This window comes from Rhodococcus sp. GA1 (assembly GCF_024321955.1).
In the GTDB taxonomy this organism is placed as follows: Bacteria; Actinomycetota; Actinomycetes; order Mycobacteriales; family Mycobacteriaceae; genus Rhodococcus; species Rhodococcus pyridinivorans.
Genome location: NZ_CP097186.1, coordinates 3,500,370 through 3,558,040 on the forward strand (window position 1 = coordinate 3,500,370; position 57,671 = coordinate 3,558,040).

General features: G+C 69.1%; 52 protein-coding genes, 3 pseudogenes and 2 riboswitches (2 of these 57 cut by a window edge). Of the genes and pseudogenes, 29 read left to right on the top strand and 26 right to left on the bottom strand.

The window, feature by feature from the left end; all coding sequences use genetic code 11:
* On the top strand, positions 1–281 hold the 3' portion of the coding sequence (locus M3330_RS16495) for a VOC family protein (protein WP_006552935.1). The gene continues 100 nt to the left of window position 1, outside the view; the window shows 281 of its 381 coding nt (coding positions 101–381); its start codon lies off the left edge, out of view; the stop codon is at positions 279–281.
* Positions 282–288: 7 nt separating this feature from the next.
* On the opposite strand, the gene M3330_RS16500 is transcribed toward M3330_RS16495, so the two are convergent.
* The gene (locus tag M3330_RS16500) at positions 289–717 is read right to left on the bottom strand and encodes a hypothetical protein (RefSeq protein ID WP_016933753.1); all 429 of its coding nucleotides are present in this window, start codon (positions 715–717) and stop codon (positions 289–291) included.
* Positions 718–740: 23 nt separating this feature from the next.
* Positions 741–3,524 (bottom strand): vitamin B12-dependent ribonucleotide reductase, encoded by a 2,784-nt coding sequence (locus M3330_RS16505; RefSeq protein WP_006552933.1) that lies wholly within the window; start codon positions 3,522–3,524, stop codon positions 741–743.
* A 107-nt stretch (positions 3,525–3,631) separates the two neighbouring features.
* Between M3330_RS16505 and M3330_RS16510 the strand changes: the two genes are divergently transcribed.
* Positions 3,632–4,114, top strand: coding sequence for a DUF456 domain-containing protein (locus tag M3330_RS16510; protein WP_006552932.1), 483 nt, complete (start codon positions 3,632–3,634; stop codon positions 4,112–4,114).
* Positions 4,115–4,204: 90 nt separating this feature from the next.
* Here the strand turns inward: M3330_RS16510 and M3330_RS16515 are convergent, their stop codons facing one another.
* Positions 4,205–5,602 (bottom strand): FAD-dependent oxidoreductase, encoded by a 1,398-nt coding sequence (locus M3330_RS16515; protein ID WP_094980110.1) that lies wholly within the window; start codon positions 5,600–5,602, stop codon positions 4,205–4,207.
* 292 nt (positions 5,603–5,894) lie between these two features.
* Here M3330_RS16515 and M3330_RS16520 point away from each other — a divergent pair, with 292 nt between their 5' ends.
* The 7 genes from M3330_RS16520 (at position 5,895) to M3330_RS16550 (ending at position 12,409) form a co-directional block, all read left to right on the top strand.
* A complete protein-coding gene (locus tag M3330_RS16520; RefSeq protein WP_006552930.1) occupies positions 5,895–6,341 on the top strand; it encodes a membrane protein in 447 nt (148 codons plus the stop codon).
* 70 nt (positions 6,342–6,411) lie between these two features.
* Positions 6,412–6,822 carry a rhodanese-like domain-containing protein gene (locus tag M3330_RS16525; protein ID WP_037217990.1) on the top strand — a complete coding sequence of 137 codons (411 nt, stop codon included), beginning with the start codon at positions 6,412–6,414 and terminating at the stop codon, positions 6,820–6,822.
* Positions 6,819–8,042, top strand: coding sequence for an O-succinylhomoserine sulfhydrylase (locus tag M3330_RS16530; protein ID WP_006552928.1), 1,224 nt, complete (start codon positions 6,819–6,821; stop codon positions 8,040–8,042). Before M3330_RS16525 ends, M3330_RS16530 begins: the two co-directional genes overlap by 4 nt.
* Positions 8,043–8,061: 19 nt before the next feature.
* A riboswitch (cobalamin riboswitch) is annotated at positions 8,062–8,191 on the top strand.
* An 87-nt stretch (positions 8,192–8,278) separates the two neighbouring features.
* Entirely contained in the window at positions 8,279–9,184 is a 906-nt protein-coding gene (locus M3330_RS16535; protein ID WP_230809907.1) for an ABC transporter substrate-binding protein, read from the top strand.
* A gap of 107 nt (positions 9,185–9,291) precedes the next feature.
* Positions 9,292–10,254, top strand: a complete 963-nt coding sequence (locus tag M3330_RS16540) for an iron ABC transporter permease (RefSeq protein WP_228045161.1) — start codon at positions 9,292–9,294, stop codon at positions 10,252–10,254.
* Between the two features lie 26 nt (positions 10,255–10,280).
* Positions 10,281–11,063, top strand: coding sequence for an ABC transporter ATP-binding protein (locus tag M3330_RS16545; protein ID WP_024101842.1), 783 nt, complete (start codon positions 10,281–10,283; stop codon positions 11,061–11,063).
* Positions 11,063–12,409, top strand: a complete 1,347-nt coding sequence (locus M3330_RS16550) for a bifunctional adenosylcobinamide kinase/adenosylcobinamide-phosphate guanylyltransferase (protein ID WP_255025551.1) — start codon at positions 11,063–11,065, stop codon at positions 12,407–12,409. Before M3330_RS16545 ends, M3330_RS16550 begins: the two co-directional genes overlap by 1 nt.
* A gap of 63 nt (positions 12,410–12,472) precedes the next feature.
* Here the strand turns inward: M3330_RS16550 and M3330_RS16555 are convergent, their stop codons facing one another.
* Entirely contained in the window at positions 12,473–13,246 is a 774-nt protein-coding gene (locus tag M3330_RS16555; protein WP_006552923.1) for a sulfite exporter TauE/SafE family protein, read from the bottom strand.
* A 318-nt stretch (positions 13,247–13,564) separates the two neighbouring features.
* Here M3330_RS16555 and M3330_RS16560 point away from each other — a divergent pair.
* From M3330_RS16560 to M3330_RS16580, 5 genes and pseudogenes are all read left to right on the top strand, one after another.
* A pseudogene (locus M3330_RS16560) lies at positions 13,565–14,005 on the top strand (LLM class flavin-dependent oxidoreductase); the annotation flags it as partial.
* A gap of 155 nt (positions 14,006–14,160) precedes the next feature.
* Positions 14,161–15,021 (top strand): endonuclease domain-containing protein, encoded by an 861-nt coding sequence (locus M3330_RS16565; RefSeq protein ID WP_255025552.1) that lies wholly within the window; start codon positions 14,161–14,163, stop codon positions 15,019–15,021.
* A gap of 125 nt (positions 15,022–15,146) precedes the next feature.
* Positions 15,147–16,160, top strand: coding sequence for a glucose-6-phosphate dehydrogenase (coenzyme-F420) (gene fgd / locus M3330_RS16570; protein ID WP_094980111.1), 1,014 nt, complete (start codon positions 15,147–15,149; stop codon positions 16,158–16,160).
* Positions 16,161–16,343: 183 nt separating this feature from the next.
* Positions 16,344–18,428, top strand: a complete 2,085-nt coding sequence (pta, locus tag M3330_RS16575) for a phosphate acetyltransferase (protein WP_039585489.1) — start codon at positions 16,344–16,346, stop codon at positions 18,426–18,428.
* Positions 18,425–19,639: an acetate/propionate family kinase gene (locus M3330_RS16580; RefSeq protein WP_006553664.1), complete on the top strand. Its 1,215-nt coding sequence runs from the start codon at positions 18,425–18,427 to the stop codon at positions 19,637–19,639. The genes pta and M3330_RS16580 overlap by 4 nt, the downstream gene beginning before the upstream one ends.
* Before the next feature lie 7 nt (positions 19,640–19,646).
* Here the strand turns inward: M3330_RS16580 and M3330_RS16585 are convergent, their stop codons facing one another.
* From M3330_RS16585 to M3330_RS16595, 3 genes are read right to left on the bottom strand one after another with little or no spacing between them, the layout of a single operon-like run.
* Entirely contained in the window at positions 19,647–22,076 is a 2,430-nt protein-coding gene (locus M3330_RS16585) for a serine/threonine-protein kinase (RefSeq protein WP_255025554.1), read from the bottom strand.
* Positions 22,073–23,035 carry a glutamate ABC transporter substrate-binding protein gene (locus M3330_RS16590; protein ID WP_219129381.1) on the bottom strand — a complete coding sequence of 321 codons (963 nt, stop codon included), beginning with the start codon at positions 23,033–23,035 and terminating at the stop codon, positions 22,073–22,075. The genes M3330_RS16585 and M3330_RS16590 overlap by 4 nt, the downstream gene beginning before the upstream one ends.
* On the bottom strand, positions 23,032–24,384 hold the full coding sequence (locus M3330_RS16595) for a hypothetical protein (protein ID WP_247849463.1): 1,353 nt from the start codon (positions 24,382–24,384) through the stop codon (positions 23,032–23,034). Before M3330_RS16595 ends, M3330_RS16590 begins: the two co-directional genes overlap by 4 nt.
* A 137-nt stretch (positions 24,385–24,521) precedes the next feature.
* On the opposite strand from M3330_RS16595, the gene M3330_RS16600 reads away from it, so the two are divergent.
* Positions 24,522–25,376, top strand: coding sequence for an NUDIX hydrolase (locus M3330_RS16600; RefSeq protein ID WP_247849462.1), 855 nt, complete (start codon positions 24,522–24,524; stop codon positions 25,374–25,376).
* A gap of 4 nt (positions 25,377–25,380) precedes the next feature.
* Here the strand turns inward: M3330_RS16600 and thiE are convergent, their stop codons facing one another.
* Positions 25,381–26,070 carry a thiamine phosphate synthase gene (gene thiE, locus M3330_RS16605; protein ID WP_033096181.1) on the bottom strand — a complete coding sequence of 230 codons (690 nt, stop codon included), beginning with the start codon at positions 26,068–26,070 and terminating at the stop codon, positions 25,381–25,383.
* 26 nt (positions 26,071–26,096) lie between these two features.
* Positions 26,097–26,209: riboswitch (TPP riboswitch) on the top strand.
* On the opposite strand from thiE, the gene thiO reads away from it, so the two are divergent.
* The 7 genes from thiO (at position 26,206) to M3330_RS16640 (ending at position 32,245) form a co-directional block, all read left to right on the top strand.
* A complete protein-coding gene (thiO, locus tag M3330_RS16610) occupies positions 26,206–27,270 on the top strand; it encodes a glycine oxidase ThiO (RefSeq protein WP_039585483.1) in 1,065 nt (354 codons plus the stop codon). It overlaps the preceding riboswitch by 4 nt.
* On the top strand, positions 27,267–27,479 hold the full coding sequence (gene thiS, locus M3330_RS16615; protein WP_006553656.1) for a sulfur carrier protein ThiS: 213 nt from the start codon (positions 27,267–27,269) through the stop codon (positions 27,477–27,479). Before thiO ends, thiS begins: the two co-directional genes overlap by 4 nt.
* Positions 27,472–28,257: a thiazole synthase gene (locus M3330_RS16620; RefSeq protein ID WP_006553655.1), complete on the top strand. Its 786-nt coding sequence runs from the start codon at positions 27,472–27,474 to the stop codon at positions 28,255–28,257. Before thiS ends, M3330_RS16620 begins: the two co-directional genes overlap by 8 nt.
* Positions 28,258–28,347: 90 nt before the next feature.
* Positions 28,348–28,881 carry a hypothetical protein gene (locus tag M3330_RS16625; protein ID WP_230809913.1) on the top strand — a complete coding sequence of 178 codons (534 nt, stop codon included), beginning with the start codon at positions 28,348–28,350 and terminating at the stop codon, positions 28,879–28,881.
* A 68-nt stretch (positions 28,882–28,949) separates the two neighbouring features.
* The gene (locus M3330_RS16630) at positions 28,950–29,879 is read left to right on the top strand and encodes an ATP-binding cassette domain-containing protein (RefSeq protein WP_039585666.1); all 930 of its coding nucleotides are present in this window, start codon (positions 28,950–28,952) and stop codon (positions 29,877–29,879) included.
* Positions 29,879–30,658, top strand: a complete 780-nt coding sequence (locus M3330_RS16635) for an ABC transporter permease (RefSeq protein ID WP_006553652.1) — start codon at positions 29,879–29,881, stop codon at positions 30,656–30,658. The genes M3330_RS16630 and M3330_RS16635 overlap by 1 nt, the downstream gene beginning before the upstream one ends.
* 114 nt (positions 30,659–30,772) lie before the next feature.
* Positions 30,773–32,245, top strand: a complete 1,473-nt coding sequence (locus M3330_RS16640; protein WP_255025567.1) for a M20/M25/M40 family metallo-hydrolase — start codon at positions 30,773–30,775, stop codon at positions 32,243–32,245.
* Positions 32,246–32,257: 12 nt separating this feature from the next.
* On the opposite strand, the gene thiD is transcribed toward M3330_RS16640, so the two are convergent.
* Positions 32,258–33,103 (bottom strand): bifunctional hydroxymethylpyrimidine kinase/phosphomethylpyrimidine kinase, encoded by an 846-nt coding sequence (gene thiD / locus M3330_RS16645; RefSeq protein ID WP_006553650.1) that lies wholly within the window; start codon positions 33,101–33,103, stop codon positions 32,258–32,260.
* Between the two features lie 158 nt (positions 33,104–33,261).
* Here thiD and M3330_RS16650 point away from each other — a divergent pair, with 158 nt between their 5' ends.
* Positions 33,262–33,660: a GNAT family N-acetyltransferase gene (locus M3330_RS16650; RefSeq protein WP_019291107.1), complete on the top strand. Its 399-nt coding sequence runs from the start codon at positions 33,262–33,264 to the stop codon at positions 33,658–33,660.
* A gap of 36 nt (positions 33,661–33,696) precedes the next feature.
* On the opposite strand, the gene M3330_RS16655 is transcribed toward M3330_RS16650, so the two are convergent.
* The 3 genes from M3330_RS16655 to M3330_RS16665 are packed head-to-tail and all read right to left on the bottom strand — an operon-like array spanning position 33,697 to position 36,103.
* On the bottom strand, positions 33,697–34,500 hold the full coding sequence (locus M3330_RS16655; protein ID WP_255025571.1) for an exodeoxyribonuclease III: 804 nt from the start codon (positions 34,498–34,500) through the stop codon (positions 33,697–33,699).
* 18 nt (positions 34,501–34,518) lie between these two features.
* Positions 34,519–35,484: an N-acetyltransferase gene (locus tag M3330_RS16660; RefSeq protein ID WP_064852235.1), complete on the bottom strand. Its 966-nt coding sequence runs from the start codon at positions 35,482–35,484 to the stop codon at positions 34,519–34,521.
* Between the two features lie 22 nt (positions 35,485–35,506).
* Positions 35,507–36,103, bottom strand: a complete 597-nt coding sequence (locus tag M3330_RS16665) for a peptide deformylase (RefSeq protein ID WP_039585478.1) — start codon at positions 36,101–36,103, stop codon at positions 35,507–35,509.
* 132 nt (positions 36,104–36,235) lie between these two features.
* On the opposite strand from M3330_RS16665, the gene M3330_RS16670 reads away from it, so the two are divergent.
* The 4 genes from M3330_RS16670 to M3330_RS16685 all read left to right on the top strand — a co-directional run bounded on the left by M3330_RS16670 (position 36,236) and on the right by M3330_RS16685 (position 39,262).
* Complete coding sequence (locus M3330_RS16670; protein WP_006553645.1) at positions 36,236–36,586, top strand: DUF3263 domain-containing protein; 351 nt, start codon at positions 36,236–36,238, stop codon at positions 36,584–36,586.
* A 77-nt stretch (positions 36,587–36,663) separates the two neighbouring features.
* Positions 36,664–37,308 (top strand): LytR C-terminal domain-containing protein, encoded by a 645-nt coding sequence (locus M3330_RS16675; RefSeq protein ID WP_006553644.1) that lies wholly within the window; start codon positions 36,664–36,666, stop codon positions 37,306–37,308.
* A gap of 91 nt (positions 37,309–37,399) precedes the next feature.
* Entirely contained in the window at positions 37,400–38,041 is a 642-nt protein-coding gene (locus M3330_RS16680) for a superoxide dismutase family protein (RefSeq protein ID WP_019291110.1), read from the top strand.
* A 99-nt stretch (positions 38,042–38,140) separates the two neighbouring features.
* Complete coding sequence (locus tag M3330_RS16685) at positions 38,141–39,262, top strand: glutamate--cysteine ligase (RefSeq protein WP_039585476.1); 1,122 nt, start codon at positions 38,141–38,143, stop codon at positions 39,260–39,262.
* 40 nt (positions 39,263–39,302) lie between these two features.
* Here M3330_RS16685 and mnhG read toward each other — a convergent pair whose 3' ends face one another.
* The 13 genes and pseudogenes from mnhG to M3330_RS16750 form a co-directional block, all read right to left on the bottom strand.
* On the bottom strand, positions 39,303–39,632 hold the full coding sequence (gene mnhG, locus M3330_RS16690; protein ID WP_006553641.1) for a monovalent cation/H(+) antiporter subunit G: 330 nt from the start codon (positions 39,630–39,632) through the stop codon (positions 39,303–39,305).
* Positions 39,629–39,889: a monovalent cation/H+ antiporter complex subunit F gene (locus M3330_RS16695; protein WP_219129378.1), complete on the bottom strand. Its 261-nt coding sequence runs from the start codon at positions 39,887–39,889 to the stop codon at positions 39,629–39,631. The genes mnhG and M3330_RS16695 overlap by 4 nt, the downstream gene beginning before the upstream one ends.
* Positions 39,886–40,434 carry a Na+/H+ antiporter subunit E gene (locus M3330_RS16700; RefSeq protein ID WP_006553639.1) on the bottom strand — a complete coding sequence of 183 codons (549 nt, stop codon included), beginning with the start codon at positions 40,432–40,434 and terminating at the stop codon, positions 39,886–39,888. Before M3330_RS16700 ends, M3330_RS16695 begins: the two co-directional genes overlap by 4 nt.
* On the bottom strand, positions 40,434–42,023 hold the full coding sequence (locus M3330_RS16705) for a Na+/H+ antiporter subunit D (RefSeq protein ID WP_024101810.1): 1,590 nt from the start codon (positions 42,021–42,023) through the stop codon (positions 40,434–40,436). Before M3330_RS16705 ends, M3330_RS16700 begins: the two co-directional genes overlap by 1 nt.
* Before the next feature lie 203 nt (positions 42,024–42,226).
* Positions 42,227–42,757 (bottom strand): annotated as a pseudogene (locus M3330_RS16710) (Na(+)/H(+) antiporter subunit C); the annotation flags it as partial.
* Positions 42,754–45,591, bottom strand: a complete 2,838-nt coding sequence (locus tag M3330_RS16715; protein ID WP_039585472.1) for a Na+/H+ antiporter subunit A — start codon at positions 45,589–45,591, stop codon at positions 42,754–42,756. The pseudogene M3330_RS16710 and the gene M3330_RS16715, both read right to left, overlap by 4 nt.
* A gap of 201 nt (positions 45,592–45,792) precedes the next feature.
* A complete protein-coding gene (locus tag M3330_RS16720; RefSeq protein WP_039585470.1) occupies positions 45,793–46,986 on the bottom strand; it encodes a hypothetical protein in 1,194 nt (397 codons plus the stop codon).
* A 1-nt stretch (position 46,987) separates the two neighbouring features.
* Positions 46,988–49,204, bottom strand: coding sequence for an AAA family ATPase (locus M3330_RS16725; protein WP_255025574.1), 2,217 nt, complete (start codon positions 49,202–49,204; stop codon positions 46,988–46,990).
* Positions 49,205–49,275: 71 nt separating this feature from the next.
* Positions 49,276–50,193 carry a phosphatidylcholine/phosphatidylserine synthase gene (locus M3330_RS16730; protein ID WP_006553633.1) on the bottom strand — a complete coding sequence of 306 codons (918 nt, stop codon included), beginning with the start codon at positions 50,191–50,193 and terminating at the stop codon, positions 49,276–49,278.
* Entirely contained in the window at positions 50,190–50,912 is a 723-nt protein-coding gene (locus tag M3330_RS16735; RefSeq protein WP_024101805.1) for a phosphatidylserine decarboxylase, read from the bottom strand. Before M3330_RS16735 ends, M3330_RS16730 begins: the two co-directional genes overlap by 4 nt.
* Before the next feature lie 116 nt (positions 50,913–51,028).
* The gene (locus M3330_RS16740; protein ID WP_006553630.1) at positions 51,029–51,493 is read right to left on the bottom strand and encodes an SRPBCC family protein; all 465 of its coding nucleotides are present in this window, start codon (positions 51,491–51,493) and stop codon (positions 51,029–51,031) included.
* Positions 51,494–51,604: 111 nt separating this feature from the next.
* Positions 51,605–55,099: a bifunctional RecB family nuclease/DEAD/DEAH box helicase gene (locus M3330_RS16745; RefSeq protein WP_219129376.1), complete on the bottom strand. Its 3,495-nt coding sequence runs from the start codon at positions 55,097–55,099 to the stop codon at positions 51,605–51,607.
* A gap of 55 nt (positions 55,100–55,154) precedes the next feature.
* Positions 55,155–55,670: a DUF1707 domain-containing protein gene (locus tag M3330_RS16750; RefSeq protein WP_200358538.1), complete on the bottom strand. Its 516-nt coding sequence runs from the start codon at positions 55,668–55,670 to the stop codon at positions 55,155–55,157.
* On the opposite strand from M3330_RS16750, the pseudogene M3330_RS16755 reads away from it, so the two are divergent.
* Positions 55,645–56,115 (top strand): annotated as a pseudogene (locus M3330_RS16755) (PadR family transcriptional regulator); the annotation flags it as partial. The gene M3330_RS16750 and the pseudogene M3330_RS16755 overlap by 26 nt on opposite strands.
* On the opposite strand, the gene M3330_RS16760 reads toward M3330_RS16755, so the two are convergent.
* The gene (locus M3330_RS16760) at positions 56,090–57,340 is read right to left on the bottom strand and encodes an FAD-binding oxidoreductase (protein ID WP_033096167.1); all 1,251 of its coding nucleotides are present in this window, start codon (positions 57,338–57,340) and stop codon (positions 56,090–56,092) included. The pseudogene M3330_RS16755 and the gene M3330_RS16760 sit on opposite strands and share 26 nt — an antisense overlap.
* A gap of 122 nt (positions 57,341–57,462) precedes the next feature.
* Here M3330_RS16760 and htpG point away from each other — a divergent pair, with 122 nt between their 5' ends.
* Positions 57,463–57,671: the 5' end (the start) of a molecular chaperone HtpG gene (gene htpG / locus M3330_RS16765; RefSeq protein ID WP_255025575.1), read on the top strand. 1,717 nt of this gene lie beyond the right edge of the window; 209 of the gene's 1,926 nt are visible here — the first part of the coding sequence; it begins with the start codon at positions 57,463–57,465; the stop codon falls past the right edge of the window.

The following is a 57,671-nucleotide window of genomic DNA, read 5'->3' on the forward strand; positions in this document are numbered from 1 at the left end:
GCGACCCCTTCGCGCTCGTCCTCGACGGAGGCGGCGGCGCACCGGTCCGGGTGACCCTCGTGCAGTCGCGCGAGGAGACCGGCTACACCGTGCTGGGCTGGCGGGTATCCGATCTGGACGGCACCGTCGAACGACTGCGCGAGCACGGCGTGGAGTTCATCCGGTACAACGGCATGGATCAGGACGACCACGACGCGTGGACCGCACCCGACGGTATGCGGGTCGCATGGTTCCGCGACCCGCACGGCAACGTCCTGTCGTTGCTCGAACACCGCACCTGACGCGGCCTCAGCTTGCGAAGGCACCCCACAGGAAGCCGGCGAACAGCACCGCGAAGCCACCCATCTCACCGACGATCAGCGCGGCCATCGCCGGACCCGTCCCGCGCACCGGATGCGCGAACTGATTCGTGGTGTCGCGCAGCGCACCGTGCACGACATAGCTCGCGATCGCGCCGACGAAGAACACCACGATCACCGCGGCCGCGGCGAGGTTCACTGCGGTGGGCCACGCGCTGAGCTCGACGAACACCGCGACCAGCAGCGTCGCGAAGGAATACATCAGGGCCGATCGGTGGGCGATGTCGACGTACGGGTGCGCGAGGTGGTCGTCGGACGTCGCCATCTGCCGGTACTTCCACACGCCGAGAGCGAGCGCAAGAAGGAAGACCGCACCCGCGGCCGTCAGTGTCAGTTCGGTGTCGACTCCCAGGACCATCCCGCCAGTATGGACGCATCACCTCAACTGCAGCCGCTGGTGTTCCCACAGGACGGGCAGGCGTGGCACGACCCGGCCCGTTGCATCTTCACTCCGCACTGCATGCAGTACGGCGCGTCCGGATTCGACGGTGACGGAGCAGCGAGACCACCCGGGGAGGACGTGCTCGCGCTGCTCGTGCTGTGCGTGCCCCGCGGCGCGGTCGCCGGCGGATCGGGCTCACGCACCGGCGGCGTGCTCGTGTACGGCGTGAGCGTGGGGGTGTCGGGCACCGAACGCTCGGCGCCGGTGAGGATGCCCAGTTCGGCGCGCTCGTCGGGTTCGAGATAGTCGATCGCCAGTCGCCGGAAGATGTAGTCGAGGATCGACGTGGCGATCCGCAGATCCGGATCGTCGGTGATCCCGGCCGGCTCGAAACGCGTACTCGTGAAGGCCCGGACGAAGGTGCGCAACGGGACCCCGTACTGCAGACCGTAACTGACCGACATCGAGAAGGCGTCCATGATGCCGGCGAGCGTCGAGCCCTGTTTGGACACGCGCAGGAACATCTCGCCGGGACGCCCGTCGTCGTACTCACCGATCGTGACGAAGCCCTTGCAGTCCGCCACCCGGAACTCGAACGTCCGAGAAGTGCGGGTGCGCGGGAGCCGCTCGCGGCGAGGCGCCGTGGACGGAGCCGCTTCTGCGACAGCAGGGCGCGACGCCGTCGACAACGGTTGTCCCAGTTTGCAGTTGTCACGGTAGATCGCAAGGGCCTTCACGCCCAGGCGCCACGCGTCGACATACATGTCGGCGATGTCGTCGACGGTCGCGGACTCGGGCAGGTTCACCGTCTTGGAGATCGCACCCGACAGGAAGGGCTGCACCGCGGCCATCATCGCGACGTGGCCGCGCGGCGAGATGACGTTGTCGCCCATGGACGTCGCGAACACCGGTGCGTGCTCGTCGCGCACGTGCGGCGCACCGGCGAGATCGTGATGCAGATCGAGGTGCGCCACGATATCGGCGACCTCCGACGGGCTGTAACCCAGACGCGACAGTGCGCGCGGCACACTGCGATTGACGATCGTGAGGCTGCCGCCGCCGACGAGCTTCTTGGTCTTCACCAACGCCAGATCCGGTTCGATCCCGGTGGTGTCGCAATCCATCGCGAGCCCGATCGTGCCGGTCGGTGCGAGCACGCTGACCTGGCTGTTGCGCACACCGTGGGCAGAGCCGTCGGCCACGGCGCGGTCCCACGCCTGTCGTGCCGCATCGAGCACGTCGGCCGGTGCGAGATCGGCGTCGATGTCATCGAGTGCGCCACGATGCTTGCCCAGCACGTCGAGCATCGGCGCGCGGTTCTCGTCGAAACCGTCGAACGGTCCGAGGCGCCTCGCCATGTCCGCCGACACGGCGTAGGCGTGACCGGTCATCAGGGCGGTGATCGCCGCAGCCGTCGCGCGTCCGGCCTCGCTGTCGTAGGGCAGGCCCGAAGCCATGAGCAGCGCACCGAGGTTGGCGTAACCGAGCCCGAGCTGCCGGAACCGCCGCGACGTCTCACCGATCCGCTCGGTGGGGTAGTCGGCGCGGCCGACGAGGATTTCCTGCGCGGTGAGCATCACCGCCACGGAGTGACGGAAACCGTCGACGTCGAAGGTGCCGTCCTCGCGCAGGAAGGTCAGCAGATTCAGGCTCGCGAGGTTGCAGGCCGAATCGTCGAGATGCATGTACTCCGAGCAGGGATTCGACGCGTTGATCCGGCCGGTCGCGGAGGCGGTGTGCCAGGCATTGATCGTCGTGTCGTACTGGATGCCCGGGTCGGCGCACTCCCAGGTGGCGGCGGCGGTGCGCTGCAACAACTCTCGCGCGCGGACAGTCCGGACCGTCTCGCCGGTCGTCACGGTACGCAGCGGCCACTCGGCGTCGGCCACCACCGCGTGCATGAACTCGTCGGTCACGCGCACCGAGTTGTTCGCGTTCTGGTACTGCACCGAATGGATGTCGGTGCCGTCGAGGCCCATGTCGAAACCGGCCTCGGCGAGCACCCGCGCCTTGCGTTCCTCGATCGCCTTGCAGTCGACGAACTCCTCGATGTCGGGATGGTCGACGTCGAGGATCACCATCTTCGCGGCCCGCCGGGTCTTGCCGCCGGACTTGATGGTGCCGGCGGAGGCGTCGGCGCCGCGCATGAAGCTGACCGGCCCCGATGCGCTTCCGCCACCGGTCAGCGGTTCGGCCGACGAGCGGATCCGGGAGAGGTTCACCCCGGCGCCCGACCCGCCCTTGAAGATCACCGCTTCCTGCCGGTACCACTCGAGGATCGAGTCGATGCTGTCGTCGACCGACAGAATGAAACACGCGCTGGCCTGCTGCGGAGTGTTCGGCACCCCGATGTTGAACCAGACGGGACTGTTGAACGAGGCCCGCTGGTGGATCAGCAGATAGGTCAGCTCGGCGGCGAACGCCTCCGGATCGTCGAGATGACCGTCGGTGTGCCCCCACGCCGTGATCGTGTCGACGATGCGCGCGATCACGTCGCGCAACGAGTGCTCACGATCCGGGTGTCCGAGCTGCCCGCGGAAGTACTTCTGCGTGACGATGTCGGTGGCGTTCTGCGACCAGAAGGCAGGAAACTCCACATCGGTTTGCTCGAAGACGACACGACCGGTGCCGTGGTGGACGATCCGCGCGTCGCGGCGCTGCCACTCCACCGCCTCGGCGGGATCGACACCGGGCGTCGTGAAGTACCGGACGTCGCCGCGCACCGCGGCGGCTGCGGCGTCCGATGCACTCTTCGGGCTGCTGTGAGGCCTGGTACTGCTCATCGCGTCCTCCCGGGGGCGTGGACCGGTGGCACATATAGTCCCACCATGCTGCCACCGCGTCCCGGTACTCCGCTGTCTTCCGCCCGCTCGACCCGCCCGGTGGCGCCGTGAGTGCCGGCGGCGAACTGCTCGTCGGGCTGGCGATCCTCGTCGGCCTGCTCGGGATCGTGCTGCCGGTCCTGCCCGGCGTCCTGCTGATCTTCGGCGCGATCGCCGTATGGGCGTTCCTCACGGGAGGCACCACCGCATGGATCGTGCTGGGCGTCGCGGCGGTGGCGCTGCTGGTCACCGGCATCGTGAAGTACACCTGGCCCGGCAAGCGACTGCAGCAGGCCGGGGTGCCGAACCGCTCGTTGATCCTCGCCGGTCTGCTCGGCATCGTCGGGTTCTTCGTCGTCCCCGTCGTCGGGCTGTTCCTGGGCTTCCTGCTCGGCATGTACTTGTCGGAGGTGCAGCGGCATCGCACCCACCGCGACGCGTGGGTCTCGACGGTCGCGGCGACCAAGGCGGTCGCGTTGTCGATCCTCGTCGAACTGTTCGGCGGACTCGTCGCGGCGTCGGTGTGGCTGGGCGCCGTCCTGTTCACCTGAGCGCACCCGGAAAGCCGAGCAGACCCGAAAGCGAGGAGGGACCCATCCGCGCGGATGGGTCCCTCGTCGTTCGTGCAGTTCAGGCTGCTGTCACGCCTTGTGCGGCTCGCTCGCGCGGAACATGTCCTCGCGCTCGACGACCTTCACGCGCTCGCGGCCCTCGGCCTCACCGAGGCTGCGCTCGTGCGCATCGAGGCGGTACCAGCCCTGCCAGGTGGTGTACGGCAGCTGCTTGTCCTCGAGGAACTTCACGATCGCGTCCTCGGACGGATCCTCGGGGGTGTTCAGCCGACCGGCGGCCCGGTCCTCGAGCAGGTTCGCGACGGTCTCGTTCGCATCGCCCTTGGTGTGACCGATCAGGCCGACGGGACCGCGCTTGATCCAGCCGGTGACGTAGGTGTACGGCATGAACCGGTCGGGACCCTCGGCGCTTTCGTCGGCGAGCACCCGTCCGGCCTCGTTCGGCACGGTGCCGGCCTGCTCGTCGAAGGGCAGCTTGGCGATGTTCTGCGAGAGGTAGCCGACCGCGCGGTAGACGGCCTGGACCTCCCAGTCGTTGAACTTGCCGGTGCCGCGCACGTTGCCGGTGCCGTCGAGCTCGGTGCGCTCGGTGCGCAGACCGACGACCTTGCCGTCCTCGCCGAGGATCTCGTGCGGGGACTCGAAGAAGTGCAGGAACAGCTTGTGCGGACGGTTGCCCACATCGCGGATCGCCCAGTCCTGCAGGGTGTTGGCGACCATGTCGACCTGCTTGGAGTTACGCCGTGCCTGCTCGGAGCCCTCGTCGTAGTCGATGTCCTCGGGGTCGACGATGACCTCGATGGTCGGGGAGTGGTCGAGTTCGCGCAGCTCGAGCGGCGTGAACTTGGCCTGCGCCGGACCACGGCGACCGAAGACGTGCACCTCGACGGCCTTGTTGTTCTTCAGACCCTCGTAGACGTTCGGCGGGATCTCCGTCGGCAGCAGCTCGTCGCCGGTCTTGGCGAGCACGCGGGCGACGTCGAGCGCGACGTTGCCGACACCGAGGACGGCGACCTTCTCCGCCTCGAGCGGCCAGGTGCGCGGCACGTCGGGGTGACCGTCGTACCAGGACACGAAGTCGGCGGCGCCGTAGCTGCCGTCGAGGTCGATGCCGGGGATGTTCATCGCGCGGTCCGCGTTCGCGCCGGTCGAGAAGATCACCGCATCGTAGAAACGCTGCAGGTCGTCGAGGTTGAAGTCGCTGCCGTAGTCGAGATTGCCGAGCAGGCGGATCTGCGGCTTGTCGAGCACCTTGTGCAGGGCGGTGATGATGCCCTTGATACGCGGGTGGTCGGGCGCGACGCCGTAGCGGATCAGACCGAACGGCGCCGGCATGCGCTCGAACAGGTCGATGCTGACCCCGGGATCCTGCGCAGTGTCGGACTTCATGAGTGCGTCGGCGGCGTAGATACCGGCAGGGCCGGCACCCACGATCGCGACGCGAAGGGGACGAGTTTGATCGGTCATCAGGGGATCAACTACCTCTTCGGTGTGCGGACGGACATATCCAGCTTAAATTAAGGCTGCCCTCAGTGGGCTCGGCGCAGGTCGCGCGGGGATGACGGCGAAGGAGGATGAATCGAGCCGTCGAGCGAATCGCTTCAGCGACAACACATGTGGGCACCCATACGACACAGGTCGACGGCGAGGCGTCGAACGAGCTGCGTGGTGGCCATGCGACAATTCCTACCTCGAGAGGGTTTTTAGGGCAAATGCGGTCGTGACGGGCTGCGACCTCGCGCCCACTAGGATCGGGCGCATGGCCAAGCGCGGAGCCCCCGAACCCGAACCCGATCCCGGCCCGGATCCCGACGGTCCCACCAGTAGCAGCATAGGGCCTTTCCTCGGAGCCCTCGCGGTCCTGGTGGTGCTCGTCCTCGTCGTCTTCGGCGCACAGCTCTTCTCCCCGGCGGGCGACGACCTCACCGAGGACGAGATGGTGCGCCGCGCCGTCACCGACTACGTCTCCGCGCACAACGAGAACGACGGACCGATCCTCGACCGGCTGCGGTGCAGCGATCTGCCCGCCGAGGAAGCACCGCTCGCGGACGTCGAGGGACGCGTGGAGCTGCAGGCCACGCAGAACATCGCCGTGGACGGCGATCGGGCCACCGTCGACGTCCGGACCGGCCTCGACGGGGAGACGCAGACCGAGACGTGGCAGGTCGTCCGCATCGACGACGTGTGGCGGATCTGCCGGTTCTGACGTGTCGCCGTGCGTATACGAAGCGGTGCCCGCGTGTACGTCACAGTCCGACCTGTGAAAATATGTCCCGGTGAGCTACGCAGGTGATATAACGCCGCAGCAGGCATGGGACCTGCTGCAAGGTGATCCGGATGCCGTGCTCGTCGATGTGCGTACCGAAGCCGAGTGGAAATACGTCGGGGTCCCCGAGACCTCGTCGCTCGGTCGCCGGACCGTGTTCATCGAGTGGGTTCGTTACCCCGACGGCGCCCCCAACCCGAACTTCGTCGAGGATCTGAGGGCAGCGGGTATCGGCGGCGGACCGGTGATCTTCCTGTGTCGCTCGGGGCAGCGCTCCATCGGAGCGGCCACGGCCGCCACCGCTGCGGGCCTGACCCCCGCCTACAACGTTCTCGAAGGATTCGAAGGCGCTCTCGACGGCGAAAGCCATCGCGGTGCCGAGGGCTGGCGGGCCGCGGGCCTGCCGTGGAGGCAGTCGTGAGTTCCATCCCCCAGGGCGGCGCGTTCGACAAGGCGCTGCCCGCCACCGTTCGCCCCGCCACGCTCGGCGTGCGCGGCGGCACCCTCCGATCCGGTTTCGAGGAGACCTCCGAGGCCCTTTACCTCAACTCCGGGTTCGTCTACGAGTCGGCCGAGGCCGCCGAGGCCGCTTTCACCGGCGACGTCGACCATTTCGTCTACTCCCGCTACGGCAACCCCACGGTGAAGATGTTCGAGGAGCGCCTGCGCCTGCTCGACGGTGCCGAGGGGGCGTACGCCACCGCGTCCGGCATGTCCGCGGTGTTCACCGCGCTCGCCGCGTTGCTCGGCAAGGGCGACCGTCTCGTCGCGGCACGCAGCCTCTTCGGTTCGTGCTTCGTCGTGTGCAACGAGATTCTGCCCCGCTGGGGCGTGGAGACGGTGTTCGTCGACGGCGAGGATCTCGACCAGTGGGAGAAGGCACTGTCGGTGCCCACCACCGCGGTCTTCTTCGAGACCCCCTCGAACCCCATGCAGACCCTCGTCGACGTGCGTCGCGTCTCCGAGATGGCACATGCGGCGGGCGCGAAGGTGGTGCTGGACAACGTCTTCGCCACCCCGCTGCTGCAGCGCAGCCTCGATCTCGGTGCCGACATCGTCGTCTACTCCGGCACCAAACACATCGACGGTCAGGGCCGCGTGCTCGGCGGAGCGATCCTCGGACCCGCCGACTACATCGACGGGCCGGTGCAGAAGCTCATCCGCCACACCGGGCCGTCGCTGAGCCCGTTCAACGCGTGGACGCTGCTCAAGGGTCTCGAGACCATGCCGGTGCGGTTGCGCGCCTCGGTCGATTCGGCGCTGCGCATCGCGCAGTTCCTCGAATCGCAGGATGCGGTGCGCTGGGTCAAGTACCCGTATCTCGAGTCGCACCCGCAGTACGAACTCGCGAAGTCGCAGATGAGTGGCGGTGGCACGATCATCACGTTGGAGCTCGACGCCCCCGAGGGCGAGGGCAAGAAGCGTGCCTTCGAGCTGCTGAACAAGCTGCGCATCGTCGACATCTCGAACAATCTCGGCGACTCCAAGTCGCTCATCACCCACCCGGCGACCACCACCCACCGGGCGATGGGACCGGAGGGCCGGGCCGCGATCGGTTTGTCCGACGGCGTGGTGCGACTGTCCGTGGGCCTCGAGGATCCCGAGGATCTGCTCGAGGATCTCCAGCAGGCGCTGTCCTGACCTGGGACGCCGTGAGCTACGCTGCGGGTGTCCTGCCGATCCGGTAGGGCACCCGCTGCGTTTTCGGTGAAGCCGGTGAGATTCCGGCGCTGTCCCGCAACTGTAAGTCCCGATACGGGGTGAGCCAGGTCGGCCGGCGCGGAGGGTCCGTACGTACTGGTCCTCGGACGAAGGACGGTGGCGTGCCGCAACCGCCTGTTGCAGCCGTGCTGTTTTCGTCCTCCGAACAACGGAGGATGGCTGTGCCACTCGACAACCACCGACGGCTGCTCGCCGCCGGACTGACCGCTTTCGCGCTCCTCGCCGCAGGGTGCTCGAGCAGCGACGATTCGTCACCGTCCGGTGACACCGACACCACCTCCGCGGACGTCCCGCAGGCCATCGTGTCGCTGAGCCCCACCAGCACGGAGATGCTCTACGCCGTCGGTGCCGGCGACCAGGTGGTCGCGGTCGACGACCGATCCGATTATCCGGCCGACGCGCCCGTCACCGATCTGTCGGGGTACACCCCCAACGTCGAGGCGATCCTCGGTTACGAACCCGACCTGGTCGTCGCCAACGCCGATACCGCCGATCTCGTTGCGGGACTCGAACAGGCCGGTGTCGAGACGCTGATCCTTCCCGCGGCCGAGAACCTGGACGACACCTACGCCCAGATCGAGCAGCTGGGAGCCGTCACCGGACACGTCGGCGACGCCGCCGAACTCGTGGCGCAGATGAAGACGGACATCGACGAGATTCTCGCCGGCCTCCCCGAACGGGAGACCCCGCTGACCTACTACCACGAGCTCGACAACACCTTCTACACCGTCACCGACGACACCTACATCGGCGAGATCTACTCGATGCTGGGGCTGACCTCGATCGCGACCGGCGGCGACGGCTACCCGCAGCTGTCCGCCGAGTACGTCCTCGAACAGAACCCCGACGTGATCTTCCTGGCCGACGGCCAGTGCTGCGGCGTCACGCCCGAGGTCGTCGCGGAACGTGCCGGATGGGGCGAGCTCACCGCTGTCCGGGACGGCCAGGTCTACGTCCTCGACGAGGACATCGCCAGTCGCTGGGGTCCGCGCGTCGTGGACCTGATGCGTGAGGTCGCCCGGATCGTCGGCACCATCCCCGCGGCCCAGCCCACGCCTTGATCTCTCTGTCGCGACGCAGTACCCGCGCCCTGCCACCCGGCGGTGCGCGGGTACTGCCGCGCAACGCGCTCGCGCTGACCGGCGCGGTGCTCGTCCTGTTCGCCGCGATGCTGGTCGGGATCCTCGTCGGACCGGCCGGTCTCACCCCGGGCGGGGTGCTGCTCGACATCGCCGACCGCCTGCCGCTCGTCGACGTCGACTCCGGGTTGAGCACGCGTCAGCAGGCGATCCTGTGGAACATCCGGATGCCGCGCGTCGTGCTCGGGGTGCTGGTCGGTGCGATGCTGGCCATCGCCGGTGCGGCCTACCAAGGGGTCTTCCGCAATCCGCTCGCCGATCCCTATCTGCTCGGGGTCTCCAGCGGCGCCGGTCTCGGTGCCACCCTCGCCATCGTCGTGGGCGGCGCGGCCGGGTTCGCCGGTGTCCCGATCGCGGCCTTCGCCGGGGGCCTGCTCGCCGTCGGCGCGACGTATTCGCTCGGCCGCACCGTCGGCGGCAGCCGCTCGGAAGTCGTCATCATCCTCGCCGGTGTCGCCGTCGCGGCCTTCGCCAACGCGATCCAGACGTTCTTCATGCAGCTGCACGACGACACCCTGCGGCAGGTGTACTCGTGGATGCTCGGCCGCCTGTCCACCGACGGTTGGTCCGACGTCGTCGTGGTCCTGCCGTACGTCGTGGTCACCGTCGCGATCATCGCGCTGCATCGGCGCACACTCGATGTCATGGCGGTCGGCGACGTCGAAGCCGCGAGCCTCGGGATCAACCCGGCGCGCGTGCGGCTGCTGCTCGTCTGCGTCGCGACCCTCGGAACCGCGGCCGTCGTCTCGGCGAGCGGTCTCATCGGGTTCGTCGGCATCGTCGTCCCCCACGCGGTCCGGCTGCTCGCCGGACCCGGCCACCGTCTCCTGCTGCCGCTGTCGCTGCTGGTGGGTGCGTCCTTCCTCGTCCTCGCGGACGTCCTGGCCCGCACCGTCATGTCGCCCGCCGAACTGCCGATCGGTGTCGTCACCGCGGCGATCGGGGCGCCCTTCTTCCTCGTCGTGCTCAGACGGAGCCGAGGTGTCCGATGAAGAGCGATGTTCTCACCACCCCGACCATGACGGTGTCGTGCCGGCAGCTCAGCGCCGAACGCGGTGGCGTCGAGGTGCTGCACGGGATCGACCTGAACGTCACCGCCGGCTCCTGGCTATCGCTGGTCGGACCCAACGGGTCGGGCAAGACCACCCTGCTGCACGTCCTCGCCGGTCTCGTGCCGGCCACCGGTCACCTGCAGGTCGCCGACATCGTGCCGGGGCGCGCCGGACGTCGGGACATGGCACGCGCGGTCGCGCTGATGCCGCAACGCCCCGTGGTGCCGGAAGGTGTCACCGTCAGGGAACTGATCCATCTCGGCCGCACCCCGCACATCCCGCGCTTCGGATCCGAGACCGCGCACGACCGCGAGGTGGTGGACCGGATCGTAGAACGGCTCGAGCTCGAAGCGTTCGCACCGCGACTCGCGACCGAACTGTCCGGCGGTGAGCTGCAGCGCGTCGTGCTCGCACGCGCTCTCGCCCAGCAACCGCGGGTGCTGCTCCTCGACGAACCCACCAGCGCACTCGACATCGGACACCAGCAGCAGGTACTCGAACTCGTCGATTCGATGCGCACCGAAGGCGACCTCACCGTCATCGCCGCGATGCACGACCTGACCTCCGCCGCCCAATACGGGGAACGGCTCGTACTGCTCGATCGCGGGCACGTCGTCGCCGACGGAGCGCCCGACGACGTCCTCACCGCCGAACGCATCGCGCAGGTCTACGGCGCCCGCGTCGAGATCCTCGACCGCCCGGCGGGTCGCGCCGTCCTCCCGCTCCGCGACAGCACGAAGGACCGCTGATGGAGGTCGTGCTCCTGGGAACCGGCGCGGCGGACGGGTGGCCGAACCCGTTCTGCACGTGTGCATCCTGCGCGGATGCCGCGCGTCGCGGCGAGATCCGCGGGCAGACCGCGGCACTCGTCGACGATGTGCTGATGCTCGACTGCGGTCCTGAGGCGCCCCGCGCAGCCGTGCGGCACGGCAGGTCGCTGGCGCAGGTGCGGCATATCCTCCTGACCCACGCCCATGCAGATCATCTGGGCCCGCAGGCATTGTTGTTCCGGTCGTGGGTGGCCGCCGGCGTCGAACTCGATGTGATAGGTCCCGCCGACGCGCTCGACACCTGTAGACCCTGGGTGGCTCCCGACGCGCCGGTGCGTTTCGTTCCGGTCGAGCCGGGGGACTCGCTCACCGTCGGCGACTACTCGGTGCGCGTTCTTCCCGCACGGCACAAGGTCTTCCGCGACGGCGACGCGGTGCTGTACGACCTGTCGGGCCCGGGCGGGTCGCGGTTGCTGTGGGCGTGCGACACCGGGATGTGGCTCGCCGAGTGGTTCGAGGCCGTGCGCGACGCCCGGTTCGACGCGGTATTCCTCGAGGAAACCTCCGGCGACCGTTCCGAACTGTCCGAGGGTCACCTCGGCCTGCCCGAGTTCGGCGCGATGGTGGATGGTCTGCGCGGTGTCGGTGCCGTCACCGAGAACACCGAGGTGGTCGCAGTGCATCTGGGCCACCACAATCCGCCCATCGACGAACTGCGGAATCGTCTGCAGCAGGTGGATGCTCGTCCCGGTCGTGATGGTGAGGTGGTCCACGTGGGTGAAGGGACTCCGGTCGTGCCGCATCGGACGCTGGTTCTCGGGGGAGTGCGGTCGGGCAAGTCGCGGCACGCCGAGGAACTACTCGCGTCCTGCCCGTCCGTCACCTACGTCGCCACCGGCGGGACACGAGAGGGTGACGCGGAGTGGGCGGAACGTGTTGCACTGCACCGGGAAAGACGTCCCGGTTCATGGTCGACGGTGGAGACGGTCGATGTCGCCGAGGTGCTGTGCACCGCTACGGAACCGCTGCTGATCGATTGTCTCGGAACGTGGTTGACGGCACGGCTCGATATCCACGGTGTCTGGGATGGTGGCGACCTCGACCCTGTCCACTCCGATGTGGACGAGTTGATCGCGGCGTGGCGGAAGTGTGCGGTGCCGGTGGTCGCCGTGAGCAACGAGGTCGGTAGCGGAGTGGTGCCCGCGACCTCTTCGGGCCGATTGTTCCGCGACATGCTCGGCCGGCTCAATGCGCGGGTCGCGGAGGCCAGTGAGTCGGCAACTCTCGTGGTGGCGGGGATTCCCATTTCTCTGAAATCGGATTGATACCTGTTCTTCTCGTAACGCTGCGGACAACCCCGGCAGAGGTGAATTCCGGAAAGTGGTGCGTCAGGCGAGCAGTCGGTAAAGACCGATCAGCCCCACCACGACGATCACCGCCCGCAGCGCGACCGGCGACAGGCGTCGGCCGTAGTGCGAGCCGAGATAGCCACCGATCAAAGAACCCACCGCGATCAGTGCGGCCACGGTCCAGTCGATCCGGTCGAACGCCACCAGGATGTACGCGCACGCTGCCACGACGTTCACCACCAGCGACAGCAGATTCTTCACCGCGTTCTGTCGCTGGATGTGGTCGTGCAGCAACGCTCCGAACAAACCCATGAGCAGAATGCCCTGCGCCGCCGTGAAATAGCCGCCGTAGATGCCGACGGCGAAAGTGCCGACGACGAGCAGTGTCATCCGCACCGGTCCGAGGTGGCCGTCGGCGTCGCCGCCGGTTCTGCGGGCCACCCACGCCTGGATCTTCGGCTGGAACACGACGAGGGTAAGGGCCAGGAGGAGCAGGATGGGTACGACCGTCTCGAAGACGGTCTCAGGCAGGTGGAGCAGGAGCCACGCTCCTACCAGTGCCCCGCAGAACGACGCCGGGATCTGCCATCGCAGCCGCTCCCATTGCCCGCGCAGCTCGCGCCGATACCCCCAGGTGCCTGACACACCTCCAGCGACCAGGCCGATCGCGTTGGACATCGTCGCGGTCACCGGGGGCACACCGAACGCGACGAGCGTCGGGAAGGTGATGAGAGTGCCGGATCCGACGAGGGAGTTGATCGCTCCGGCGCCCAGTCCGGCCAATGCGACGAGGAAGAGTTCGAGCGGGGTCACCGAGGCGAGTCTACGGCGTGCCGAAACCGACCTTGTCGTCGATGTCGGGGCACCACGTCGACATCGACATCGGTCTCGACGAGGGACGGTATTTCCGCCACGGTGAGAGAAAGCCTTTCCGCGGCGTGCCGCACTCCGTAGCTTGAGCCGCGACCATCCAGAGCGACCGAGAGACCTGGCTCTACGACGTCGCAGCACCCCCCGTACGCGGGTGCGGGTGCTACCGCCGGGACCCACGTCTGCACCCTCGCTTTCCCACACCCCGCATTCCCGAAAGGCCCATTCCGATGGCTCCCGCCCACAGGACGTCGCCGTGAGCACGTCCACCCGGGCACGACAGTCGAAGCGGTCGAGGCGTACCGGGCAGCGTTCCGTCCGTCGCCGATCCTGAGGAAGCCCTACGTGGTGGTCTCGGCCGACGCGGTGGTTGCCGACGACGACGCCACCACACGCGAGTTGGCGTCGACCTACGGGCATTGGACGCACAGCATCCGCTCGGGTCACGGCGCGATCCCGTACCCGGACCCAGAGACCACCCCGCCGCTGACCGACGAGGAGCGAGCCCTCGTCGACGACCGCATCGTCACCCAGTTCGTGGGGGCGCCGAGCTCGGTGGCGGAGCGTCTCGACACCCTCCGCCGAGTGACGGACGCCGACGAACTCGTCGTCACCTCGGTCACCCACGGCCACGAGGACCGTCTGCGTTCCTACGAACTGCTGGCCCGCGAATGGGGATTGGCGCGGGTCCGCGCCGCGTGATCGTTCGTCGAGACCGGTGTTGTTGTCGATAACTCGCGAGAAATCGACAACAACACCGGTCTCGATTCGGCGCGTCTGGGGATAACGTCGAAAGTTCTCCACAGACGGCGGATTCGGGGTACCGGGAACGCAGGAGACCGGGCACGCTCGCGCTCATGGTCGACTTCCACGAACCGTTCGCCGGCACCGATGCACTGGCGGCCGGATCGGTGACGCGGTATCAACTTCGGCACCACTTCGTGAAGCTTCATCGCAATGTGTACGTCGCTCCGGGAGTCGAAGCGACCGCGCTGCTACGCGCGAAGGCCGCCTGGTTGTGGACCGGAGGCGCCGGGGTACTGGCCGGACCATCCGCAGCCGCCGTGCACGGGACCCGTTGGCTCGACGCGTCGTTGCCGGCGGAGATGGTGCGACCCGGAAAACTGCACTCGACGCCGGGCATCATCGTTCGCAGCGTCGACGACATCGAATCCTGCGTCGTCGACGGAATGACGGTGACGATACCGGCCCGAACGGCCTTCGACCTCGCGCGCGGTGCAGACCTCGATCGGTGCGTCGAAATGGTGGACGCGCTCTGCAATGCGACCGGAACGAAGGTCCACGAGATCGAAGCGGTGGCCGCTCGGAACAAGGGGGCTCGGTACCTCGCGTCCGTACGGAAGGTTCTCGAACTCGTCGACGGAGGTGCCGCGTCACCACCGGAGACGCACACGCGGCTGCTGATCGTCCGGTCCGGTCTGCCCGTGCCGGAGACGCAGATCGAGATCTACGACGGTGGGCGGTTCGTGGCACGTGCGGACATGGGCTGGAAGCAGTGGAGGGTCCTCGTCGAGTACGACGGTGCGCAGCACTGGACCGATCGAGTACAGCGGACCATCGACATCGACCGCTATGCGTTGCTGTCGGAGCTCGGTTGGACCGTGGTGCGTGTCGGCGCCGACCTGCTGTATCGGCGACCTCGAGTCCTCGTCGAAAGGGTGCGACGCGCGTTGCACCGCGCCGGTGCCCTCGGGTGACCTGTCGAGACCGGTGTTGTGTGCGATTTTTCGGTGAATTTCGAACACAACGTCGGTCTCGACCGACGACGAGCGTCCGGTGGGCATACTCGGGGACATCGGAACGCGAACGGTCGGAGGAATCTGTGGCTCAGGGTTTGAAGTTGGGATACAAGGCGTCGGCAGAGCAGTTCGGGCCGCGCGAGCTGGTGGAGTTGGGTGTGTTGGCCGAGGCGCACGGGATGGATTCGGCGACGGTGTCGGATCATTTCCAGCCGTGGCGGCACAACGGTGGGCATGCGCCGTTCTCGTTGGCGTGGATGACCGCCGTGGGGGAGCGCACCGAAAGGTTGCAGCTGGGCACGAGTGTGCTCACGCCGACGTTCCGGTACAACCCGGCGGTGATCGCGCAGGCCTTCGCGACGATGGGGTGTCTGTATCCGGGACGGATCTTCCTCGGGGTCGGCACCGGCGAAGCACTCAACGAGATCGCCACCGGCTACGCCGGCCAGTGGCCGGAGTTCAAGGAACGCTTCGCCCGGCTGCGCGAATCGGTGCGGTTGATGCGTGAGCTGTGGCGCGGAGACCGGGTCGATTTCGAGGGCGAGTACTACACCACCAAGGGGGCGTCGATCTACGACGTGCCCGAAGGCGGCATCCCGGTCTACGTCGCCGCCGGCGGCCCGGTCGTGGCCCGCTATGCCGGACGCGCGGGGGACGGGTTCATCTGCACCTCCGGCAAGGGCATGGAGCTCTACACCGACAAGCTGTTGCCGGCCGTCGCCGAGGGGGCGGAGAAGGCGGAGCGGGATGTCGCGGGGATCGACAAGATGATCGAGATCAAGATCTCGTACGACACCGATCCGGACAAGGCGTTGGAGAACACCCGCTTCTGGGCACCGCTGTCGCTCACGCCGGAGCAGAAGCATTCGATCGATGATCCGATGGAGATGGAGGCGGCGGCGGATGCGTTGCCGATCGAGCAGGTCGCCAAGCGGTGGATCGTGGCGTCGGATCCGGACGAGGCGGTCGAGCAGGTCAGGGCGTATGTCGATGCGGGGTTGAATCATCTGGTGTTCCATGCGCCGGGTCATGATCAGAAGCGGTTCCTGGAGTTGTTCGAGCGCGACCTCGCCCCGCGCCTGCGCGCACTCACCTGACGTCCGACCCGCAAGGTGCCGCTTCTCCGCTGAGTAGGAGCGGCACCGAGCAGCCCGACACCCCGCGCGTGCTGCAGACCCAGTCCTGACATCCCGCGACTCCCATGCCCGGCCGGACACCGCCGGCCGGGCGTGTGCGCGGGTACGCGGGACGGAGCAAAGTTTGCAGTTAGGGTGGAATCCATGAGTGCTGCTGCAGGGTCCGTCTCGAGCATCTACATCGCAGCTCCGGAAGGGGACACCGGGAAGTCGACGGTCGCCCTGGGCGTGCTGCAGACGCTGTGCGCGTCCACCGCCCGCGTCGGTGTCTTCCGTCCCATCGCGCGCTCCGACAGCGACATCGACTACATCCTCGAACTGTTGCTCGAACACACCACCGTCGACCTCGCCTACGAGGACTGCATCGGCGTCACCTACGACGACGTCCACGACGACCCGGACGCCGCGCTCAGCGACATCGTCGGCAAGTACCACGCGGTGGCGGACCGCTGCGACGCCGTCGTCATCGTCGGCAGCGACTACACCGAGATCGCCAACCCCAGCGAACTGTCGTACAACGCCCGCATCGCGGCGAACCTCGACGCCCCGGTACTGCTCGTCCTGCGCGGTTCCCGCCGCACGCCCTCGGAGATCGCCCAGCTCGCCGGTGTGTGTGCGAACGAGCTCGCGGGACAGCACGCGCATCTCGGTGCGGTGGTGGTGAACCGCTGCGACCCCCATGCACTCGACGAGATCGCCCGGGCTCTCGGCGACCGCACCGAACCGGTGTGGACGCTCCCGGAGGTGCCCGCACTGGTCGCGCCGACGATGGCCGAGCTGCAGACCGCGATCGGAGGCGAGCTCTACAGCGGTGACCCCGACCTGCTGCAGCGGGAAGCGCTGCGGATCATGGTCGGTGGCATGACCGCCGAACGGATTCTCGAGCGGCTCACCGACGGCGTCGTCGTCATCGCTCCCGCCGACCGCTCCGACGTCATCCTCGCGCTGGTCAATGCCAATGCCGCCGAAGGATTCCCGACGCTCGCCGGCATCATCATGAACGGGGGCCTGCTGCCGCACCCGATGATCGCGCAGCTCGTCACGGCCTTGAAGCCGTCGCTGCCGATACTCACCACCGAACTCGGCACCTTCGACACCGCCTCGGCTGCCGACCGCACCCGAGGCCGCATGGCCCTCGGCGCACAGCGCAAGATCGACACGGCACTCGCGCTCATGGAACGACACGTCGATTCCCGTTCTCTGCTCGACCGGTTGCGACTGCCGCGACCGTCCGTGACCACCCCGCAGATGTTCGAATACCAGCTCATCGACCGCGCGCGGGCCCAGCAGCGGCACATCGTGTTGCCCGAGGGCGAGGACGACCGCATCCTTCGAGCCGCCGGACGCGTGCTCCAGCGTGGCATCGCGAAGCTGACGATCCTCGGCGACGAGGCAGCCGTCCGCCAGCGGGCGTCGGAACTCGGGGTGGACCTGTCGCAGGCGCAGATCCTCGACCCGCGCACTTCCGAGCACGCCGACCGGTTCGCGGAGGAGTACGCGCGGCTGCGTGCCCACAAGGGCATGACCGTCGAACGTGCGCGCGAGATCATGCGCGACATCTCATATTTCGGCACGATGATGGTGCACCTGGGACTGGCCGACGGCATGGTTTCGGGCGCGGCCCACACCACCGCCCACACGATCCGCCCCGCCCTCGAGATCATCAAGACCGAACCGGGCGTCTCCACGGTGTCGAGCATCTTCCTGATGTGCCTCGCCGACCGTGTCCTCGCGTACGGCGACTGCGCCGTCGTCCCCGACCCGACCGCCGACCAGCTCGCCGACATCGCGATTTCGTCCGCCGCGACCGCCGCCCGGTTCGGCATCGACCCGAGGGTCGCGATGCTGTCGTACTCCACCGGCGAATCCGGTTCGGGTGCCGACGTCGACAAGGTCCGCTCGGCCACGACGTTGGTGCGGGAGCGGCGACCCGACCTGCCGGTGGAAGGTCCGATCCAGTACGACGCGGCGATCGAACCGACGGTCGCGAGCGCGAAGCTGCCCGACTCCGACGTCGCCGGACGCGCCACGGTGTTCATCTTCCCGGACCTGAACACCGGCAACAACACCTACAAGGCCGTGCAGCGCAGCGCCGGTGCCGTCGCCGTCGGACCCGTCCTGCAAGGCCTGAACAAGCCGGTCAACGACCTCTCGCGGGGCGCCCTGATCCAGGACATCGTCAACACCATCGCCATCACCGCGATCCAGGCGCAGGAGGAAGACGCGTGAGCAGCCCGAACCCGGTCACCGCAGGCACCGTCCTGGTCCTCAACTCCGGATCGTCGTCGATCAAGTTCCAGCTGATCGAACCGGAGAGCGGAAAGTCGCTGGCGCACGGACTGATCGAGCGGATCGGGGAACCGGAGGGCCGGATCGTCTTCCACCACACGGCGGGGGCGGACGAACGCAACGACGCTATCGCCGACCACCGGACCGGACTGCGTGCGGTACTGGAGATGCTCGAAGGGCTGGGCCGTCCGCTGCACGAGGTGGGCATCGTCGCCGTCGGACACCGACTCGTGCACGGCGGCAAGGTCTTCTACGAACCGACCCTGATCGACGACGACGTGGTCCGCGCCGTCGACGAATTGTCGATCCTTGCGCCCCTCCACAATCCGGCGAACGTCGTGGGAATGGAGGTCGCGCGGGAGGAACTGCCCGACATCCCCCATGTGGGTGTCTTCGACACCGCCTTCTTCCACGGTCTTCCGCCGCACGCGGCGACCTATGCGATCGACCGCGACATCGCCCACAAGCACGACATCCGGCGGTACGGATTCCACGGTACTTCACACGAATACGTGTCGGGGCGTGCCGCGGAGTTCCTCGGACGCGACATCGCGGACCTGAATCTGGTTGTGCTCCATCTGGGTAACGGTGCGTCGGCGTCGGCGGTCGCAGGTGGGAGCCCGATCGACACCTCGATGGGACTGACCCCGCTCGAGGGTCTCGTCATGGGCACGCGCAGCGGCGACATCGATCCGGGTGTCGTCATGCACCTCAACCGAGCGGCCGGGTTGAAGGTCGACGCCATCGACGACCTGCTCAACCGGCATTCGGGCCTGAAGGGGCTGTCGGGTGTCAACGACTTCCGGGCTCTGCTGAAGCTCGTCGGCGAGGGCGACGAGGACGCGCGACTCGCGTACGAAGTCTACGTGCATCGCATCCGGAAGTACGTGGGCGCCTACACCTTCGAGCTCGGCGGCGTCGACGCGATCGTGTTCACCGGTGGGGTGGGGGAGAACAACGTCGACGTCCGGCGCGACAGCCTCTCCGGCCTCGACCGGCTCGGCATCGTCGTCGACGATGCGCGCAACACTGCCGACGACGACGGGGAACGCCGGATCTCGGCCGACTCGTCGCAGGTGGAGGTGCTCGTGATCCCCACGAACGAGGAACTCGCCATCGCCCGCGCGGCCGTGCAGTTCGCCCGGCGCTGACTTCTGATCAGGTCAAACTGCGCGGCCGGATCGCGTTCGCGAGGTCGACGAGGGTGTAGCGGTGTGTGCGGGAAGGGGCGTTGCGCGCCAATTGCCGCAGCGCCGCCTCGGTGCCCAGGCGGAGTCCCTTCTCGGTGAACGGTACGTCGAGGATGCGGTCGTACTCGCGACTCGATGCCCGTCCACTGCGCACCCATTCGAGCGCTGTCCCGAGGACCAGTGCGCGCATCTGCAGGGCGCGACCCTCGTCGGGAGGCAGCGACGCGATCCGGTGCGCGGCCTCGCGCAGATCCGCCTCGGAGATCTCCTCGACGCGACCGCCTCGTAACAGGATCAGCGCGGCGGTCATGGTCGCGGCACTGTGGTGCCGGGAGGTCGTGGGGACCTCGTCGAGCACGTCCACGGCGGCGCGGATCTCGTCGCGGGCGGTGAGCTGGCGTGCCAACCCGAAGGCCGCGCTGACGACGGCGTGATCGGTGCGCCACACGACCCGGTAGGACTGCTCGCAGAAGCGTCGCCACGCGTCGGGGTCGTCGCTCTCCCAATGCTGCAGCGTCAGTTCGGCGGTGGCCCCGAGTGCGATCTTCGGGGCGATCTCACCCGGAAGCGCGTGCAGCACCTTGTCGAACCGGGTGAACGCTGCCTCGTAGTCGTCCTGCAGCAGTTCGGCGATGCCGGCGTACCAGTCCATGCGCCAGTCGTCGCCGAACTCGCGCTCGAGGCGGGTGAGGATCTCCACCGCGCTGTCGACCTGCCCGAGATCGAGATGGGCGCGGACCTCGGCGAGGGTGATCTCCTTGGAGAACGACACGTCGGATGCTCCGACGACCCGCCCGACCCCGTTCTCGCGCGCGTGCCGGAGCGAGTCGAGGGTCTGCTGCGGTTCGCTGTGCACCGCGGCGGCGAGGAGCGCGGCACTCGGATCGTTGGGGTCGAGCAGGGGGACGGGCAGTGCCGCCGCGACATCCTGGCCCCGCAGTTTGGGGTCGCGCTCGATCCCGTCGGCGTACACGTCGGTGGGGACGAGTGCCTCGTCGGTGCCGAAGGTCGTGCGGGGCGGGCTGAACAGCCGGGACAGTCCGGGGTGTTCGGTGCCGAGTTTCTTCGACAGGATCTCGCGCAGCACACCGGTGAGCTGTCCGTGCAATTCGTCGGCGGACGAGAAGCGCTGCTGCGGATCGGGGTTCGTGGCCCGCAGGAGCAGGCGGTGGAAGGAGTCGGACTCGTCGAGCAGGGGAGCCTGCTCGGGGGTGGGCAGACCGTCGCGGTAACGGCCTTTGTCCCAGGGCATGTCGAGGGTGAGCACCGCGAGTGTGCGTCCGACCGTGTAGATGTCGCTCGCGACCGTCGGCCCGGTCCGGACGATCTCGGGTGCTTGATATCCCGGCGTCCCGTACAGATAGCCGTATCCCTCGATCGCGGAGACGGCGCCGAGGTCGATGAGTTCGATCTGCTCGTCGGTGACCATGATGTTCTCGGGCTTGAGGTCGTTGTAGACCAGTCCGATGTCGTGCAGATACTGCAGTGCCGGTAGCACTTCGAGCATGTATGCGATGGCCTGCTCGACGGGGATGCGGTTCGGTGGGGGATAGTTGTCGAGCACGGTACGCAGGGTGTGACCACCCAGGTACTCCATGACGATGTATCCCATCGGGGTGCCGTCGGGTGAGGGGTGCTCGACGAAGTTGTAGATCTGCACGATGCTCGGATGGCTGACCTCGGCCAGGAACTGGCGTTCGGCCACCGCGACCGCCTGGGCCTCGGCGTCGCCACTCTGCAGCAGGCCCTTCAGCACTACCCAGCGGTCGCTCACGTTGCGGTCGATCGCGAGGTAGATCCATCCCAGTCCGCCGTGGGCGAGACAACCCTGCACCTCGTACTGCCCGGCGACGAGGTCCCCGCGGTGCAGGGCCGGAGTGAACTGGAAATGTGTTCCGCACTGGGGGCAATCACCTTCTGTGGGACCCGGCCCCGACGGGGTGCTGCGTCCCACCGGTTGTCCGCACTTCGCGCAGAACCTCTTGCCTTCGGAGACGTGAGGATCGCGGAGGACGGCGTCGACCGGATCCTTCGTGGTGGGGACCGGCACGTCGACGAGGCCGGCGATGCGGCGACGCTGGGTTCCGCGCGGCCGGATGCGGCGGTTCGACGAACGTTGGGAGGACGAACGCTGGGAGGACGAGCCGGACCAGATCGACGAGCGTCGGGTGGATTCGGGCCGCGTGGCGGGGACGGGGCCGCGTTCGGTGGCAGGTCCGGCATCCCCGGCCGCCCGCGCGGTGGCCGGTCCCGAGTCGCTGGTCGACGGCTCGGTCGCGGGTCCGGAATCCGCTGCGCGCCTAGTGGCGGGCCCGGAGTTCACTGCCCGTTCGGTGGCGGGGCCGGAATCGGCCGACGGGGTATCGGCCGGTTCGGGTTCGTCGGACATGGCCGTCACTTCCGGTAGTTCGGTGTCGGGGGTGACGGAGTGGGACCGAGCACCCGCAGGTACTTCTCGTACAGCGCCGTCCACGTCCCGTCGGAGCGGATCCGTTCGAGGGTGGCGTTGACGAAGCGTACGAGCTCGTCGCTGCCCAGCCGGATTCCGATTCCGTACGGCTCCGATCCCAGGGAGGGGCCGACGAGTTCGAGATAGGGGTCCTGTGAGGCGAGTCCGGCGAGGATCGTGTCGTCGGTGCTCACGGCGTCGACCTGCTGTTGCTGGAGGACGACGAGGCAGTCGGCCCACGACGGCACGGTGAGGATCGACGCCGACGGCTGCACTTCTCGCATCCGGAGCAGCGAGGTGGTGCCCTCGACGATGCACACGCGCCGGCCGGCGAGATCGGCGGCGGAGCGGATGTCGGATCCCCGGACGACGAGCACGCGCTGCTGGGCTCGGAAGTACTCGGTGGAGAAGTCGACCTTCTCGCGTCGGGCGCACGTGATGCTCATGGTCTTCGCGACGATGTCGACGGTGGAGTCCTGCAGCGCCTTCTCGCGCTCGGCCGACGACAGGATGCGGTAGTCGACGAGGTCGGGATCGCCCAGGAGGTCGCGGGCGAGCTCACGTGCGATGTCGACGTCGAAACCGGTGATGCGCCCGGTCGCGGTGTCGCGGTAGCTCATGAGGTTGCTGCCGGTGTCGAGGCCGACGATCAGCCGGCCGCGCGTGCGGATCCGATCGATCGCAGGTCCGGTGGCGTTCGGGTCCGGGGGAAGCGAGGCGGTGGGATCGCCGCAGTCGGGGGCGGGCGGTGTGGCCACCGACGACTCGAGCATCCGCGCGTTCTCGGGAAGCGGGAGAGAGGTCGTCGTCCCTTGGAGGCCGGGGGCGCGCGGTGGGGGGTCGGTCGCGCACCCGCCGGCGAGTGCGGAGACGACGCACAGGCCCGCGACGAGAACGCGCTCTCTCACTGGTACTCCTTCAACCGGGGCCGGAGACCGACCCACACGCCGACCAGCGCCACCGTCAGCAGCACCACCGACATCGGTGCGAGGCCGGCGAGGGTGCGGGAGGCGCGGAACTCGTTGTCGCGCAGTTCGGTGCGGGTGTCGTCGATTCCTTCCGTCAGGGCCGCATCGAGAGCGACGAACCGGGCGGTGGACTCGCCGGGACCTGCACCGACCGCGAGGACCGAGGCCGCTGCGTAGTCGCCGCGGACGAGGGCGTCGACCATGCGTGCATGCGAGTTGATCCATGCGTCGTGCGCCGACCGGGCGGTCTCCACTGCCTCGGCGCCCGCCTCGAGGGCGGAATCGCGACCGTACTCGTCGAGGATGTTGCCGAGCCGCGCCATGTTGGTCTCGAAGGTGTCGTCGTACGCGCCGGTCGTGTCGCGCCGGGCGATCAGCAGGGTCTCGGCGGTACGCGACTGCTGGGCGAGGATCCGGCCCTCGGTGAGATCGGCGAGCGGTGCCGCACCGCGCTCGATGGCGCGTTCGGTGGCACTCGACGAGGCCAGGCCCGCGACGAGCAACCAGCACAGCAGCGCGCCGGTCGCGCCGATCGCGACGAGGATTCCGGGATTGAGGGTGCGACGACTGCGGCGGCTCACGACGGCGTGCGCCACGCACAGGGCAGCGACCGTGACGAGGAGCAATCCGATCGCGAGCCAGGGCGGTCGCACCGCGTCGCGCTGGGTGTCCTCGACCGCGGCGACGCCGCGCGTGTGCAGTTCCTGCGCGGCGGGGAGCAGTTCGGTCTGCATCAGGTGCGAGGCCTCGCCGAGATATGCGGCGCCGACCGGATGCCCGGTGCGGTTGTTGGTGCGAGCCGTCTCGATGAGACCCGTGTAGACGGGCAGCAGCCGCCCGATCTCCGTCAGGTTGTGCGCGGTCTCGCGGTCGGCATCGGTCAGGCCGGTCGCCGCGATGACGAGATATTCCGCGGCCTCGTTGGTCGCCCGGATGTAGCGACTGCGCACCGCCTCCGGTTCGAGTCCGCCCGAGATGAAGCCCGTCACGGCGGCGGCGTCGGCCACCGACAGCGCGCTGTAGAGATTCTGGGCCGCGCTGGCGAGCGGCTCGATGGACGCGAGGAGACGATCGTGGGTGGCCTGCCTGCCGGACACCATCGTTGCGGAGACCACTGCCGAGGCGACGAGCAGCACGGTGAGCACCACCCCGAGGACCACCAACCGGACCGGCGTGGACCGGAGCAGGGCACGAGCGTCGTCGAACCGGGCGTCCGGAGTGTCCGTATCGGCGTCGTCGCGGATGTGGCTCTCGACAGGAGCGAAGGGAGGGGTGATCCGTACGTCCACCGGGCACTCCCTTCCTCGTGTCGAGCGGTCTGAGGGGAGCATATAAGCAGCCCGGCGGTATTGTTGCCGTCCACGGACGGCGGGGATCCGGTACCGGGCACAGGTCCGGGCGAGGGCGGGTCGGAGAGGCGGACGCAATGCGTGGAGACGGTGACGGCTGGGCGGTCGGACCGGACGGCGCGAAGCGCTGGGGACGGCACGGCGCCGCAGGTCTGCTGCTGCGCGCTCCGCTCGCGGACGGTCGCCCCGCGGTTCTCCTGCAGCATCGGGCGGCGTGGTCGCACCAGGGCGGGACGTGGGCACTTCCCGGTGGAGCGCGCGACTCGCACGAGAGCACCGTCGACGCCGCCGTGCGGGAGGCCCACGAGGAGGCCGGCATCGATCTCGCGGCCGTGACGGTACGCGCCGAACGCGTCACCTCCGGTCTCGCGGGCGGATGGACCTACACCACCGTCGTCGCCGACGCCACCGAAACTCTCGTGACCAGTCTCAACCAGGAGAGCACCGAACTGCGCTGGGTGCCCGAACCGGAGGTCGAGGCGATGCCGCTGCACAGCGGCTTCGCCGAGGCGTGGCCGTCGCTGCGCACCTCACCGGTACGCATGCTGCTCGACACCGCGAACGTGCTCGGAGCGAGCGGCCCCACCGGATGGTGGCGCGACCGCCCCGGCGCGACGAGCGCCCTGCTCGCCGACCTCGCCGCGGTCCTGCCCCGCACCGTCGAAATTCCCGACGGGACGTTCGGCTGGGTCCCCCGCGTCGAAGCGGTCCTCGAAGGGCGTGCCCGCGACGCGACGATCGACGACGTCCGGATCCCGGTGCACAGCGCGGACGGCAGCGGCGACGACGAACTGACCCGGCTGGCCTCCACCACGACGGCCGTGGTCGACCCCGGGGTGACGGTCGTGGTCACCGCGGATCGCGGCCTGCGCGCGCGGTTGCCCAGGGGCACGATCGCGATGTCGCCCTCGGCCGTGCTGGGCTGGCTGTAACGCCTCAGGTCGGGAGTGCGGCCTTCAGCGCCGCCGCGGCTGCCCGCGGATCGGATGCCTTCGTGATCGCCCGGACCACCGCGACCCGCGTGGCACCGGCGTCGAGCACCTCGGGGAGTCGCTCGAGATCGATGCCGCCGATCGCGAACCACGGCCGTGCCGGCTGCGACTGCGTGACCTCGCGCGTCACCTCCAGCCCCGCTGCGGTCCGTCCCGGCTTGGTCGGTGTGTCCCACACCGGCCCGGATGCGAAGTAGTCGACGCCCTCCTCGATGTCGGCGAGCGCAGCCTGCGCGCGGCTCGACGTCGAGCGGCCGATGACGATCTCGTCGCCGAGGATCTGCCGCGCGTGCCGCACCGGCAGGTCGCCCTGACCGAGATGCAGGATGTCGGCGCCCGACGCGAGCGCGATGTCGGCGCGGTCGTTCACGGCCAGGAGCGCACCGTGGCGTGCACACGCCTCGCCGATGATCTCGAGGGCGGCGAGTTCCTCGCGTGCCTCGAGGCGTCCGAACTTCTTCTCGCCGGCCGAGTCCTTGTCGCGCAACTGGACGATGTCGACCCCACCGGCGAGGGCCTCCTCGACGAACCGTGCGAGGTCGCCGGTGTCCCGGCGAGCGTCGGTGCACAGATACAACCGGGCGGTCGCGAGGCGGCCGCGCGGGTCGGGATGGTTGCCGCGATAGGTGGTCACGACCAAGACGGTAGCCTCTAAGCAGAAAGTGACGACACGGGAGTCCCGAGGTTCGCGGGGCTGAGAGGGGGCCTGCCGGCCCCGACCGTTATGACCTGACCCGGATCATGCCGGCGCAGGGAGTGAGGTGGACCAATGGCAACTGTGGCCGTCGTGGGTGGCGGAGTGATCGGGCTGTCGATCGCATGGCGCGCGGCCCGCTCGGGGCACATCGTGACCGTGCACGACCCGAATCCCGGCAGTGGCGCCTCGTGGGTGGCCGGCGGGATGCTGGCCCCGCTGTCCGAGGGCTGGCCCGGTGAGGACCACGTGCTGTCCCTGGGTGCGGCCTCGCTCGACCGCTGGCCCGGATTCGCGGATGCACTGCGCGCGGAGACCGGCGTCGACGTGTTCACCGCCGAGGAGTCGCTGACCGTCGCGCTCGACGCGGCGGACGCGGCCGACTTGCGGACCGTCGCCGAATGGGTCGGGGAGCGGGGGCACGAGATGCGTCTGCTCTCCCGTGCGGAGATCCGGGAGTTCGAACCGTCGCTCGGGCCGAAGGTGCGTCTCGGACTGCTCGCGCCCACCGAGTCGTCGGTCGACAACCGTACGCTCGTCGACGCCCTGCGCGTCGCGGCCACCGCGGCCGGGGTGCGTTTCTCCGACGCCGCCGTCCACGATCTCGCCGACCTTCCCGACGATCAGGTGGTGCTCGCCGCCGGCTCGGCGTCGGCGCGACTGTGGCCGGGCCTTCCGGTCCGTCCGGTCAAGGGCGAGATCCTGCGCCTGCGGGTGCGGCCGGGCGCGACCCCGCCGCCGCAGCGCACCGTGCGCGCGAGTGTCCACGGACGCCCCGCCTATCTGGTGCCCCGCCACGACGGCCTCGTCGTGGGCGCCACACAGTACGAGGCGTCCGACACACAGGTCACGGTGGCCGGGGTGCGCGATCTGATCGCCGACGCCGAGAAGATCTTTCCTGCGCTCGGCGAGTACGAACTGTTCGAGGCGAGCGCGGGCCTGCGCCCGATGACCCCCGACAACCTGCCGCTGATCGGCCGGCTCTCCGATCGTGTCGTCGCCGCGACCGGCCACGGCCGCAACGGTGTGCTGCTCACGCCGCTCACCGTCGACGCGGTGCTCGCCGAACTCGGTGGGCGGTCGCTGGCCGACGCGCAGTACGCCTGTCCTGGACGAATTACGGAAGCGAGTGTGGGATGACGAACGTGTCCGTGGGCATCACCGTCAACGGTGAGGACAAGTACTACGACGCGGCCCCGACCGTGTCACAACTGCTGAACGAGCTCGGTCTGCCCGAGAAGGGCATCGCGGTCGCCGTCGACGGTGTCGTGTGCCCGCGCGGCCGCTGGTCGGAGCCGGTCACACGCGGAGCGAGCATCGAGATCCTCACGGCGGTCCAGGGTGGCTGACACACACGATCCCGGCGCCGACCTGCCGCAGCTGACCATCGCCGGCCGCACCTTCGGGTCGCGGCTGATCACCGGCACCGGTGGCGCGGCGAACCTGGCCGTGCTCGAGGAGGCACTCGTCGCGTCGGGCACCGAACTGACCACCGTCGCGATGCGCCGTGTCGACGCGGCCTCCGGAACCGGTGTCCTCGACCTGCTGCGCCGCCTCGGCATCGAACCGCTGCCGAACACTGCCGGGTGCCGCGGCGCGAAGGAAGCCGTGCTGACCGCGCAGCTCGGGCGGGAGGCGCTGGAGACCGACTGGGTGAAACTCGAGGTCATCGCCGACGAACGGACGCTGCTGCCCGATGCCATCGAACTCGTCTCCGCGGCCGAACAACTCGTCGACGACGGCTTCGTCGTCCTGCCGTACACGACCGACGATCCCGTCCTCGCGCGGCGCCTCGAGGACGTCGGTTGTGCCGCGGTGATGCCGCTCGGCTCGCCGATCGGGACCGGCCTCGGTATCTCGAACCCGCACCACATCGAGATGATCGTCGAGGCTGCGGGTGTGCCGGTGATCCTCGACGCGGGAATCGGAACCGCCTCCGACGCGGCGCTCGCGATGGAACTCGGTTGCGACGCCGTGCTGCTCGCGACCGCCGTCACCCGCGCGAAGGATCCGGCGCTGATGGCGTCGGCGATGCGTCACGCCGTCGAAGCGGGATTCCGTGCCCGGCACGCCGGCCGGATCCCGAAACGCTTCTGGGCCCAGGCATCTTCGCCGATGGAGCCGTGACCGGTACGGGAAGCCCCTGAGCACCTTGGTGTTCAGGGGTTTCCGATTGTCGCGCGACGGGTTACCGATCGGTCTGTACGATCCCCGGGCATGACAGTTGCACACAGAATTCTCGCTGCCGCCGCTGCCGGGCTCATGGGCACTGTCGTCGCCGTCGCGGCGCCGGGTGTCGCGGGCGCCCAGGAACCGTGTCAGATGGGCTGGTCGAACACCGGACCGAGGTCGTGCGCGACGACGGAGTTGTCCACGCCACCCGTGCTGACATTGGGCGACGGCATCTGCGCCGGCATCGTGCGCGCCGGTGGAACCGCCTTCGACGGCCCGCTCTACGAGTACTCCTCGGCGCCGGGTGCCACCCACGGGATCGAACTGCGGATCACGCAGGGCTACTCGCTTCTCGGCGAGTGGACGCCGAGCATCCTGAACTGCGACGTCACCGTCGCTTTCGACTGGCACAACCTCGACACCGGTGCCCGCGGTACAGAGACCCGCTTCGTGCCGGCCTTCCACACGAGCACCCGGCCGTTGTTCATGCACGTGTTCCCCGGGCCCGGCCGCGTCGCCCTGACGATGCGTACCGAGCGACCGAGCATCCCGGTCACCACCGAGGTCTTCGTCCCCTGACGCACCGCGTGCGGCTCCGGGGAGTGTGATCGGATGCGCTCGCCGGAGCCGCACGTAGGGTGGTGCGCATGATCGAAGTGACCGGCTTGACCAAGACCTTCGGGTCCACGACCGCGGTCGACGACCTGACGTTCACGGTCCGTCCCGGCATCGTCACCGGCTTCCTCGGCCCCAACGGCGCGGGGAAGTCCACCACGATGCGCATGATCCTGGGGCTGGACCGGCCGACCTCGGGAACCGCACTGATCGAAGGGAAGCCGTACAGCGAGCTGACACGGCCGCTCACCACCGTCGGGGCGTTGCTCGACGCGAAGTGGGTGCATCCCAACCGGTCGGCGCGGTCGCATCTCGCCTGGCTGGCCGCGTCGAACGGTCTGCCTGCCTCGCGTGTCGACGAGGTTCTGCGCCAGGTGGGACTGACGGAGGTCGCGGGCAAGCGCGCCGGCGGCTTCTCGCTCGGCATGTCGCAGCGACTCGGTCTCGCCGCCGCACTGCTCGGCAACCCGCGCGTGCTGCTGTTCGACGAACCGGTCAACGGCCTCGACCCCGAGGGCATCGTGTGGATCCGGAGGTTCATGCAGGCGCTCGCCACGGAAGGCCGCACGGTGCTCGTGTCCAGCCACCTGCTCTCGGAGATGGCGCAGACCGCCGAACATCTCATCGTCATCGGCCGTGGACGGCTCATCGCCGACACCTCGGTGAAGGCGTTCGTCGACCGCGCGTCCGACTCGTTCGTCGTCGTGCGCAGCCCGCAACTCGACGAGCTGCGCACCGCGCTCACCGAACGCGGGCACACTGTGCGGGAGAACGACGGTGCCCTGCACGTCTCGGGCGCTCCGGCGGCGGAGATCGGCGAACTCGCTGCGACCCGGTCGATCGTGCTGCACGAACTCGCGGGCCGCAACGCGTCGCTCGAGGAAGCGTTCATGAAACTCACCGGTGGCGAGGTCGAATACCACGGATCCGGAGTCGACGACGTCATGAAGGGTGGACTGTGATGAGTACGGCGCTCGACACACTGCGGGCCGAACGGATCAAGCTCACGTCGGTGCAGTCACCGCTGTGGTGCACCCTCGTCATCGTCGCCCTCGGTCTGGGTCTGGCCGCGATCCTCGGGTCGGTCTCCCGCGCGTCGGCCGGGATGGACGACGAACTGGGACGGTTCTATCCGACCGTGGACGTCGCGGTCAGCGGCGTCACCGGCTTCGGTGTGCTGGTGCTCATGATCCTCGCGGCACTGTCGGTCACCAGCGAATACCGTTTCGGGGTCATCCGCACGACCTTCCAGGCCACCCCGAACCGCACCCTGCTCCTGACGATGAAGGCCCTGCTCATCGGTGTGCTGGGCGCGGTGCTGACACTCGCGGTCTCGTTCGGTGCCTTCTACCTCGCGAAGGCACTGGCCGGGCCCGACGCAGGTCGCGAGCTCGTCCTCAGCGGCGACACGGCGTGGCGCGCGGTCTACGGCACCGCGATCTACGCGTTCCTGTGCGTCTTCCTCGCGGTCGGTGTGGGCACGCTGCTGCGGCAGTCGGCCGGCACGATCGCGCTGCTGATGCTGTGGCCGCTGCTGCTCGAGTCGTTGTTCGCGCTGTTCGGTTCGGTGGGCCGCGAGATCCAGCCGTTCCTGCCGTTCGCGAACGCGAACAACTTCCTGGGTATCGGGCAGGGAATCGAATTCCACTGGGGTCCATGGGGATCGCTCCTGTACTTCGCGGCCTTCTCGTTCCTGGTGTTCGCGGCCTCACTCGTGGTGGTCAACCGCCGCGACGCCTGAGGTACTGTCTCGACACGCCTGAGGTACTACCTCGACACGCCGCAGGTTCTGCCTCCGCACACTGCGCCGCACGCTTTCCCCGTGCGGCGCAGTGCTTTTGTGTACGCTCGGTCGATGGCGTGGGCGCGGACGAGATACGGCATGCGGGGAGCGGCCCTGATCGCCGCCGGTGTACTGCTGACGGCGGGATGCTCGGAGGCGGAGGTGGAGGCGCCGCCCGTCGACCCGACGGCGCTCGCCGACGCCGTGCAACTCGATGCCGTCATGACGCACCTGACGGAACTCGAACGGATCGCCGGCGAGAACGACGGAAACCGTTCGCTCGGAACCCCCGGCTACGACGCGAGCGTCGACTACGTCGCCGGAGCCCTGCGCGACGCCGGATTCGACGTGCAGACACCGGAGTTCGACACGACCCTGTTCGCCGTCGAGAACGAGCAGCTCACCGTCGACGGGGAGCCGATGGGCGTGAGCGCACTCGGCATGTCGCCGTCGACGGGACCGGAGGGGCTCACCGCGCGCGTCGTGCGCATCGCCCCCGACGACACCCCCGGCTGCGAGGCCACCGACTACGACGGCATCGACGCGACCGGCGCGGTGGTGATCGTCGATCGCGGCGTGTGCACCTTCGCCGTCAAGGAGCAGGTCGCCGCCGAACGGGGAGCGGCCGCGCTGCTCGTCGCCAACAACGAGGACGGCCCGCTCGCCGCCGCCGGTCTCGGGGCGGAATCGACCCCCCGCATCCCGGTCGGAGGCGTGGCCGGGGCCGACGCCGAGCGCCTGTCCGCCGCGACCACCGTGACGGTGACACTCCAGACCCGCACCGAGGACAGGAAGTCGCGCAACGTGATCGCGCAGACGCGCACCGGCTCGACCGACGACGTGGTCGTCGTCGGCGCGCACCTCGACAGCGTCCCCGAAGGACCGGGGATCAACGACAACGGAACCGGCGTCGCCGCCGTCCTCGAGACCGCGCTGCAACTCGGCAGCGAGCCGGGCGTGACCAACGCCGTGCGGTTCGCGTTCTGGGGCGCCGAGGAGGTCGGACTGGTCGGCTCCACGAGGTACGTCGAGTCGCTGTCCGACGAGGAACGACTCGACATCGCCCTGTACCTGAACTTCGACATGCTCGGCTCGCCCAACGCCGGATATCTGGTGTTCGACGGCGACGACTCCGACGCCGTCGGTGAAGGACCCGGACCGGAGGGCTCGGCGGGTATCGAACGGACCTTCGCGCAGTTCTTCGACGAACGCGGAATCGAGGTCGGCGGAACGGATTTCGACGGCCGTTCCGATTACGGTCCGTTCGTCGCCTTCGGCATCCCCGCGGGCGGGGTGTTCACCGGCGCCGACGACGTCAAGACCCCCGAACAGGCCGACCGGTGGGGTGGCACCGCCGACCAGCCCTTCGACCCGAACTACCACACCCCCGAGGACACCCTGGCCGGCATCGACCGCGACGCGTTCGCCGCGGCGGCCGCCGCCGTCGCCTACGGCACGGCTGTCTACGCGAATTCGATCGACGGACCCGACGGGGTGCCCGCAAGTGACCAGCGGGCCGAGGTGCGCGCCGAGTTCACCGAGTGAAGACGGGCGCGATCAGCGCTCGTGCAGTCGCCACAACGGGTTGACCGGGCCGTGGCCGTGACCGAGGTCGTAGGACCACTCGAGGCACTTCGTGATCCATTCCTTCGCGAACTCGACTGCCTCGGGCACCGACCGGCCATGCGCGAGGGCGGACGCGATCGCGGCTGCGAGCGTGTCGCCGCCGCCGTGGTCGTTGCCGGTCTCGATGCGCGGCGTGCTGAACTCGAGGAAACGGTCGCCGTCGAACAGCAGGTCGGTGCTCTTCTCCGAGCTGCGCAGATGACCGCCCTTGACGATCACCCACTGGGCGCCGAGCGCATGGAGCGCTTCGGCGGCGCGCCGGGCCGACGCGTCGTCGACGACCTCGATGCTCGTGATCAGCCGTACCTCGTCGAGATTCGGGGTGACGACGGTGGCGAGGGGGATGAGCACCCCGCGGATCGCGTCGAGCGCGTCCGAGTGCAGCAGCGGGTCGCCGTGCATCGACGCGCAGACCGGGTCGACGACGAGCGGTACCTCCATGTCGCGACCGATGCCCACCTCGGAGCACACCTGTGCGACGGCCTCGATGATCTGCGTGGAGGCGAGCATGCCCGTCTTCGCTGCGGACACCCCGATGTCCTCGACCACGCACCGCACCTGGTCGGCCACGGTCTCGGCGGGGATCTCGTGGAACCCGCGGACGCCGACGGAGTTCTGGACGGTGACGGCGGCCACCGCGACGCATGCGTGCACACCGCACATCGCCATCGTGCGGGAATCGGCCTGGATGCCGGCTCCGCCTCCGGAGTCGGTGCCGGCGATGGTGAGGGCTCGAACCGGGGTCTCGCCTCGAGGCGACAGGGGCAGAAGGTCCACGCGGACACCCTACCGAGGGTGTGTTCGAACACGGCCGGGAGGCGCTGAGGCGGGTGCACTTTGCGAAACACGACAGCGTTGCTGCCGGTGGTCGCCTCGTTGCTCTATAGTGGCACAGGTCACAGTTCGATCACGCAACACCCCTATTGGAGGCGCTCATGAACACGAGTTCGCCGGACCTCGCCGTGTCGGACAACGCCGACCAGAACCGGTTCGAACTGCGCCTCAACGGCGATCTCGTCGGCATCCTGGCGTACTACGACTTCGAACGCGTTCCGGCGCCGAACCCGCCGGTCGTCGACTTCATGCACACCGTGATCGTCGAGGATTTCGGTCATCGGGGTCTCGCGGCCGTCCTCGTCGGTGGTTCGCTCGATCTCGCTCGCAGCAGAGGCTGGCGGGTGCGGCCGGTGTGCACCTATGTGCAGCGATTCGTGTCGTCGCACGAGAACTACCGCGACGTCGTCGTGGCTCTCGAGCTGCCGCGCACGGACCCCCACCGCAAAGAGACCCGGCGCAAGCAGCCGCAGCGCAAGGTGCCTGCCCGCAAGGCCTGATGCCTGTGCGGGCGGTCCACCCGACGCGGGACCTGCTCAGAGGTCGAGGTCGACGACGACCGGTGCGTGGTCGCTCGCGCCCTTGCCCTTGCGTTCGTTGCGGTCGATCTCGGCGTCCGTCACCCGTGCCGCGAAGGCCGGTGATCCGAGGACGAAGTCGATCCGCATGCCCTGCTTCTTGGGGAAGCGCAGCTGGGTGTAGTCCCAGTAGGTGTAGACCCCGGGGCCGGGCGCGTACGGACGGACGACGTCGGTGTAGCCGACGTCGGCGAACGCGTGGAAGGCGTCGCGCTCGGGCTGCGAAGTGTGCGTCTTGCCCTCGAAGAAGGCCGGATCCCACACGTCGTCGTCGGTGGGGGCGACGTTCCAGTCGCCGACCAGCGCGATGGGCTGCCCGGGCGCTGCGGTGGCCCAGGCGTGCGCGTCGGCGCGCAGCTTGGCGAGCCAGTCGAGCTTGTAGGTGTAATGCGGGTCGTTGAGGTCGCGGCCGTTGGGGACGTACAGGCTCCACACGCGCACACCCGCGCACGTCGCCCCGATCGCCCGCGCCTCGAGCGCCGGATCGACCTCCGGGTCCTTGGAGAAACCGGGCTGGTCCTCGAAGCCGATCTGCACGTCGTCGAGGCCCACGCGCGACGCGATGGCCACACCGTTCCACTGGCTCAGTCCGACGTGCGCGACGCGGTAGCCGAGTCCCTCGAAGCGTTCGTACGGGAACTGCTCGTCCTTGCACTTGGTTTCCTGCATCGCGAGCACATCCGTGTCGGTTCGCTGCAACCAGTCGAGGATGCGGTCGGTACGGGCACGGACGGAGTTCACATTCCAGGTAGCAAGGCGCACACGCCCACTGTAGGCGACCTATCCGACGGGTTCGGAGGCGTATCGGTAGCGGTGGTGGTCGACGAAGCCGAGTTCGCGATACAGGGCGCGCGCCGCGGTGTTCGACTCCTCGACCTGCAGATATGCGTGGGTCGTGCCGTGCTCGCGTGCCCAGCGCAGCAGGGCACCGCACACGAGTGTGCCGAGTCCGCGACGCCGGTGTTCGGGAGCGACCTCGACGGTCGACAGACCCACCCAGCGGCGTCCGTCCGGCGCATCGGTGATCGCCGCGCGGCAGATCGCCAGGGGCGGCTGCCCGGGTGCACCGATGCGGCCGAACCCGAGGATCCCCGCGGCCACCGAGCCGAGCACGTCCTGCGCGAGCAGCGGGTCGGCGTCGGCGCGGTGGAGCGACATCCAGTCGGCGTCCGGCCGCTCGGTGATCGTGACCGGGGTGGGCTCCGGCGGCAAGGGGATGTTCGCGAGGTCGGCGCCCATCACGAGCACCGGCTCCGAGGTCGGCCACCCCTCGGGGATGCGGGCGAGTCGATCGGGCACCAGCAGCCGCAGCGGCAATCCGCGTGCCGCGAACCATTCACGGAGCCGGGCGCGCACCGCCGGATCGGCGGGGTCCGCCACGGTGCCGCGTTCACCCAGCGGCGTTGCCGAATTGGCGCGCCGGGTGAAACCGTGTCCGGCGCGCACGAGCCAGCCGTCCACCCAGGCCGATTCGAGACCGGGCCACCCCGCGGCGGCGGCGTGCTCGAGCGCGCGGATCTCCGAGACGCGGATCGGCCGCGCCGCGATCGGCTTGAGCGCGACGACCGAGGTGGGGGACACCTGGACGACACGACCGTCGGCGGTGCGCACCGCGACCACCGGTTCGACGGAGACGAGTTCACCGATGACATCGGTCATCGGGTGGCTGTAGCCGGCGGGCAGGCGGTACCGCAGCACCACCCGGGTACCGAGGGGTACGGACGGGGCCGGACGGTCGGTCGTCATCGACGGTTCGCCGGTCGCCTCGTCAGTCGTCCTCGTCGTGGCCGAAAGGGTCCTCCACCGAACCCGGGAGCCAGGTCAGGCCCGGGACGCCCCATCCGGCGCGCTTGATGGTCTTCTTCGCGGCGCGGGCGTTGCGCCCGATCAGAACGTCGACGTACAGGAAGCCGTCGAGGTGCCCGACCTCGTGCTGCAGCATGCGAGCGAAGAATCCGTGGCCCTCGATCTCGATGGGCTCACCGTTCTCGTCGGTACCGGTGACCTTCGCCCAGTCGGCGCGACCGGTGGGGAAGTTCTCGCCCGGCACGGACAGGCAGCCCTCGAGATCGTCCTCGGGGTCGGGCATCGTCTCGGGGATTTCCGAGGTCTCGAGGATCGGGTTGACGACGACGCCACGCCGGCGCGCGACCTTGCCGGACTCGTCGCGGTCGGGGCAGTCGTAGACGAACAGTCGCTTGTCCACACCGACCTGGTTGGCGGCGAGGCCGACGCCGTTGGCCGCGTCCATCGTCTCGAACATGTCGGCGATCAGCTGAGCGAGTTCGGCGGGTGACTCGGTCACCGGCCGGGTCGGGTTGTGCAGGACGGGGTCGCCGACGATGACGATGGGAAGAATGGCCATGGTGACACAGGATAATGGGATCGACTCGCGGCGTTCTCGAACCGGTATGTGTCCCCACCCCGTGATTGAATGACTTCCGCCGAGACGCAAGGACTCTTCGTCACGGTGTGATCCAGTCAGTCGAGGAGGGAAATGGACGGCGCAGCAGCGCACGGCAACGACCGGTCCGATCTCGTGTCCCAGCAGGGCGACGGCGCATCCGCGCAGGAACCCACCGGCGACGAGGCGAACGGCCTGAGCCGTCGCGATCTCGACATCCTGGCGTTCGAACGGCAGTGGTGGAAGTACGCCGGTGCCAAGGAGGACGCCATCAAGGAACTCTTCGGTCTCTCCGCCACCCGCTACTACCAGGTGCTCAATGCTCTGGTGGATCGTCCCGAGGCGCTCGCCGCCGATCCGATGCTGGTCAAGCGGCTGCGGCGGTTGCGTGCGAGCCGTCAGAAGGCCCGCGCGGCCCGCCGGCTCGGTTTCGACACCCGTTAGACGGGCGGCCGTCGGGCCGGATAATGCGATATCGACACGCGCGGCCGGTCGGCAGCGCTGCGTGTGCTCGGGCAACTATGGTCGAGGTCGTGAGCAGAACCCCCGAGATCCCCAGCCGCGCGCCCGCACCCTCGGGACCGCCTCTGCGTGCGTTCGCGATGGTCCTGATCTCCTTGGGCATCCTGTTCGCCGGTCTCGGTTTCGCCTCGCTCGGTGATTCCGACGACGAACCCGCTCCCGCGGCGGCACCCACGACGACGACCGCTGCTGCGCCGGCCGCACCGTCCACGCGCTCGGCCGCGGTGCCCACCGCGCCCGCGCCCGCTGCCGCGAACGGGGGCACGTCCGACGCCGGGGACGGTGCGACCACCACCACGGCCGTGTCTTCGGCTCCTTCCATGCCCGTGGGGAGCGGAACCGCGTTCGCGTCCGACACCTCGGCCTCCGCGACGGCACCGGTGCGCGTGTTCAACAACTCGGAGGTCGCGGGCCTCGCCGCGCAGACCGCGGCCTACCTCGAGGACGAGGGGTACACCATCAGTGAAACGGGCAACTACAGCGAGGGCTTGCTCCAGCAGACCTCGGTGTTCTACGGGTCGTCTCCCGGAGAGCAGCAGACCGCGACAGCCGTCGCCGAGTCGCTCGGTGTCACCGCGCAACCGCGCTTCGAGGGCATCCGCGACGCCGCCCCCGGAGTGATCGTCATCGTCACTTCGCGTTAGCGCCGGAACCGTGTCGGTCCGCCACCGGGTGGTCGCCGGAGACGCCCGGTTATGATCGGGTGACTTTTCGGCACTTCGAAGGAGCGGTTTGATGGTCTCCAGTTCCACCCGTCGCATGTCCTGGCGTGCTCTGGCCCCGATCGTCGCGATCGCCGCGGTGGGCCTGACTGCGTGCTCGAACAGCGAGGAGGCGAGCACCGAGCCGGGGACGACTCCGCCGGTGTGGACGGGATCCGCCGCGCCCGCTTCCGAGGCCCACGGCGACGACCACGGCACCGAGGGTGGGAGCGAGTCGCACGCCGGTGGCTCCGCCTCCGCTGCTGCGCTCACCGCGGAGCTCACCACGGTCGACGGCGAGTCGGCCGGCACCGTGTCGTTCGCCGAGAACGGCGGCGACGTCGAGGTGACCATCGAGGTCGAGGGTCTCGAGCCCGGCTACCACGGTGTCCACATCCACGAGTTCGGCCGTTGCGAGCCCCAGTCCACCGCGCCGAACGGCGGCGAGCCCGGCGCCTTCCTGTCGGCCGGTGCCCACCTGCAGGCCGGTGGCAACACCTCCGTCCCGGAGAGCGGCGACCTGGTCTCGCTCGTCGTCCACGAGGACGGCACCGCCACCGCCACCGTCACCACCTCGGCCTTCGGCCTCGAGGACCTCGAAGGTGAGGACGGCGCCTCTGTGGTCGTGCACCAGGACAACCTCGGCGCACGCCTCGCCTGCGGCGTCATCGGGTGAGCAGGGTTCGAATCCCCTGAAGCTCGGTACCCGGGTAATTCCTGACACGGGGCCCCGCGACGGACATCCGTCGGCGGGGCCCTGTGGTTGGATCGAGACGTGGCAGTCGCGTTTCCGGGATCACCTCGTCCCACGATCGGCGTGGAATGGGAGATCGCTCTGGTGGACAAGACCACCCGCGATCTCTCGAACAGCGCGGCGGTCGTCTTCGACAGGGTGGAGGAGATCGCCGGGGAGACCCCGCGGCTGACCAAAGAGTTCCTGCGCAACACCGTCGAACTCGTCACCGGTGTACACGACACCGTCGCCGAGGCCGTCGACGATCTGTCCGAGTCGCTGTCGTTGCTTCGCCGCGCCGCCGATCCGCTCGGAGTGGACCTGATGTGTGCCGGCACCCATCCGTTCGCGCAGTGGACCGACCAGACCGTCACACCCTCCCCGGACTACGAGGAGATGATCAACCGCACCCGCTGGTGGGGACGGCAGATGCTCATCTGGGGAGTGCACGTCCACGTGGGAGTCTCCTCCGCGGAGAAGATCATCCCGATCCTCAACGCCATGCTCGTGAAATATCCCCACATGCTCGCGTTGTCGGCCTCGTCGCCGATCTGGGCGGGCTACGACACCGGCTACGCGAGCAACCGCGCGCTGATGTTCCAGCAGCTGCCGACCGCCGGCCTGCCCTACCACTTCGCCGACTGGCCGCAGTACGCGAAATTCATCGCCGACCAGCTCGAGTCCGGCGTCATCAGCCACCCCGGAGGCATGCACTGGGACATCAGGCCCGCGCCGAAATGGGGCACCCTCGAAGTCCGGGTCTTCGACGGCATCACCAACCGCGCCGAACTGGCCGCCCTCGTCGCGTTCGTGCATTCACTCGTCGTCTACTTCGACGAACGTCTCGAGCGCGGTGAGGAACTTCCTGTGCTGCAACCGTGGCACGTCAAGGAGAACAAGTGGCGTGCGGCGCGGTACGGACTCGATGCCGAGGTCATCCTCGACCCGGTGTGTACCGAACGGCTCGTCACCGACGACCTGAACGATCTGCTCGAGCAGATCATGCCCACCGCGGTACGGCTCGGCTGCGCCGACGAACTCGCGCGAGTTGCGGACATCCCGGTGAGGGGAGCGTCCTATCAGCGTCAGCGCCGGCTCGCGGAACGGACGGACGGCGATCTCGTCGCGGTGGTGGACTCGCTCGTGCAGGAACTGAAGGAGTGATCGTCCGAGGACGTCCCGGCCGTCAGCTCCTCGTCACCTGTCACGCACCGCCGGGAGCGTCCTCGTCGAGCAGGCCGTCGCGACCGAGCTGCTCCCGGTAGGCGACGCGACCGACGCGGTGCGCGATCACCGGTGCCGTGAGGACCATGAACATGCCCGCCAACGCCATCATCCAGATGTCGACGGAACTGCGCAGGATGATCATCGCGCCACCCAGCACGAACAACAGACCCACCACCTGCGGCTTGGTGGCCGGATGCATGCGCGACAGGGTGTCGCGGAAACGCACCACGCCGATCGCAGCGGTCAACGAGATGACCGCCCCGATGAGGATCAGGAGGTGGGCGAAGGTGTCGATGATCGTCGTCATCCTTCGTCACGCACCCGGAATCGAGCCACGGACACCGACCCGATGAAGCCGACCAGGGCGAGGGCCACGGTGGCGGGCAGCACCGACGTGTCGCGTGTGTACACCGCCCAGATCGCGATGCCGCAGATGCCGAGCGCGAGCAGGACGTCGACGCCGACGAGCCGGTCGAGGGAGTTGGGGCCCGCGATCACGCGGTAGGTGATCAGGATTGCGGAGACGAACAGCAGTGCCCCCGCGATCGCCAGTGTCACGGTCACGTCAGTTCCTCCGTTCCGCTGCGCCAGGGGCTGGCCTGCCATTCCGACTCGCGTTCGAACGTCCGGATGAGAAGACGCTCGATGAGGCGGGCGGAACGGTAGAAGTCGGCCACGGCCTTGTCGGTACCCACGTCGAGGACGTGCACGTACATGATCCGCCGCACCTGGTCGATCTCGAGCACCATGGTGCCCGGGATGTTGTTCATGATGTCCGTCCACAGTGTCAGCACCAGGTCGGACTTGATGGTGAGCCGGCAGCGCAGCACGCCGGTGACCGGCGGCGGGGACGGCCGGATCGCGAGCCATGCCACGTTGATCGTCGAGCGGATGGTCTCGCCGAAGATCACCGCGCCGAGCCGCATCGCGGACCAGACGTGCACGCGACCCTCGACGGGTACACGCGGCAGCGGCAGCACGAACATGACGACGAGCGAGACGACCACACCGCCGAGGATGTTGGCGATGCTGAAGGTGCCCCACAGCAGGACCCAGACCAGCGTCGTCCATCCCACGACGAACATGCGCAGGACGTTGGCGCGTTTCATCATTCCTGCTCACCCCCCAGCACGGCCTCGATGTACACCGTGCGGTCGCGCAGGTTCTCCGCGGCACGGTTGCTGATGTCGAGCAGGGGACCGGCGAAGACCGTCAACGACACACCGATCGCGACGAGCCAGACCGTGGGGACGAGCATCGCGGCCGGCATCCGGCCCACGTCCGGGCGTTCCTCGAAGGAGATGTCGGTGGCGGATTCGTCGATCAGCGCCGAGGGGCCGATGTCCGCGAGATCGCCCTCGGGAGCGTCGGCGCGTGCCCGCCAGAACGCCTTCGTCCAGATACGCGCGACGACGTACAGCGTCAGGAGGCTGGTCACGACACCACCGGCGACGAGGACCCAGGCCAGGACCGAACCGTCCTCCGCGCCGGCCTGCAGCAGGGCGACCTTGCCGATGAACCCGGAGAACGGCGGGATACCGCCCAGGTTGAGCGCCGGGATGAGGAACAGGACCGCCAGCAGCGGAGACATGAGTGCGAGGCTGCCGAGGCGTCGCAGCGACGCCGACCCGGCCTGGCGTTCGATGAGACCCACCACGAGGAACAGGGTGGTCTGCACGAGGATGTGGTGGCCGACGTAGTAGACGGCGCCCGCGAGACCGGTCTGCGACGACAGAGCGACACCGAAAATCATGTAGCCGATATGGCTGACGAGCGTGAACGACAGCAGACGCTTGATGTCGTTCTGCGCGATCGCGCCGAGGATGCCGACGATCATCGTGAGCAGACCCGCGACGAGCAGGACGTCGTCGAGTTCGCCGCCCGGGAACAGCAGGGTGTGCGCCCGGATGATCGCGTACACACCGACCTTGGTCAGCAGGCCGGCGAAGACGGCCGTGACCGGTGCGGGCGCGGTGGGGTAGGAGTCGGGCAGCCACGACGACAGCGGGAAGACCGCGGCCTTGATACCGAAAGCCACGAGCAACACACCGAAGATCGCGGCCCGGGTGCCCGGTGAGATCTCGTCCATCCGCAGTGCCATCTGGGCGAGGTTCAAAGTGCCCGTGGCTGCGTAGGCGAAGGCGATGCCCACGAGGAAGACCAGCGAGGACACCATCGAGACCATGACGTACGAGACGCCCGCGCGGACGCGGTCGGCGCTCGCACCCAGGGTCAGCAGGACGAACGAGGCGGCGAGGAGCACCTCGAAGCCGACGAAGAGGTTGAACAGGTCGCCCGCGAGGAAGGCGATGTTGACACCCGCGGTGAGCGCGAGATAGGTCGGCAGGAAGATCGAGACGGGCTGCTGCTCGTTGCCGTCGTGGATACCCTGGCCGACTGCGTACAGCATCACCGACAGCAGCACGATCGCCGAGACGACCAGCATCAACGCCGACAATCGGTCGACGACCAGCGAGATGCCGATCGGCGCCTCCCACCCACCGATCTGCAGTACCGCGATGCCGTCGGCGTCGGCGTAGTACAGCAGCGCCACGCACACGACGAGCGAGGCGACCAGCGCGAAGACGGTGATCCACCGTTGGACGCGCGGACGGCGGCCGACGATCAGGGTTGCGGCTGCGGCGAGCAAGGGGATGAGGACGGGGAGGGGAACGAGGTTCGCGACGCTCGGGTTCATCGGCGATCCTCCTTCCCGTTCTTCTCGTCGTCTCCGGTCCGCTCGTCCTCGGCAGGGTCGGGGGCCTCGGGGTCGGGATCGTCCGCGCGGACGTCCTCGTCGGCGTCCTCGACATCCTCGATAGAGCCGGCCCCGCCCGAATCTTCGGCAGAGCCGGACTCGTCCGTCCCCCCCTGGTTCTGCGTGTAGGCCGAGTCGGTGGGGTCGTCGAAGTCGCCGTCGTGCAGATCCTCGTACGCCTCGATGTCCTCGATGTTCTTGAGCTGATCGAGCGGGATCGGGTTGCCCGCGGCGTCGAAGGCGTCGCCGCTCTTGCTCGGGATACCGGTGAGCGGGTCGTCGGAGCGGTCTCGCGACGGTAGATCGGCGAGACTGCGCCGCTGCGACACGAGGGTGTCCTCGGGGTCGTTCTCGATCTCGTCCCGTGCGCGGTAGGTGTAGGAGCGGTAGGTCAGTGCCAGCACGAACGCCGCCACACCCATCGTGATGACGATCGCGGTGAGGATCATCGCCTGCGCGAGGGGATCGGCCATGTCCGGCTCGACGTCGCTCTCCACACCGACGATGGGTGCATGACCTGCGGGGCCGCCGAGGGTGAGCAGCAGCAGGTTGATTCCGTTGCCGGCCAGCAGCAGGCCCAGCAGCATCTTGATGATGCTGCGTTCGAGCAGCAGGTACACACCGGCCGCGACGAGCACACCGACGACGGCGAGGAGCGTGATGTTCGCGGTCATCGGCGCTCACCCACGGTCTCGGCGTCGAGGCGAGCACCGAGGCTGCGCAGCACGTCCAGGACCAGTCCGACGACGATGAGGTACACACCGAGGTCGAAGAACAGTGCGGTCACGAGCTTGATGTCGCCGAGCAGAGGCAGCGTGAGCTCGAGGGTCGCCGACGACAGCGCCGGGGCGCCGAGGAACATCGACACCAGTGCGGTGCCCGCGGCGAAGGTGAGTCCGATGCCGAGGATCTTGCCGGCGTCGATGGGAACCGCCTCTCCGAGCTCGTAGCGTCCGCCGGCCAGGTACCTCAACACCAGCGCGAGACCGGCGACGAGACCGCCCGCGAAACCGCCACCGGGCGCGTTGTGCCCGGAGAAGAAGAAGTACACCGACAGGATCATCATGGTGGGGAAGACCAGTCGCGTGGTGACCTCGAGGACCAGCGATCGGTAGCGCGGATCGATGAGATCGCCGCCGAGCAGCCAGGTCGTCTCGTTGCTGGCGGAGACCGCGTCGAGCTGCGCCGCGGGTGCGTCCGCCACACGCGGGGCGGTGCCGAAGCGGCGGGTGCGGAAGACCAGGCTGGCCACGCCGGTCGCGGCGACCAGCAGCACCGAGATCTCGCCCAGCGTGTCCCAGGCGCGGATGTCGACGAGCAGGACGTTGACGATGTTCTTGCCGTCACCGCCGTAGTAGGCGGCGTCGGGCAGCAGCAGCGAGATCGGATCGGTAGTGCGTGCCGCGACGGCGTAGGCGCCGATCCCGGCGACCACCGCGCCCACGGCGATGCCGAGCATCGCGCGGGCGAACTTGCTGCCCATCACCGCGGCCGGGTCGGTCTCGGCGGGCAGCTTGCGCAGGACCAGCACGAACATCACGAGGGTGACGGTCTCGACGAGGAACTGGGTGAGCGCGAGGTCGGGAGCTCCCTGGAGGGCGAACAGCACCCCGAGCCCGTAACCGGTCACGCCCACGACCAACACTGCGCCGAGACGGTTGCGCAGGGCCGTCGCGGTGATCGCGGCGGCCATCATGATCAACCCCACCCCGAGCTGCCAGATCGAGTCCCACGCGCGCGTCGACGGCATCGTGCTCAGCCCGAAGAAGAACATCAGCACCGTCGGGAGCGCCACCAGGGTGATGAGGATGGTCGCCTGGGTCAGGGGGAGCGAACCGCGCTGCAGGAAGGCGGTCAGGCGCAGGGACAGGGTGTCCATGCCCTGGAGTGTCGCGTCGTACATCCGGTCGGCATTTCCGAGCGGCGGGTGCTCGAAGCGCAGACGCGCGATGGTGCGGTGCGCGAGGAACAGGACCGTGCCGCCCACGATCACCACGCCGGTCAGACCCAGCGGCAAGGAGAATCCGTGCCACAACGCCAGGTGGTAGGGCTTGTCGAGTTCGGTGGGCAGCTCGTCGGCGTAGGGGGTGATCAGATGGTCGATCCACGAGCTCGCGAAGCCCGCGGCGAGACCGGCGAACGCGAGGACGCTCGGGGCGGTGAGCAGCAGCGGGCCGGGCGCGTGCAGGTTCTGCACCGCGGGGCTCGGACGTTTGAGCTGCTTACGACCGAAGGCCCCCCAGATGAACCGGATGCTGTAGGCGAGGGTGAGGATCGAGCCCACCACGATGCCCGCAGTCATGGCGATCCGCGCCCATTCGGGGAGCACCTCGGCCACCAGCGACGACTCGAGCGCGGCTTCCTTCGCGACGAAACCGATGAACGGCGGCAGACCGGCCATGCTCGCCGCCGCAAGTATCGCGATCACCATCAGGTAGGGGGCGGCAGAGCCGAGATGCGCGAGTTTGCGGATGTCGCGGGTGCCGGTGGAGTGGTCGATGATGCCGACCACCATGAACAGGCATGCCTTGAACAGGGCGTGGGCGATCACCATCGCCAGGCCCGCCAGGGCCGCTTCCCGGCTGCCCGTACCCACCAGCGCAGTGAGAAAACCGAGCTGGCTGACGGTGCCGAAGGCCAGGATGAGCTTGAGGTCGAAGGCGCGGAACGCTCGCCAGCCGGCGAGGATCATCGACGCGAGACCGAGACCGATGACGATCGGCCGCCACGCGGCGCTGTCCGCGAAGCCGGGTGCGAGCCGGGCCACGAGGTAGATGCCGGCTTTGACCATCGCCGCGGCGTGAAGATATCCGGACACCGGGGTGGGGGCGGCCATCGCGCCGGGCAGCCAGAAGTGCAGCGGGACCACGGCGGACTTCGACAGTGCGCCGACGAGCACGAGCACCACGGCGACGCCGGCGAGCCATCCGTGAGGTGCCGCCGCGACGACGTCGGACAGGTTGTAGCTGCCGACCGTCTCGCCGAGGATGATGATGCCGACCAGCATCGCCAGACCACCGGCCGTGGTGACGAGCAGGGCCTGGGTGGCGGCACGGCGACTCGAGGCGCGTTCGGCGTAATGCCCGACGAGCAGGAACGACAGGACGGTCGTCAGTTCCCAGAAGGTGTAGAGCAGCAACATGTTGTCGCTGACCACCAGACCGAACATGGCGCCGGCGAAGGCGACCATCTCGGCGGCGAACAAGCCCAGGCGGGGCTCGTCGTCCTCGAAATAGCGCGAGCAGTAGAGCAGGATCAACGAGCCGATGCCCAAAACGAGCACGCACATGATCGCCGCGAGCGTGTCGAAGCGCAGATCGAAATTCATCGACAGCGTCGAGGCCCACGCGATCTGCAGTTTCTGATCGGTTCCCCAGTTGGTGACGACCCAGCTGAGACTCGCGAGGGGCACCACCGCGAGCGGCAGGAATGCATTTCTCCCCATGACTCGGACCAGAAGCGGCGCCAGAAGGGCAGCGACCGCATGGGCAACGAGTATGGCGATCAAAAGGCACTCCGTCGGGGTCGGGCCTGTCGGCGGGGTGAAACTGACTGCGGGCCGTGGGACTCGCTGTCGTCACAGCGGACGGCACACCGCCGAAACGGGGATCGCCCCGACATGCACGCCGCTCGCCGTCATCGGGCAAAACGGATTGTGCACATCCTAACGGTTGTCTTCGCACGCTTGCGAATCGGGGAGGTGAGAGCGCTAGCGCACCTGCCACGCACAGATCACGGCCGCGGTAAACAGTGCGAGCGCCGACCACTGCGCATCCGCCGGAAGCATCCACACCGCCCCGACGACGGCCGTCGCCGGCACCGGCAGCGCCAGGCCGAGAGCCGCGACGGACGCCGAGCCCGGCAACGATGCCCCGAGTGCGAGACCGGTGCCCAGCGCGACGAGCGCCACCCGCACCGCAAGAGGGATTCCCTCGCCGATCTCCGCCGGCCACCACACCGTCGCCGCCGAGATCGACGCGGCGAGCATCAGCCCGGGAAGCGCGTACGGCATGGAGGGGGAGAGCCGCACCCCGGCGACCACGGCGGCCACCGCGACGAGCAGCACCCACCACGGCACGGTCGCCGACTGCATACCCGACCACAACTCGACGAGGACGGGGTACGCCGCGGCCACGGCCCCGGTGACCGCGAGGACGAACCGGTCGTCTCCGGGCGGGACGAGGCGCGCGACGATCTCGGCACCGACGACCGCCACCGCGAGCGCCCCACCGGCGACCAGCCACAGGAGCACACCCGTGTCGCTCGCGCGGGAACCCACGAATTCACCCAGCAGTCGGTAGCCCACCGAGAGCACCACCGCGGCGGTCACCATGATCGCGAGCAACCGCGGATCGGCCCGCTGCACGCGCATCCCGGCAGGCACCGTCAGCGCGGCGGCGACCGTTGCCACGAGTGCGAAGGCCAGCGCCCACTGGGGAACCGTCCAGCGCATGGCCTCCACGGGGACCTCGGAACCGACGGCCGCGGCGGTGAGGAAGGCCGCCCACCCACCGGCGATCAGGGCCCACTGACCGGTCGCCGAACCCCACGAGCCCGCGGTCGCCGCCCCGAGCAGCACACCGGTGATCGCGGCGATCACCCATCCGACGACCGTCAGGCTGTCGGCCGAGATGCCGGCGGGAACGAGATAGCGGATCGACCCGAGGACCACGATCGAGGCGGCGGCCAGCATCCAGGCGGTACGTCGGGAGCCGGTCCGCTGCAGCCCGGCCGCCGAGAGAACGGCGAGCGCGGCGGTGACCACGGGTGCCCATTCGCTGCGCGCACCCTCAGGGAGGACCGATTCGCCCGCGGCCGGGACGAGGATCGCGACCCCGGCGGCGAGGAAGGCCGCGAGGACGGCTGCCGGTCCGGCGACGCGGACCGCGGTGGTCACGGCCATCTCAACGGCCCTCCGCGTAGGCCTGCAGATGAGCGACCTGCACGGGATCGAGCGAGGGGCGCACCTTCTCCCGGGCCACCGCGACGTCCTCGGCGGTGACCACGGCGGCGTCGACGTTGCGCCGCATCGCCGCGAGCGCGGCCTCGCGCAGCAGCGCCGAGCAGTCCGCGGCCGAGTAGCCGTCGAGTCCGGCGGCCAGGTCGTCGAGGTCGACGTCGTCGTCGAGCGGTACCGATCGGCCCGCGGTCTTCAGGATCGCGGCCCGGGCCTCGGCGTCCGGCGGCGGCACGAACACGAGACGTTCGAGCCGGCCGGGACGCAGCAGAGCCGGGTCGATGAGGTCGGGCCGGTTGGTCGCTCCCACCACCACGACGTCGCGCAGCGGCTCGACACCGTCGAGTTCGGTGAGCAGCGACGCGACGACCCGGTCGGACACCCCGGAATCGGAGCTCTGCCCGCGGCGCGGTGCGAGAGCATCGATCTCGTCGAGGAACACCAACGCCGGTGCCGAATTGCGGGCACGCTCGAACAACTCGCGCACCGCCTTCTCCGACGCACCGACCCACTTGTCCATCAGTTCGGCGCCCTTGACGGCGTGGACGCTCAGACGTCCCGTGCCGGCGAGAGCGCGGACGAGATAGGTCTTGCCGCAACCGGGCGGGCCGTACAGCAGCACACCGCGCGGCGGATCGACACCGAGACGCTCGAACGAATCGGGATGCTGCAGCGGCCACAGGACGGCTTCGGTCAGGGCCTGCTTCGTCTCGACCATGTCGCCGACGTCGTCGAGGCTCACGCTGCCGATCGCCAGCTCCTCGGAACCCGATCGCGACAGCGGACGGATCACCTCGAGCGCGCCGAGCAGGTCGTCCTGGACGAGCGAGGGTTCGTCGTCGTCGCGGTTCGCCCGCGACGCCGCGCGCAGTGCCGCCTCGCGACACAGCGCCGCGAGGTCGGCGACGACGAAACCGGGGGTGCGACCCGCGACGGCGGCGAGGTCGAGACCGGTGGACGGCACCGAGCGCAGCAGCACGTCGAGCAGGGCGCGGCGGGTCGCGCCGTCGGGCAGCGGCAGGGACAGTTCGCGGTCGCAGATCTCCGGGGCACGCAGCCGGGAGTCGACGTCGTCGGGATGCGCGGTGGTCGCGATCAGCACCGCGCCCTCGGTGTCGACCACCCGCCGCAGCTCGTCGAGGATCAATGTCGCGACGGGTTCGGTGTCGGCGGGGAGCACGGCATCGACGTCGGTGAGCAGCAGGACGCCCCCACCGCGCACCGCTTCGGCCGCCGCGGAGATCCGGCGCAGCCGCTCGTCGGCGGCGAGTGCACCCACGCCCGGCCCGTCGACCTCGACCAGACGCCGGTCGGCGACCACCGAGCGCACGAAGGTCGCCTTACCGACCCCGGCGGGACCGGTGACGAGCACCCCGAGATGCGGCGACGCGCCGAGGGTGCGCAGCAGTTCGGGTTCGTCGAGCGAGAGGGTGAGCCACTCGGAGAGCTTCGCGACCTGGACCTGCACACCCACGAGATCCTCGACCGGCGGTGGCGGAGGCGTGGCGGGGGCCGATTCGGGACGGTCTGTCGCGGGGGAGGAGGCGACGAACCCCGACGAGACGAATCCGGAAGCGGACGGCACGGAGGACGGCAGGGTACCCGGGCCACCGCCCCACACGACGGCGGTGTTCGGCTGCACGCTCACCGGTCCGGCCGGATCGACCGAGGAGACGGTGAGCAGTTCGGTGGTCCACGCGATCGCGAACGTCCGCGACAGTGCCCGCGTCGTCTCGGCGTTGCTCGTGCCCGGTCCGAGATCGCGGGGGAGCAGCGACACCGCGTCGCCGACGGTGAGGACCTTCCCGAGCAGCGCCTGACGCAGGGTGGTCTCCGGGATCGACTGCCGCGCGAGGGTGGACCCGGTGACCGTCACCGTGCGCGCGCCGTAGACCGTCACGGGCGCGACGACGACCGTCGCGTCCTCCTTCAGGCCTGTGTTCGACAGCACCACGTCATCGAGCAGGATCGTGCCGGTCGGGGTGCCGGCCGGGGCGAGACCCGCCACGACCGCCGTGCGACGCGCTCCCACCAGCGCGATCGCGTCCCATTCCCGCAGGCCCAGCGCGGCCAGCGCCTCGGGGTGCAGACGCACGACACCGCGCCGCGAGTCGGCGGCGGAGGTGTTGAGCCGGACGGTGAGTGAGAGTTGTGGGGTCGTCACCCCGCCGAGCCTAGAACGTCACTAGCGTCCTCGCGGGTCGTGCATGTCATCGTCCTCGCGGGTCGTGCATGTCATCGTCCTCGCGGACGGCGCAGCCCGAGTCGCGCCTGAGATCTAGCCGACGTGGCGACACGCCGGGCGGCGACACGACGCGGACGCTGCGCGCGGTTGCGGGCACGCAGTGCGCGTCGCTCCGAGGGCTTGATGTCCCAGGTTTCGGGCCGGGCCGCGACCCAGCGCCGCGATCGCACCGCGAAGGGGATGTGCGCGAGGTAGACCGCGACCAGCACGAGCATGAGGATGAACGGATAGGTGACCAGCGCGGCCGCCGCCATCGCGACCAGCACGAGCAGCACCACGGCGAGTCGCGCGGGCACGGACGCCGACTTCATCGCGAAGGTCGGGATGCGGCTGATCGCGAGCCCGGCTGTCCCGAGGATCCACACCGCGACCAGCCCGTAGGCGGTCCACCAGCCGTCGCCCCACTGGATGTGGGCGGCGACGGGTGCGAGCGCGATGAGGGCGGCCGCCGGTGCGGGCACGCCGACGAAGTACTCGCGTGCGTAGGCGGGGACGCTGTCGTCCTCGAGCAGGGTGTTGAAGCGCGCGAGTCGCAGCACGAGGCTCACTGCGTAGAGCAGGGCGACGATCCAGCCGAAGGGGCTGCCGTCGAGCAACGTCACGTAGAGCACGAGCGCCGGGGCGACACCGAACGCGACGGCGTCCGACAGCGAGTCGAGTTCGGCGCCGATCTTGCTGGTCGCGTCGAGCATGCGGGCGATGCGACCGTCGAGCGAGTCGAGGACGGCCGCGGCGCCGATCATGCCGAGCGCGGTGCCGAGTTGTCCGTCGAGCGCGAACTTCACCGCCGACAGTCCGGCGGAGAACGCCAGGACCGTGATGACGCTCGGCAGCAGGCGGACGACGTTGGGCCGATTGCGGGACCGCCCGGTCGCGACCGCACGCGAACCCTGCGTGTGCGGACTCACGACACCGTGGGCAGCTGAGCGAGGACGGTCTCGGCACCGATGGTGCGCTGCCCGCGTTCGACCAGCAGGGTGCTCCCGACCGGCAGGTAGGTGTCGACCCGGGATCCGAAGCGGATCAGGCCGTAGGTGTCGCCGATCGGCAGGGTGTCGCCGATCTGCGCGTCGTTGACGATGCGCCGTGCCAGCAGCCCGGCGATCTGGACGACGGCGACCTCGGCGCCGTCGCGCGTCTCGATCAGCATGCTGGTGCGCTCGTTGACCTCGCTCGCGTCGGCGAGATCGGCGGAGAGGAACTTGCCCGGGGTGTGGACCACCGAGCGGACGGTGCCGCCGACGGGGCTGCGTTGCACGTGCACGTCGAGGACGGACAGGAAGATGCTGACCCGGGGGCGCTCCTCGCTGCCGAGCCCGAGTTCGGCGGGCGGCACGGCATGGTCGACGAGAGCGATCTCACCGTCGGCGGGAGCGACGACCACTCCGGCGCGGTTCGGCGGCACGCGGTGCGGGTGCCGGAAGAAGGTGGCGCACGCCAGTGCCGATGCGAGACCGGCGCGGCGCAGCCAGGGCTTGCGGCGGCCGAGGGTCGCCACGGCCAGCGGAGCTGCGACGAAGGGGATGCCGCCCGGATGCATGGGCGGTACGACATGCCTGACCAGGTCGACCATGTGGGCTACCCCGCTGGTGGGGGGTGTTCCGGCGGGCGTCGGCTTACGTGCCACGGGCTCCTCTTATCGCTGGCGATCGGTGGTCCGGGACCGCAGGGGACCCGCCCGTCTCGCGGGCGGGTCCTGTCGGTCCACAGGCACTCCAGCGTACGTGAGCCGAGGAGGGAAGGTCAGACCCGCGCGGCCGCCTCGATCTCGTTCTTGAGACGGGCGAGAGTCGCGTTCATCCCCATCGTCAGTTCGTCGTCGAACGCCTCGGTGCCGCCGAGAACATACTTGACCAGGGTCTGCGAGACCTTGCTGGTCCCGGTGGGCGCCTCGCGCCGCTGGGTGACCCGCGTGCCGGTGGCGGTGGGTTCGAGGGTGAACGACCAGATGGAGCGGTTCTCGTTGATCCGGAAGCTCAGGCGACGGCCGGGTTCGAAGTCGATCACCTTCGACGTCGTGGGCCACACCAGCAGCCCCTTCTTGTTGATGTTGATCGTGGTGGTGCCGGCCGACACCGGCCCACCGCGCACGATCATCCGACGGCACTGCGGGCTCCACTCGCCCATCCGCTTCAGATCGGACACCACGCGCCACACCTGCTCGGGGGAGGCGGTGATCTCGATCGTGGCCTCGAGGGTCTTCGACACGTGTACTCCTGTGCTCGGGGGACCGGGTCTTCTCCGGGGGACCAGGTCCCGTGTATCTGCTACCGGAGGTAACAGGATCGTCGTCGATCCTAACGGACGATGTGAGTGCGGTCACGCCCCGGTCGGGTCGGCTCCGGTCAGCCGCATGAACGCCCCGAGTTCGATCAGGCCGTCCGGTGTCGACGGGAGGTGATCGGTCAGGGCGCCGGACCGGACGATCACCGCCGACCACTTGCCGCGTGAGAGAGCCACGTTCGACCGGTTGCGGGACAACAGGAACGACATGCCCCGCGGCACGTCCTCGACGGCGGAGGCGGTCATCGACACGAACACCATCGCCGCCTGGCGGCCCTGGAACTTGTCGACGGTGCCCACCTGGACCCGGTGCAGACCCGCGGCGGCGAGATCCTGCCGTAGGCGGGTGACCTGAGCGTTGTACGGTGCGACCACCAGGACGTCCTCCTCGCCGAGAGGTCGCGGCGGGGAGCCGGCGTCGTCCGTCCACGCCGAGCCGAGCACGGCTGCGATGGCGCGCACGATCTCGGCGCTCTCCTCGGGCGAGCAGGTCGCATTGCCCTCGTGCGCGACCTCCACGAGCCGCACGCCGGGCGGGACGCCGTCGAGCGCGCGGCGCGTGGTGATCTCGGACTTCGACTGCAGTCGTCCCTCGTAGGACAGCTCGGACACCCGCGCGCACAGATCCGGGTGCATCCGCCAGGTCACCGGAAGGAAGTAGCCGCGATCGGTGGGCAACGCACCGTGCCCTTCGGCGAGCCATCCGAGGGCGGACTCGTCGACCGGCTCGGGGTGGGTGCCCTGCGAGACCTGCGGCAGTTGGCGGGGATCGCCGAGCAGCAGCAGATTCGACGCCGCCGTGGCCACGGCGATGGTGTTGGCGAGACAGAACTGACCGGCCTCGTCGACCACCAGCAGGTCGAGGCTGCCGGGCTCGATGCAGTTCGGATTCGTGAAGTCCCAGGCCGTTCCGCCCACCACATAGCCGGTGGCGGATGTACCGATATGCGCCGCAAGGGACTTCGCGTCAGGGAAGGCGGTCCACGTCGGATCGGGGCTCTGGCATTTCGCCTTGGCGACCCGTTCCGGCGACACTCCCGCGGCGACGATCCCGGCCAGCATGTTCTCGACCACCGAATGCGACTGCGCGACCACGCCGACGCGCCGGCCGTGCTCGTTCACGAGCGCCGCCACCACCCGGGCCCCGGTGTACGTCTTGCCGGTGCCGGGTGGGCCCTGCACCGCCAGGTACGAATTCTCCAGGTTGAGAACGGTCGTGACGATCGTGCCGGCCGCGTCGTCGCCGAGCGGCGGCAGCGCGGCACCGGAGCGCAGGCGGGGAGGGATGCGGCGCAGTACGTCCACCGCCGCGGTCGACGGCAGAGCCGGCAACTCGCTGCACATCGCCTCGGCGGCGGAGGCGATCGCCGCTTCGATGTTCTTCGACGAGATCGGCGCGCCGGGAGTGACGGCCACCGGTAGCACGGAGTACTCCTCGTCCGTCCGTAGCGACTCGTCCACGACGAGCACGTCGGGATGGTCCGTCCCCGTGGTGCGTTCGACGACCACGCCGCGCGACCACGCGCGCGTCCCGGTGCCGCCGTCGGGCAGTCCGTCCGGTCCCGGAGCGTCGTACAACAGGAAGACGTCCTGCCCGGCGCGCAATGTGCTGCCCGGCTCGAACTCGCCCGCGAGGCGCAGCCGACGCCGGAGCAGTCGCCGGCGGGGCGTGGCCTTGTGCCAGTCGGTCTCGAGTGTGCACGTCGCCGCGACCAGCGTGTCGCGGGCGTCCGCCCACTCGTCGGGAGCCGTCGCCAGACGATCGAAGTGTCCCCACCAGAGAGGTTTCCGCTCGCGCCGGTGGTAGCCCATGGCCGCGGCGACGAGTGCGGCCGCCTGCTGTTCCGGGGTGCGGTCGCCCGCCAGTGCACCGCCGACGTATTCGAGGAGTTTCGTCTCGACGGGGTGTGCCTGCGCGTCGGGAGCGGCCTCGTCGTGGGTCGTCTCGGTGGGGGAGATGCCGTGGTCACGGGCGTGGGTGAGCAGCCAGTCGCGCAGACGCAGGGTGGAGATGCAGTCGGCCTCGTTGTAGGAGGCGATCGACGCGAGTTCGCGTTCCGCCTCCTCGAGGTGCCCGGCATCGCGCAGTGCGCAGTAGTCGGCGTACGCGACGATCGAGGCGCCCGCGTCGGCGACATCGCCGTCGCGTGCCTCGCTCTCCTCGGTGTAGAGCGGTTCGAGTTTCTTCAGTCCGTACGTCCGGGCACCCACCCGGATCGAGTTGCGCACCACGGGGTACAGGTCGACGAGCACACCTTCGCGCAGCAGGTCGTCGACGATCTCCTCGCCGACGCCGTAGCGCCCGGCCAGCCGCAGCAACGCCGTCTTCTCGTACGGGGCGTAGTGGTAGACGTGCATCCTCGGGTGGCGACGCCGGCGGTCGGTGACGTAGTCGAGGAAGTCCAGCAGTGCCTGCCGCTCCTGCTCGCGGTCGTGTGCCCAGAAGGGCCGGAAGATCGGTGCGTCGGCCGGTCCCTCCACGACGCCGAACAGGTACTCGAGTCCCCACTCGGAACTGCCGCCCTCGGACCACAGTGGGTCGCCTTCGAAGTCGAAGAAGATGTCGCCCTCGTCGGGCGCGGGCAGGATGCCGAGCGGGGTGGCGTCGTAGACCTCCGCATAGGGACTGTCCCGCCTCTCCTCCTCGAGCTGCGCCCGTGCCTGGGCGCGCAGGGCGTCGAAGGTGCGGCGCGCCATCCCGTCGACGGGTGCCGCGCATGCGGCGAGGTCGTCGATGGTCGACACGCCCGCCTCGATCAGCCGCAGCCGCTGGGTACTGCGCATCCCCGCGACCAGCAGCAGGTCGCGGTGACGTTCGAGTTCCGGGGTGCAGTCGTCGCAGCGACCGCAGGCGGTGTGCCCACCCGCTCCCCACCGCACCGGCCCGGGGGCAGCGCGGTGCGACGTGAGAAGGGTTTCGAGGCAGGCGCGTCGGTGCCGATAGACCGGCATGATCTCCGCGAGCGGGTAGGAGGCGATCGAGCCGTCGCCGAGGACGAGATGCGCGTGCGAGGACACCGTCGTCCCGGTGCGCGCGAGTGCGTCCGCGTAAGCGGCGAGCTGGAGCAGGGCCTCGACCTTCGCGTGCCGGGAGAGTTTGCTGTCGTAGACGGCGTAGCCGTCGTCCTCGAGGACGAGGAAGTCGGAGAAGCCGATCATGCCGAGCGGATCGGGGGCAGTGTCGGAGGAACCGGTGTCGAAGAAAGCGCCCTGATAGACGACGGGCGCGCCGGCCCGGACGGCGTCGAGGGTGGCCTGCGCCGCCTCGGTGAGCGCCTGCGCGGTGTACTCGGGCCGGGCGATCTCGACGACCTTCTCCGCACCCACCTGCGCGCGGAAGCGGTCGAGGACGCGCTGCTCGTGGCGGCCGCCGAGTGCGGCGACACGGTCGAGCATTGCGTCGGGTTCGGTGTCGGGGCGCGGGAGCCGACCGAGCGTCGAGTCGAGGTTGCGGAGCACTGCGAACTCGCACGAGGCGGCGCGGGTGAGATCTCCGGCGCCGAAGACCAGCCTGTCGTCGAGAAGAAACATCGGCAGCTCCGTCTCCGGCGTGCGGGATGCCCGGGATGGGCACGGCTGGTCCCGACTATTGCAGACAGGTCGGACCCGCCGGACCATTGTTCTCGCGCCCACCGGGCACACTGCGGCGGCCGGGCCCGCCCTCGACCCCGAGCGCGGTGCGCACCGCCAGCACGATGCCCCACGGAACGACGACCCGGATCGGCCAGAAGTAGATCGACGAGGCCGTTCCGAGCGAGACCAGTGCCCACACCACGAGATTGATCGATCCCACGGTGGCCCATGCTCCCCATTCGATGCGCTGGTGGAGCGGCAGGCGCAGACGTGGGAACGGTTTGCCGGCCGGCGGGGACGGGGTGGGAACGAGTGTCGACGGCAGGTCGGCGAGAACGGCGCCGGCGTCGTCCTGCGTCACGGCGCGGTAGACCCGGGCCACACGCTCGTCGAACTCGCCGATCGTCAACCGTCCGGCGGTGAGATGGCGCCCGAGCTCCTCCACGATCGTTTCGCGCTCGGCATCGGAGACGCGCAGCGGCGATGTCGCGATACCGGGGCCGGTGGTGTCCACCGCACAGGCACGCATCGGCAAGTTCTGGTCGCTGACGACGAGCCAGGTCTACCGGGAACTGGCCGCGATGGAACGGCAGGGACTGATCGAGGCAGGGGAGAAGGGCCCGCGCGACCGCAAGCCCTACCTGCTGACCGAGGCCGGACGCACGGCTTTCGCCGAATGGATCGACCGCGAACCGGGCGATGAGAACATCCGCCATCCGCTGCTGCTGACCGTCGCCTTCGGCGATCACCTCTCGCCCGAGCGCCTCGCCTCGATGCTCGCCGAGCATCGCCGCAGACACGAGGAGCAGCTCGCCGCCTACGAACAGCAGGCGGCGGCCGACATCCTCCCGCCGCACGCCGCGGCGACCCTCGACTTCGGCATCCTCTACGAACGGGCCGTCCTCGAATGGTTCGACCGCGTGCGCGACCGTCTCGAACCCGGACCGGTCAGCGCAGCGGATCGAACGACCTGAGCAACGGATCCGGCTCGCCGGTCATCGACCCGGCGAGCAGCCGTCCGGTGAGGGGACCGAGCGCCACACCCCACATCCCGTGCCCGCCGGCGACGTACACCCGATCCGAACGGGTGCGGCCGATCAACGGGAGCCCGTCCGCCGTGCACGGCCGTGAGCCCACCCACTCCTCGCTGCGCCCGTCCCAGTCGACCTCACGCAACAGCGGACGGGTCGCGTCGACGATCGCCCGGATGCGTCGCGGGTCGAGCGGGGCGTCGGGACTGCGGAACTCCATCATTCCCGCGACCCGGAAACGGTCCTGGAGGGGTGTGCACGCCACCCGCTGGGCCGGGAAGTAGACCGGGTTCTTCGGCAGGCTCGGCGGCCGCACGCTGAAGCTGTAGCCGCGACCGGCCTGGACCTGCGTGCGCACGCCGAACGGCCGGGCGAGCGACCCGAGCCACGCTCCGTTCGCGAGTACCACCGCATCCGCCGACCGCGAGTGCCCACCGGCCACGACGACATCCACCCCGCGACCGGTGTCGCGCACCTCCTCGACGTCGACGTCGGTGACGATCTCCGCACCCCGGGCGCGGACCGCGTGCGCCAGCGAGGCGACGAACCGCGGCGGATCGATGAACCGCTGCCCCCGGATCCGGAGACCCACCCGCACCGAGTCCCCGAGCAGCGGTTCGAGCGAATGCAGCGTGTCGGTGTCGAGCAGGTCGAAGTCGATCTCGCTGCCGGCGGCACGCGCGTGCTCGAACTCCTCGACCAGCAGCCGACGGTCGTCGTCCGAGGTGAACGCCGCGAGGAACGGATCGGCGACCCGCGTCGGTTCGGTGACGATCGTGTCGCCCGACCCGCGGGCGAGATCGTCGTAGGCATCGAGGGCGAGGCGGTTGGCGCGCGCGAAGACCTTCATCGACGACGTCCACTGCCGTCTCGTGCAGTGCCGGGCGAAGTCGGCGAGGAAGCGCAGCAACCGCACATCCGTCGTGGGCGGCACGTAGACGGGCGACGACGGCCGGAACATCGAGCGCAAGCCGTAACGCAGCACCCCCGGCTCGGGTAGCGGCAGGGTCAGTGCCGGCGCGAGCCACCCGGCGTTGCCCCACGAGGCGTCACCCGCCACGCCGACCCGATCGAGCACCGTGACCTCGATGCCTCGATCCTGCAGAAACCACGCGGTGGACAGACCCACGATGCCCGCACCGACGACCACTGTCCGACGAACCGTCATCGCAACCTCCTGTGATGGACGAAGCCTGCACCTCCATCATGGACCCGGAAGCGCGAACGGGCCGGACTCGCGGACGGCTTACTATTTCCGGGGAAGTTCTGCTTGTGGAAAGGGAACCCGGAATGAGTACGAACGTCGAACAGCGTGAATTCCAGGCCGAGACGCGGCAGTTGCTGGATCTGATGATCCACTCGATCTACTCGAACAAGGACACCTTCCTGCGCGAGTTGATCTCCAACGCGTCGGACGCCCTGGACAAGCTCCGGCTGGAGTCTTTCCGAAACAAGGATCTCGACGTCGACACCTCCGACCTGCACGTCGAGCTCGAGGT

Bases quoted from the DNA above. Each gene is read 5' to 3' on its own strand.
- M3330_RS16635 (WP_006553652.1), top strand. From the start codon at position 29,879: ATGAGTACGGCGCTCGACACACTGCGGGCCGAACGGATCAAGCTCACG.
- M3330_RS16700 (WP_006553639.1), bottom strand. From the start codon at position 40,434: ATGAAACGCGCCAACGTCCTGCGCATGTTCGTCGTGGGATGGACGACG.
- M3330_RS16540 (WP_228045161.1), top strand. From the start codon at position 9,292: ATGCTGGTCGGGATCCTCGTCGGACCGGCCGGTCTCACCCCGGGCGGG.
- M3330_RS16720 (WP_039585470.1), bottom strand. From the start codon at position 46,986: ATGGCCGTGACCACCGCGGTCCGCGTCGCCGGACCGGCAGCCGTCCTC.
- M3330_RS16675 (WP_006553644.1), top strand. From the start codon at position 36,664: ATGGTCGAGGTCGTGAGCAGAACCCCCGAGATCCCCAGCCGCGCGCCC.
- M3330_RS16630 (WP_039585666.1), top strand. From the start codon at position 28,950: ATGATCGAAGTGACCGGCTTGACCAAGACCTTCGGGTCCACGACCGCG.
- M3330_RS16545 (WP_024101842.1), top strand. From the start codon at position 10,281: ATGACGGTGTCGTGCCGGCAGCTCAGCGCCGAACGCGGTGGCGTCGAG.
- M3330_RS16760 (WP_033096167.1), bottom strand. From the start codon at position 57,340: ATGACGGTTCGTCGGACAGTGGTCGTCGGTGCGGGCATCGTGGGTCTG.
- mnhG (WP_006553641.1), bottom strand. From the start codon at position 39,632: ATGACGACGATCATCGACACCTTCGCCCACCTCCTGATCCTCATCGGG.
- pta (WP_039585489.1), top strand. From the start codon at position 16,344: ATGAGTGCTGCTGCAGGGTCCGTCTCGAGCATCTACATCGCAGCTCCG.
- M3330_RS16745 (WP_219129376.1), bottom strand. From the start codon at position 55,099: ATGTTTCTTCTCGACGACAGGCTGGTCTTCGGCGCCGGAGATCTCACC.
- thiO (WP_039585483.1), top strand. From the start codon at position 26,206: ATGGCAACTGTGGCCGTCGTGGGTGGCGGAGTGATCGGGCTGTCGATC.
- M3330_RS16535 (WP_230809907.1), top strand. From the start codon at position 8,279: ATGGCTGTGCCACTCGACAACCACCGACGGCTGCTCGCCGCCGGACTG.
- M3330_RS16625 (WP_230809913.1), top strand. From the start codon at position 28,348: ATGACAGTTGCACACAGAATTCTCGCTGCCGCCGCTGCCGGGCTCATG.
- M3330_RS16505 (WP_006552933.1), bottom strand. From the start codon at position 3,524: ATGAGCAGTACCAGGCCTCACAGCAGCCCGAAGAGTGCATCGGACGCC.
- M3330_RS16670 (WP_006553645.1), top strand. From the start codon at position 36,236: ATGGACGGCGCAGCAGCGCACGGCAACGACCGGTCCGATCTCGTGTCC.
- M3330_RS16665 (WP_039585478.1), bottom strand. From the start codon at position 36,103: ATGGCCATTCTTCCCATCGTCATCGTCGGCGACCCCGTCCTGCACAAC.
- M3330_RS16750 (WP_200358538.1), bottom strand. From the start codon at position 55,670: ATGCGTGCCTGTGCGGTGGACACCACCGGCCCCGGTATCGCGACATCG.
- M3330_RS16520 (WP_006552930.1), top strand. From the start codon at position 5,895: ATGGCCAAGCGCGGAGCCCCCGAACCCGAACCCGATCCCGGCCCGGAT.
- M3330_RS16500 (WP_016933753.1), bottom strand. From the start codon at position 717: ATGGTCCTGGGAGTCGACACCGAACTGACACTGACGGCCGCGGGTGCG.
- M3330_RS16515 (WP_094980110.1), bottom strand. From the start codon at position 5,602: ATGACCGATCAAACTCGTCCCCTTCGCGTCGCGATCGTGGGTGCCGGC.
- M3330_RS16550 (WP_255025551.1), top strand. From the start codon at position 11,063: ATGGAGGTCGTGCTCCTGGGAACCGGCGCGGCGGACGGGTGGCCGAAC.
- M3330_RS16640 (WP_255025567.1), top strand. From the start codon at position 30,773: ATGGCGTGGGCGCGGACGAGATACGGCATGCGGGGAGCGGCCCTGATC.
- thiS (WP_006553656.1), top strand. From the start codon at position 27,267: ATGACGAACGTGTCCGTGGGCATCACCGTCAACGGTGAGGACAAGTAC.
- M3330_RS16660 (WP_064852235.1), bottom strand. From the start codon at position 35,484: ATGACGACCGACCGTCCGGCCCCGTCCGTACCCCTCGGTACCCGGGTG.
- M3330_RS16680 (WP_019291110.1), top strand. From the start codon at position 37,400: ATGGTCTCCAGTTCCACCCGTCGCATGTCCTGGCGTGCTCTGGCCCCG.
- M3330_RS16600 (WP_247849462.1), top strand. From the start codon at position 24,522: ATGCGTGGAGACGGTGACGGCTGGGCGGTCGGACCGGACGGCGCGAAG.
- M3330_RS16565 (WP_255025552.1), top strand. From the start codon at position 14,161: ATGGTCGACTTCCACGAACCGTTCGCCGGCACCGATGCACTGGCGGCC.
- M3330_RS16705 (WP_024101810.1), bottom strand. From the start codon at position 42,023: ATGAACCCGAGCGTCGCGAACCTCGTTCCCCTCCCCGTCCTCATCCCC.
- M3330_RS16650 (WP_019291107.1), top strand. From the start codon at position 33,262: ATGAACACGAGTTCGCCGGACCTCGCCGTGTCGGACAACGCCGACCAG.